Annotated in this window: 49 protein-coding genes and 3 pseudogenes (2 of these 52 running past the window's edge); 24 read left to right on the plus strand and 28 right to left on the minus strand. The window is 41.1% G+C overall.

What is annotated here, in order from left to right; all coding sequences use genetic code 11:
• Nucleotides 1-16, minus strand: the 5' end (the start) of a protein-coding gene (locus N8A86_RS09710; RefSeq protein ID WP_273568886.1) for a BrxA/BrxB family bacilliredoxin. 395 nt of this gene lie to the left of the window's left edge; 16 of the gene's 411 nt are visible here — the first part of the coding sequence; the start codon lies at nucleotides 14-16; its stop codon lies beyond the left edge, outside the window.
• A gap of 142 nt (nucleotides 17-158) precedes the next feature.
• Between N8A86_RS09710 and N8A86_RS09715 the strand changes: the two genes are divergently transcribed.
• The 4 genes from N8A86_RS09715 to N8A86_RS09730 all read left to right on the plus strand — a co-directional run bounded on the left by N8A86_RS09715 (nucleotide 159) and on the right by N8A86_RS09730 (nucleotide 3,847).
• Nucleotides 159-896 carry a TerB family tellurite resistance protein gene (locus N8A86_RS09715; protein ID WP_273568887.1) on the plus strand — a complete coding sequence of 246 codons (738 nt, stop codon included), beginning with the start codon at nucleotides 159-161 and terminating at the stop codon, nucleotides 894-896.
• A 171-nt stretch (nucleotides 897-1,067) separates the two neighbouring features.
• Nucleotides 1,068-1,652, plus strand: coding sequence for a HupE/UreJ family protein (locus N8A86_RS09720; RefSeq protein WP_273568888.1), 585 nt, complete (start codon nucleotides 1,068-1,070; stop codon nucleotides 1,650-1,652).
• Between the two features lie 115 nt (nucleotides 1,653-1,767).
• Entirely contained in the window at nucleotides 1,768-2,205 is a 438-nt protein-coding gene (locus tag N8A86_RS09725; RefSeq protein ID WP_273568889.1) for a deoxycytidylate deaminase, read from the plus strand.
• Between the two features lie 16 nt (nucleotides 2,206-2,221).
• A complete protein-coding gene (locus N8A86_RS09730) occupies nucleotides 2,222-3,847 on the plus strand; it encodes a S41 family peptidase (RefSeq protein WP_273568890.1) in 1,626 nt (541 codons plus the stop codon).
• A 12-nt stretch (nucleotides 3,848-3,859) separates the two neighbouring features.
• Here the strand turns inward: N8A86_RS09730 and N8A86_RS09735 are convergent, their stop codons facing one another.
• Entirely contained in the window at nucleotides 3,860-4,063 is a 204-nt protein-coding gene (locus N8A86_RS09735) for a hypothetical protein (RefSeq protein WP_273568891.1), read from the minus strand.
• A 15-nt stretch (nucleotides 4,064-4,078) separates the two neighbouring features.
• Entirely contained in the window at nucleotides 4,079-4,660 is a 582-nt protein-coding gene (locus N8A86_RS09740) for a MarC family protein (protein WP_273568892.1), read from the minus strand.
• Between the two features lie 114 nt (nucleotides 4,661-4,774).
• On the opposite strand from N8A86_RS09740, the gene N8A86_RS09745 reads away from it, so the two are divergent.
• Nucleotides 4,775-5,347, plus strand: coding sequence for a DUF3109 family protein (locus N8A86_RS09745; RefSeq protein WP_273568893.1), 573 nt, complete (start codon nucleotides 4,775-4,777; stop codon nucleotides 5,345-5,347).
• On the opposite strand, the gene N8A86_RS09750 is transcribed toward N8A86_RS09745, so the two are convergent.
• From N8A86_RS09750 to N8A86_RS09760, 3 genes are read right to left on the minus strand one after another with little or no spacing between them, the layout of a single operon-like run.
• Nucleotides 5,337-6,977 carry a tetratricopeptide repeat-containing sensor histidine kinase gene (locus N8A86_RS09750; protein WP_273568894.1) on the minus strand — a complete coding sequence of 547 codons (1,641 nt, stop codon included), beginning with the start codon at nucleotides 6,975-6,977 and terminating at the stop codon, nucleotides 5,337-5,339. The two genes, N8A86_RS09745 and N8A86_RS09750, sit on opposite strands and share 11 nt — an antisense overlap.
• Complete coding sequence (locus N8A86_RS09755; protein ID WP_273568895.1) at nucleotides 6,947-7,309, minus strand: hypothetical protein; 363 nt, start codon at nucleotides 7,307-7,309, stop codon at nucleotides 6,947-6,949. The genes N8A86_RS09750 and N8A86_RS09755 overlap by 31 nt, the downstream gene beginning before the upstream one ends.
• 7 nt (nucleotides 7,310-7,316) lie before the next feature.
• Entirely contained in the window at nucleotides 7,317-8,051 is a 735-nt protein-coding gene (locus N8A86_RS09760; RefSeq protein ID WP_273569049.1) for a LytR/AlgR family response regulator transcription factor, read from the minus strand.
• A 348-nt stretch (nucleotides 8,052-8,399) separates the two neighbouring features.
• Here N8A86_RS09760 and N8A86_RS09765 point away from each other — a divergent pair, with 348 nt between their 5' ends.
• A complete protein-coding gene (locus tag N8A86_RS09765; RefSeq protein ID WP_273568896.1) occupies nucleotides 8,400-8,552 on the plus strand; it encodes a hypothetical protein in 153 nt (50 codons plus the stop codon).
• A gap of 412 nt (nucleotides 8,553-8,964) precedes the next feature.
• Here the strand turns inward: N8A86_RS09765 and N8A86_RS09770 are convergent, their stop codons facing one another.
• Nucleotides 8,965-9,093 (minus strand): hypothetical protein, encoded by a 129-nt coding sequence (locus N8A86_RS09770; RefSeq protein ID WP_273568897.1) that lies wholly within the window; start codon nucleotides 9,091-9,093, stop codon nucleotides 8,965-8,967.
• 319 nt (nucleotides 9,094-9,412) lie between these two features.
• On the opposite strand from N8A86_RS09770, the gene N8A86_RS09775 reads away from it, so the two are divergent.
• From N8A86_RS09775 to N8A86_RS09790, 4 genes are all read left to right on the plus strand, one after another.
• Nucleotides 9,413-9,664 (plus strand): hypothetical protein, encoded by a 252-nt coding sequence (locus N8A86_RS09775; RefSeq protein WP_273568898.1) that lies wholly within the window; start codon nucleotides 9,413-9,415, stop codon nucleotides 9,662-9,664.
• Nucleotides 9,665-9,729: 65 nt separating this feature from the next.
• A complete protein-coding gene (locus tag N8A86_RS09780) occupies nucleotides 9,730-10,656 on the plus strand; it encodes a class I SAM-dependent methyltransferase (RefSeq protein ID WP_273568899.1) in 927 nt (308 codons plus the stop codon).
• Between the two features lie 408 nt (nucleotides 10,657-11,064).
• The gene (locus N8A86_RS09785; RefSeq protein ID WP_273568900.1) at nucleotides 11,065-12,051 is read left to right on the plus strand and encodes a ribonucleotide-diphosphate reductase subunit beta; all 987 of its coding nucleotides are present in this window, start codon (nucleotides 11,065-11,067) and stop codon (nucleotides 12,049-12,051) included.
• Nucleotides 12,052-12,171: 120 nt separating this feature from the next.
• A complete protein-coding gene (locus N8A86_RS09790) occupies nucleotides 12,172-14,658 on the plus strand; it encodes a ribonucleoside-diphosphate reductase subunit alpha (protein WP_273568901.1) in 2,487 nt (828 codons plus the stop codon).
• Nucleotides 14,659-15,760: 1,102 nt separating this feature from the next.
• Here N8A86_RS09790 and N8A86_RS09795 read toward each other — a convergent pair.
• The 3 genes and pseudogenes from N8A86_RS09795 to N8A86_RS09805 all read right to left on the minus strand — a co-directional run bounded on the left by N8A86_RS09795 (nucleotide 15,761) and on the right by N8A86_RS09805 (nucleotide 19,194).
• Nucleotides 15,761-16,678, minus strand: a complete 918-nt coding sequence (locus N8A86_RS09795) for a hydroxypyruvate isomerase family protein (RefSeq protein WP_273568902.1) — start codon at nucleotides 16,676-16,678, stop codon at nucleotides 15,761-15,763.
• 157 nt (nucleotides 16,679-16,835) lie between these two features.
• Nucleotides 16,836-17,483, minus strand: coding sequence for a gluconate 2-dehydrogenase subunit 3 family protein (locus N8A86_RS09800; protein ID WP_273568903.1), 648 nt, complete (start codon nucleotides 17,481-17,483; stop codon nucleotides 16,836-16,838).
• Nucleotides 17,483-19,194 (minus strand): annotated as a pseudogene (locus tag N8A86_RS09805) (GMC oxidoreductase). The gene N8A86_RS09800 and the pseudogene N8A86_RS09805 overlap by 1 nt, the downstream one beginning before the upstream one ends.
• 137 nt (nucleotides 19,195-19,331) lie before the next feature.
• On the opposite strand from N8A86_RS09805, the gene N8A86_RS09810 reads away from it, so the two are divergent.
• From N8A86_RS09810 to N8A86_RS09825, 4 genes are all read left to right on the plus strand, one after another.
• Entirely contained in the window at nucleotides 19,332-20,324 is a 993-nt protein-coding gene (locus N8A86_RS09810; protein WP_273568904.1) for a sugar phosphate isomerase/epimerase family protein, read from the plus strand.
• Between the two features lie 80 nt (nucleotides 20,325-20,404).
• Nucleotides 20,405-20,794, plus strand: a complete 390-nt coding sequence (locus N8A86_RS09815) for a DinB family protein (RefSeq protein ID WP_273568905.1) — start codon at nucleotides 20,405-20,407, stop codon at nucleotides 20,792-20,794.
• A gap of 12 nt (nucleotides 20,795-20,806) precedes the next feature.
• On the plus strand, nucleotides 20,807-22,036 hold the full coding sequence (locus tag N8A86_RS09820; RefSeq protein ID WP_273568906.1) for a nucleoside permease: 1,230 nt from the start codon (nucleotides 20,807-20,809) through the stop codon (nucleotides 22,034-22,036).
• A 54-nt stretch (nucleotides 22,037-22,090) separates the two neighbouring features.
• Nucleotides 22,091-23,230 carry a Gfo/Idh/MocA family protein gene (locus tag N8A86_RS09825; RefSeq protein ID WP_273568907.1) on the plus strand — a complete coding sequence of 380 codons (1,140 nt, stop codon included), beginning with the start codon at nucleotides 22,091-22,093 and terminating at the stop codon, nucleotides 23,228-23,230.
• A 64-nt stretch (nucleotides 23,231-23,294) separates the two neighbouring features.
• Here N8A86_RS09825 and lacZ read toward each other — a convergent pair whose 3' ends face one another.
• From lacZ to N8A86_RS09850, 5 genes are read right to left on the minus strand one after another with little or no spacing between them, the layout of a single operon-like run.
• A complete protein-coding gene (lacZ, locus tag N8A86_RS09830; RefSeq protein WP_273568908.1) occupies nucleotides 23,295-26,300 on the minus strand; it encodes a beta-galactosidase, LacZ type in 3,006 nt (1,001 codons plus the stop codon).
• Nucleotides 26,270-26,536, minus strand: coding sequence for a hypothetical protein (locus N8A86_RS09835; RefSeq protein ID WP_273568909.1), 267 nt, complete (start codon nucleotides 26,534-26,536; stop codon nucleotides 26,270-26,272). Before N8A86_RS09835 ends, lacZ begins: the two co-directional genes overlap by 31 nt.
• Nucleotides 26,537-26,571: 35 nt before the next feature.
• Complete coding sequence (locus tag N8A86_RS09840) at nucleotides 26,572-27,036, minus strand: ASCH domain-containing protein (protein WP_273568910.1); 465 nt, start codon at nucleotides 27,034-27,036, stop codon at nucleotides 26,572-26,574.
• A 47-nt stretch (nucleotides 27,037-27,083) separates the two neighbouring features.
• Complete coding sequence (locus N8A86_RS09845) at nucleotides 27,084-28,790, minus strand: GMC oxidoreductase (protein WP_273568911.1); 1,707 nt, start codon at nucleotides 28,788-28,790, stop codon at nucleotides 27,084-27,086.
• A 12-nt stretch (nucleotides 28,791-28,802) separates the two neighbouring features.
• The gene (locus tag N8A86_RS09850; RefSeq protein ID WP_273568912.1) at nucleotides 28,803-30,506 is read right to left on the minus strand and encodes a GMC oxidoreductase; all 1,704 of its coding nucleotides are present in this window, start codon (nucleotides 30,504-30,506) and stop codon (nucleotides 28,803-28,805) included.
• A gap of 151 nt (nucleotides 30,507-30,657) precedes the next feature.
• Here N8A86_RS09850 and N8A86_RS09855 point away from each other — a divergent pair, with 151 nt between their 5' ends.
• The 7 genes and pseudogenes from N8A86_RS09855 (at nucleotide 30,658) to nadD (ending at nucleotide 35,621) form a co-directional block, all read left to right on the plus strand.
• Entirely contained in the window at nucleotides 30,658-31,710 is a 1,053-nt protein-coding gene (locus tag N8A86_RS09855; protein ID WP_273568913.1) for a sugar phosphate isomerase/epimerase family protein, read from the plus strand.
• Between the two features lie 17 nt (nucleotides 31,711-31,727).
• Nucleotides 31,728-32,492 (plus strand): 3-keto-disaccharide hydrolase, encoded by a 765-nt coding sequence (locus tag N8A86_RS09860; RefSeq protein WP_273568914.1) that lies wholly within the window; start codon nucleotides 31,728-31,730, stop codon nucleotides 32,490-32,492.
• Nucleotides 32,493-32,539: 47 nt separating this feature from the next.
• Entirely contained in the window at nucleotides 32,540-33,367 is an 828-nt protein-coding gene (locus N8A86_RS09865; protein ID WP_273568915.1) for a 3-keto-disaccharide hydrolase, read from the plus strand.
• A gap of 67 nt (nucleotides 33,368-33,434) precedes the next feature.
• Nucleotides 33,435-33,566: a hypothetical protein gene (locus N8A86_RS09870; RefSeq protein ID WP_273568916.1), complete on the plus strand. Its 132-nt coding sequence runs from the start codon at nucleotides 33,435-33,437 to the stop codon at nucleotides 33,564-33,566.
• A gap of 10 nt (nucleotides 33,567-33,576) precedes the next feature.
• Entirely contained in the window at nucleotides 33,577-34,434 is an 858-nt protein-coding gene (locus N8A86_RS09875) for a YicC/YloC family endoribonuclease (RefSeq protein WP_273568917.1), read from the plus strand.
• Nucleotides 34,434-35,134 (plus strand): annotated as a pseudogene (gene gmk, locus N8A86_RS09880) (guanylate kinase). The gene N8A86_RS09875 and the pseudogene gmk overlap by 1 nt, the downstream one beginning before the upstream one ends.
• Entirely contained in the window at nucleotides 35,037-35,621 is a 585-nt protein-coding gene (gene nadD, locus N8A86_RS09885) for a nicotinate (nicotinamide) nucleotide adenylyltransferase (protein WP_273568918.1), read from the plus strand. Before gmk ends, nadD begins: the two are co-directional and overlap by 98 nt.
• 146 nt (nucleotides 35,622-35,767) lie before the next feature.
• Here the strand turns inward: nadD and N8A86_RS09890 are convergent, their stop codons facing one another.
• The 6 genes from N8A86_RS09890 to N8A86_RS09915 all read right to left on the minus strand — a co-directional run bounded on the left by N8A86_RS09890 (nucleotide 35,768) and on the right by N8A86_RS09915 (nucleotide 42,947).
• Complete coding sequence (locus N8A86_RS09890; protein ID WP_273568919.1) at nucleotides 35,768-36,904, minus strand: sialidase family protein; 1,137 nt, start codon at nucleotides 36,902-36,904, stop codon at nucleotides 35,768-35,770.
• Between the two features lie 21 nt (nucleotides 36,905-36,925).
• On the minus strand, nucleotides 36,926-38,005 hold the full coding sequence (locus N8A86_RS09895; protein WP_273568920.1) for an amidohydrolase family protein: 1,080 nt from the start codon (nucleotides 38,003-38,005) through the stop codon (nucleotides 36,926-36,928).
• A 261-nt stretch (nucleotides 38,006-38,266) separates the two neighbouring features.
• The gene (locus N8A86_RS09900; RefSeq protein WP_273568921.1) at nucleotides 38,267-38,671 is read right to left on the minus strand and encodes a hypothetical protein; all 405 of its coding nucleotides are present in this window, start codon (nucleotides 38,669-38,671) and stop codon (nucleotides 38,267-38,269) included.
• 130 nt (nucleotides 38,672-38,801) lie between these two features.
• A complete protein-coding gene (locus tag N8A86_RS09905; RefSeq protein ID WP_273568922.1) occupies nucleotides 38,802-39,761 on the minus strand; it encodes a CAP domain-containing protein in 960 nt (319 codons plus the stop codon).
• 108 nt (nucleotides 39,762-39,869) lie between these two features.
• The gene (locus N8A86_RS09910) at nucleotides 39,870-40,589 is read right to left on the minus strand and encodes a DUF6503 family protein (RefSeq protein WP_273568923.1); all 720 of its coding nucleotides are present in this window, start codon (nucleotides 40,587-40,589) and stop codon (nucleotides 39,870-39,872) included.
• Between the two features lie 57 nt (nucleotides 40,590-40,646).
• Nucleotides 40,647-42,947, minus strand: coding sequence for an inorganic phosphate transporter (locus tag N8A86_RS09915; protein WP_273568924.1), 2,301 nt, complete (start codon nucleotides 42,945-42,947; stop codon nucleotides 40,647-40,649).
• Between the two features lie 351 nt (nucleotides 42,948-43,298).
• Here N8A86_RS09915 and N8A86_RS09920 point away from each other — a divergent pair.
• Nucleotides 43,299-44,997: pseudogene (locus N8A86_RS09920) on the plus strand (Na/Pi cotransporter family protein).
• An 18-nt stretch (nucleotides 44,998-45,015) separates the two neighbouring features.
• Here N8A86_RS09920 and N8A86_RS09925 read toward each other — a convergent pair.
• Nucleotides 45,016-47,283: an inorganic phosphate transporter gene (locus tag N8A86_RS09925; RefSeq protein WP_273568925.1), complete on the minus strand. Its 2,268-nt coding sequence runs from the start codon at nucleotides 47,281-47,283 to the stop codon at nucleotides 45,016-45,018.
• Nucleotides 47,284-47,353: 70 nt separating this feature from the next.
• Entirely contained in the window at nucleotides 47,354-48,556 is a 1,203-nt protein-coding gene (locus N8A86_RS09930; protein ID WP_273568926.1) for a porin, read from the minus strand.
• 378 nt (nucleotides 48,557-48,934) lie between these two features.
• On the opposite strand from N8A86_RS09930, the gene N8A86_RS09935 reads away from it, so the two are divergent.
• Nucleotides 48,935-49,291, plus strand: a complete 357-nt coding sequence (locus tag N8A86_RS09935) for a toxin-antitoxin system YwqK family antitoxin (RefSeq protein WP_273568927.1) — start codon at nucleotides 48,935-48,937, stop codon at nucleotides 49,289-49,291.
• Between the two features lie 96 nt (nucleotides 49,292-49,387).
• On the opposite strand, the gene N8A86_RS09940 is transcribed toward N8A86_RS09935, so the two are convergent.
• The 3 genes from N8A86_RS09940 to N8A86_RS09950 all read right to left on the minus strand — a co-directional run bounded on the left by N8A86_RS09940 (nucleotide 49,388) and on the right by N8A86_RS09950 (nucleotide 54,859).
• A complete protein-coding gene (locus tag N8A86_RS09940) occupies nucleotides 49,388-49,774 on the minus strand; it encodes a carboxypeptidase-like regulatory domain-containing protein (RefSeq protein ID WP_273568928.1) in 387 nt (128 codons plus the stop codon).
• 189 nt (nucleotides 49,775-49,963) lie between these two features.
• A complete protein-coding gene (locus N8A86_RS09945) occupies nucleotides 49,964-52,012 on the minus strand; it encodes a beta strand repeat-containing protein (protein ID WP_273568929.1) in 2,049 nt (682 codons plus the stop codon).
• 42 nt (nucleotides 52,013-52,054) lie between these two features.
• Nucleotides 52,055-54,859: a TonB-dependent receptor gene (locus N8A86_RS09950; protein ID WP_273568930.1), complete on the minus strand. Its 2,805-nt coding sequence runs from the start codon at nucleotides 54,857-54,859 to the stop codon at nucleotides 52,055-52,057.
• 190 nt (nucleotides 54,860-55,049) lie between these two features.
• Between N8A86_RS09950 and dgt the strand changes: the two genes are divergently transcribed.
• Nucleotides 55,050-56,393 (plus strand): dGTP triphosphohydrolase, encoded by a 1,344-nt coding sequence (dgt, locus tag N8A86_RS09955; protein WP_273568931.1) that lies wholly within the window; start codon nucleotides 55,050-55,052, stop codon nucleotides 56,391-56,393.
• 12 nt (nucleotides 56,394-56,405) lie between these two features.
• On the opposite strand, the gene N8A86_RS09960 is transcribed toward dgt, so the two are convergent.
• Both N8A86_RS09960 and N8A86_RS09965 read right to left on the minus strand, forming a co-directional pair.
• Nucleotides 56,406-57,548 (minus strand): DUF3078 domain-containing protein, encoded by a 1,143-nt coding sequence (locus tag N8A86_RS09960; RefSeq protein WP_273568932.1) that lies wholly within the window; start codon nucleotides 57,546-57,548, stop codon nucleotides 56,406-56,408.
• Nucleotide 57,549: 1 nt separating this feature from the next.
• Nucleotides 57,550-57,671, minus strand: partial view of a 1-deoxy-D-xylulose-5-phosphate synthase gene (locus tag N8A86_RS09965; RefSeq protein WP_430682188.1) — the final stretch only. Its footprint extends 1,657 nt past the window's final position; the window shows 122 of its 1,779 coding nt (coding positions 1,658-1,779); its start codon lies beyond the right edge, outside the window; the stop codon is at nucleotides 57,550-57,552.

Below are 57,671 nucleotides of genomic sequence, written 5' to 3' on the forward strand. Positions count from 1 at the left end.
ATTCTGCGGGATACATAATTTTTTAAATTTTAAATGGATTACAAAGATAGGAGTTTTGTCGTATTTTAATCTTGAACTTGACGTTTTGTTGGGCTTATAAATCCCATCCCTTGTGAGGGAGACAGAGGGAGCTTATCTTTGAAAAAATTTATATTCAAATGATTAAATGGCTCGCTGCCATATTAGGTTACTCGTTTTTTCGGTTTCCCGGGGCGATATTAGGGTTTTTGGTCGGCAGCTTCATCGATAACCTGACAGGCAGTGGCGGAAGGGCAAAGACTATTTTGGGCGACCTCACGCGACAGAATGTGAGTCCGGCCGATTTTGAGCTGAACCTGCTCTCCCTTTGCTCTATTGTTATTAAGGCCGATGGTACCGTTAGTAAGCGCGAAATGGATTACGTGCAACAATATTTTGTCAGTACTTACGGAAAGGAAAAGGCCAATGCTATTTTTAGAACCTTTAACGATATCAATAAAAAACATGAGATTTCGGCCCGGCGCATCTGTGCGTATTTGAACCAACGTACCAGATATGAAGTTCGCCTTCAATTATTACATTTTCTTTTTGGTATTGCACAGGCCGATGGGAGTGTGAGCAACCCCGAAATCAACAAAATTCGTGAAATTGCAGGATATCTTCGAGTGGCTCTTCGCGACTTTGAGAGTATTATGGCCATGTTCGTACAGTCGGCCGACAATGCTTACAAGATTTTGGAGATTGAAAAAACGGCAACCGACGAAGAAATAAAAAAGGCATATCGCACCATGGCCAAAAAGTACCATCCCGATCGGGTAAATACCGAGGATGAAGCCATCAAGAAGGGAGCCGAGGAAAAGTTCAAGGAGGTACAAAAGGCCTACGAACAAATACAAAAGGAAAGAGGATTAAATTAAAGTGAATAGTATGCGGTTGCGGTCGGCAGTGTTGTTTTTCAATAGAACTCCTGCAAATTTTCTCAAAGTCGAAAATTGAAGGTTCTTATCTTTGGGCCTTAAACGTTGCTTGGGGCTCGCGAAGATAGCTTTGAACTGCTTACTGCAACTGCCAACTGAAGACTTATAAATATGCAGGATTTCTGGTTTTATATCAAACTTGGTCTCGAACATGTTTTGGATCTGGGGGCCTACGACCATATTCTTTTTTTAGCGGCGTTAGCTGTTCCTTTTACATTTAAAAATTGGAAAAAAGTACTGTTGCTTGCGACCGTTTTTACGATAACACATTGTCTTTCTTTGGGTCTTTCAGCTTATGGTGTTTTGATTATGGATGTAGGTTTGATAGAATTCCTTATTCCACTGACCATTTTATTGACAGCGGTCTTTAACATCATTTACGCCAAAAGTGATACCGAACATAAAACGATTTTACTGCATGTTATTGCTACCGCTTTTTTTGGAGTGATTCATGGTTTTGGCTTTAGCAATTACTTCAATATGCTCATGGCGGGTGAAGAGGAAAAATTAGGTCCGCTTTTAGGCTTTGCAACGGGGATCGAACTTTCACAACTTACGGTAGTTTTGGCCGTTTTGAGTGTGACGTATCTCTTTCAATCGGTTTTAAGGGTCAAGAAAACGATTTTTATTGTTTCAGTCTCTATTTTAATCCTACTTGTAACAATACCGATGTTGATAGCGACGTTTCCTGTGTAAGGTCACGATTGACTTACCAAGGGACATTCTAGGGGAGGTGTGTTAAATTTAACCTTATAATCGTGTTCGGGTTTCTTAAAACAGGTAAATTCGTATTCGAAGATTATTGGATTGAATGAAACCCGCTAAACAGGAAAAATACGATAAAGCCTATTTAAGAATGGCCCAAGAATGGGGCAAACTGTCGTACTGCGAACGCAAGCAGGTAGGTGCGATAATTGTTAGGGACCGTATGATTATTTCCGATGGCTATAATGGAACGCCTACAGGCTTCGAAAATATTTGCGAAGACGAAGAAGGATATACCAAATGGTATGTTTTACACGCTGAGGCCAATGCGATTTCGAAGGTGGCCTCTTCCACACAATCTTGTGAAGGTGCAACGTTGTACATTACATTGTCACCCTGTAGAGAATGTAGCAAGCTGATTCATCAGTCTGGCATAAAACGTGTAGTCTATCAAATTGCCTATAAAGATGATTCTGGATTAGAATTTTTGAGCAGAGCGGGAGTCGAGCTGGTGCATATGCCAATCATTGAAACGACCGTATAAATTTTCCAAAGAAGCAATGAAAAAGAAATACCGTTACTTAGGACCCTTTATTCTTGCAGCCGTACTTGCGGCGGGTATTTTCGTTGGTGGCAAGTTACATTTCAACGATACGCCTGAAAGACTTTTTACGACCAACTCAAAAAAAGATAAGCTCAATCGGCTGATCGACTACATCGACTACGAATACGTTGACGAAATCGATACCGACAGCATTGTTGACGTTACGGTAAATAATATTTTGGAAAAGCTGGATCCCCATTCTGTCTATATTCCCAAACAGGAAATGGATAAGGTTTCCGAAAATATGAAAGGTGATTTCGTAGGGATCGGTATTAATTTTTATCCTTATAAAGATACCATTGCGGTAATCCGCACTATCGAGAACGGCCCAAGTTTCCTAAAGGGTATAAAGCCGGGAGACCGTATATTGATGGCCGATAATGATACCATTTACGGCAAGGATCTGGCCAGTGATTCCGTGGTAGAAAAGTTGAAGGGAAAAAAGGGATCTACAGTGAAATTAACCGTATACCGTAAAAGCGAAGACCGCATATTTACAGTGAATGTAAAACGTGATGTGGTCCCAATTAAAAGTGTGACGGCCTATTACATGTTGACGAGCGATATGGGCTATATCAAGGTTAATCGCTTCGCCGAATCGACATTTAAGGAATTCAAGTCCGCCCTACGGGAGTTACGAAAACAAGGTGCCACAAAATTGACCCTCGATCTTCGCGATAATCCCGGAGGATATCTGGGTATTGCCGAACAAATGGCCGATGAGTTTTTGCAAGATGGGAAACTGATTCTCTTTACCAAGAACAAAAAGGGAAAAGTTGACAAAATATATGCTACCGATGAAGGAAGTTTTGAAGATAAGCCGGTCTATGTGCTTATCAATGAACGATCCGCTTCGGCCAGTGAGATCATTGCCGGGGCACTTCAAGATAATGATATAGGTACTATTGTAGGCCGTCGTTCATTTGGTAAAGGTCTCGTGCAGCGCGAAATGGAACTCGGCGACGGTTCGGCCGTTCGTTTGACCGTATCACGATATTATACACCCACGGGCCGCTCCATTCAAAAATCATATGATAAGGGACATAAAGACTACTATAAAAAGTTTACCGACCGTTACCATAATGGAGAAATGGTCTCCGTGGATAGCATCAAGGTGGCAGACTCGCTTAAATTTACCACTCCAAGAGGTAAGGTGGTCTATGGCGGTGGCGGCATTATTCCCGATATATTCGTTCCAATAGGCACCAATGAAGAAGAGGCCGTGGAAAGCATGGACAGTTATGGTTTTATATCCTTTTTTATTTTTGAACACTTAGAAGAAGATAGAAAACGGTATACCGACTATTCAAAAGAAGAATTCATAGCCGACTTTAAGGTCGATGATATTCTATTCGAACGATTTGTCGACTATTGCATTGGCAGAAAATTGAACATGGGGTTTTATGATTATGAAGAACCCATAAAGCTCTACTTGAAAGCGGCAATAGCAGATCAACTATTCGGACCAAATGTACATGCCTTGATCAAAAGCTCGGCCGATACAATGCTGAAACAGGTTTTGGAACTTGACAACCCTGTAGTGAAACAAGGAGAGGCGGAGGAAATTGAGTCAAAGAATTAACCTTGACCTACCCTATTCTTCGTTCAGCTTGTTTTGAATTTTCTTCGAAGTAATATAAATAAGCAAAAGTACAATGGCACAAAGCGATGCAATAATGCCTATGATCGCAATGATGCTATTGCCTTCCAACGGATTTTCAAAATTCACCAAAGTGACATTGTAAGCAATCAAGGCGATGCCCAGAACAATTAATATTATGGAAAGGGTTTTGTTCATCTAGTCGTATCTTGTTCATGACAAAAGCTGATTGATATTGGTTGTGAACAGCTTTACTGCAATGGCCATCAAAATTACACCAAAAACTTTTCGTATCACGTTCAGGCCACCCTTGCCCAATACTTTCTCTATTTTTTTGGATGATTTCAATACAAGATATACAAAAATCGTGTTGGCCACAATGGCGACGATAATATTTTCCACATGGTATTCCGCTCTGAGGGATAGCAGTGAGGTAAGCGTTCCGGCACCGGCGATCAAAGGGAAGGCGATAGGAACAACTGAAGCACTTTCGGGTTCATCATCGCGATATAACGAGATACCCAAGATCATTTCTATGGCAAGAAAGAAGATAATCAGGGCGCCCGCTACCGCAAAGGAATTCACATCGATTCCGATAAGGTTTAAGATTTCTTCCCCGACAAAAAGGAAGGCCACCATAATACAGGCGGCCACTATGGAAGCTTTCCCTGATTGAATGTGTCCAACTTTTTTTCGTAGCGTAATAATGATAGGAACGCTTCCTAAAATATCTATGACCGCGAACAAGACCATAGTGGCCGTCGCGATTTGTCTAATGTCAAAGTTTAAATCCATGGACACAACTGAAAATTTCGGCAAATTTACGTTTAAAAGAAGTATTGAATAGTTTTTGAAAGGAAATATATTATCCTACTTAAAAACTATCTTTGCAAGCCTTAAATAAGTCAAATGTTCCAAATTGGAAAAACCATTATTTCAGAAGAGATATTAGAAAATGATTTTGTCTGTAACCTTACGGCCTGTAAAGGCGCATGTTGTATCGATGGTAATGCCGGTGCACCGCTCGAAGATAAGGAAACTGAAATTCTTGTTGACATCTATTCGGATGTCAAGGCCTTTTTACGTCCGGAAGGAATCGCAGCAATCGAAGAACAAGGTGCGTTCGTGAAAGGTGACGATGGCGAATGGGAAACCCCATTGGTTAACAATAGTGAATGTGCCTATATGATTTTTTCTGAAAACGAAACCGCGAAATGCGGTTTGGAAGAGGCTTATAACCAAGGGGCCTCGAAGTGGAAAAAACCAGTTTCATGCCATCTTTATCCAATAAGGGTTCGTGAATATACCGAGCTCACGGCCGTGAATTATCATAAATGGGAAATCTGTGATCCCGCTTGCACATTGGGTGCAGAATTAAAAGTACCGATCTATAAATTCGTAAAAGAGGCCTTGATAAGAAAGTTCGGTGTGAAGTGGTATTCAGAATTGGAACAGGTTGCCGAAGAACACATTAGACGGTAGGTATATGCACTACCACCTTTGTGCCCGTAGGATTGTTGTTCTGGTCAAAAAGATCCAAAATTTCAACATTAAAATAGTTCTGATAATCTCGTGAAAAATTCGCGAGCCGTTCTTTGGTGATATCGATACCGACAGATTTTCTCTTGAGAACTTTGCTTTCCTTGATTTTTTCTGCAGCCTGACGACCGACCCCGTTATCAGTAATGGTGATATTTATGAATCCGTTTTTTCCACGACTCACTTGTAGATCAATTTTCTTTTTCCCCTCTTTTGAGGATAACCCATGCCAAAGTGCGTTTTCTAAAAAAGGCTGTAAAATCAGGGAAGGGATTCTCACCAACTGTGGATCGATGTCATCTTCAATGGTAATCTTAAAGTCGATTTCATTTGAAAACCGTATGTTCTCTATGTTCATATAAAGTTCAACGGTTTCGAGTTCTTCCGCAAGCGGAATTTCTTTTAAAGAAGATGCCTCGAGAATTTTGCGCACCAATTTTGAAAATTTGTTGAGGTAGTGCACAGCGTTCTTCTTTTCATTGTTGATGATATAAAGTTTAATGGAATTTAGCGAATTGAAAAGAAAATGCGGATTCATCTGACTACGCAACATCGACTGTTCCAGGGTCAACATTTTTTTATCACTTTTGAGCTGGTACTGTCGATAGAGAATATAAAAAAGACCTGCCAAAAAGACCAACACAATACCGCTGATCAAAAAAGTCGTCTTACTTTTCTGCAAACGTTGTTTTACCGCTTCATTGTCCTTTGCCAAGGCCTCTATCTGGGTGCTTTTCTTTTCAGCTTCGTAGCGAAGAATCATGTCATTCACATAACGCAGATTGCGATCGTTCGATATTTCGTCATCATAATGTTCGGCCACTTTATAATATTCCATGGCTTTTTTATAATCACCACGTTTCCATGACAGATCTGACAAGTACGTATTGGCCTGAGCTATTTCCCCCGGAAGGTTATATTCTTGAGCAAGTTCCAAGCCTTGTTGTAAATGACCCTTTGCAGCCTTGTATTTCTTGAGGCTTATTAGGGTCCATCCTAAGGTAATATGCACCAAGGCGATGATTTCTTGATCACCCAATTCGACTGCCTGTGGTAGAATTTCTTCCAAAATAAGTTGGGCTTCTTCGGTTTTATCTTGGTGAACATAGACATGGGCGATTCCGTTTTTACATATAATACGGCCTTTGTCGGAATCGATTTCTTCATTATAGGATAATGAAATGGTATAGCTTTGGAGCGCTTCTTCAAGTCTTCCGAGGGCTTCATAGCACTCCCCAATATTTTGATAATTTATGGCTAGGCCCAGTTTGTTGCCCAGTTCTTCTTCGAGTTTCATCGATTTTTGAAACTGTTCAATGGCAAGGTCGTATTGCTCTAAGGTTTGGTAGATGTTTCCTATTCCGTTCAAAGACACATTGATGCTCCGTTTCAGTCCCTTTGAGGGGTTCTCGACCGTCTCTGCTAATTCTAGGGCTTTCTGACTATAATCCAGGGCAGATTTTATAGCGTCGGTCTTCCGAAAAACGACACTGATCATATTCAAGCTATAGACCTCGAATTCGAGGTTTTCACCAGTCTGCGCTATTTCAAAAGCTCTTTGATGTAAAGCCAAACTTTTTGAGAATTGCGAAATATCACGGTATTTTCTGCCCAAATGATTGAGTGCGTAGGCCTGCCCGGCATGATAGTTTTTTTTTGCCGCTTCTGCCGAAAAAACCGCATGGCCACGGTATCTTTCCTAATAGGTCGTAATACGGCATCGATTTCACTATAGGTCTTCGGAGCTGTTTTGATGAGGCTATCGACGGAATTTTTGAGGGACTCCGTTACATCTTGCGCATTGGTATACGATAATGCAAACAGTATAAAAAAAGCACAAATGTATTTGGGCAATGTACTTTGCAAATGGTGTTTCTGCTTTATATGGAGTGTGGAGAACTTCATATGGTAATTAAAGCATATCTAAAAAATCGGATTTTTTTTGTCTCGAGACCGGAATTTTGTGATTTGATTTTAGAACAACATAGCCATCGGTCTTGAGAAACTCTTTGATTTTGTTCAGATTGATGATATATGAGTTATGGATTCGAAAAAAAGATTCTTGCGGAAGCATATCGTTCACTTCCTTCAATTTTTTGGTCAAAACGATTTTCTGTCCATCGGCAAGAAAGATAGTGCTGTAATTGCCATCAGATTCGGCATATAGAATTTCATCGCTTTCTAAAAAGAGAAGTTTTCCATCGGTACTGAACATTATCTTTTTGTCCAACGAGTTGGAATTGAAGTTCAAAAGAATTTTCTCCAATCGTTCCGAGGTAAAATTTTTGGCATTATACTTTTTTATTTTGCCAATGGTCTCTTTGAGATCATCTGTGTCGATCGGTTTTAACAGATAGTCAATAGCCTCGTTCTTCAAGGCCTTTATGGCATATTGGTTATATGCCGTAGTAATAACAACGGGAAAATCTTTGTTCTTGAGTTTTTGAATGAACTGAAATCCGTCCATGGTAGGCATCTCAATATCTAAAAAGAGGCAATCCGGGGTGTTTTTTTCCAAATAGTCCAAGGCCTCAAAAGGATTGGTAAAGGATGCTACGACCTTTATTTCATCACTAAAATTGGTGAGTTCCCAAGTTAGGCTTTGCAATGCTTTTGTTTCGTCATCGACTATTACCGCTTCTATCATCATCTGTTATTTGTACTTAGTCAAGTTAATCAAAAATAGCAGTATTGTCTTGGTTCCTTTAAGAATATGTATCGTTTGAAGTGATTTAAGTACGGTTGGTAGAAAAATAGTGAAATATGGTTCTGTCTTTATATACCGAAAATTGGCCATAAAATGAGTAAAACGGATCAGAATCGATAAATGACCTGAACAGATGCCATTTATACAGAATTCGGCACCATTTATACATAATGCCGTTTGAGGATAAGGGGCTTGAGCTAGATTTGGTCTTAATAATTTATGTTGTGTTTCCTTGTTTGTCAAGGTATAGTATAGTTTGCCCTTAGTCTACAGTTAAAGTACAACACCATGAAAAAGTGTGCGATTATGTTCGCTCTTCTAGTTTTGACGCTCTTGGTAGCAGCTTTGAAGAGTGACCAAAATGAAATGATACCGGAGGACGCTTATGCACTGGAAGAAAGCGATTTGGAGCAATCGGTCTTAGGAAGTAAAAAACCTTGAAAGACTTCCGTTCATAAATTGAAAGTCACAGATTTAATGAAGCCGTAGCCTGTTAAAAGGTTATTATGGGTTTGTCATTGAAAAACAGAGCCTTACGGCACGACAGCATAAGGTCTTTATCTATGAAAAAAAGTGTTTTTCATCGGAAATTGCTTATTTTTACTGCAACTCCCCCGATTATACATAGAATACTTTTGGTTTGGAAAAAAGAATAGGCAGTCGATGTCTTATTCAAATGTAATAAAGTATTGAGATTATAATAATTTTATGAAACTGCCATACCAAAAGGTACGGTCCGAAGGAAATACGTTATATAAAAGAGCGTGTTACTGTTTTTAAAACAGGTCCGTCTGGTGAAGTTCTGAAATTTGGCACCTGACCAACTTGTTGGTTATGGTGATTTGCTCGATAATTAGGTTTCGGGGGAACTACCTAAATCAGCTCCAAACGAAGAGTCCATCACTCGTGATGCATCGGAAGGGCCGTACGGTTTGGCGGTATCATACAAAAGTAGTCTTGAAGGCCATGAATCTAGATTCATGGCTTTTTTTTGTAATAGCGCCACGACTACCTCTAGGTCCGTATTAACATTTCTTCCTCTACATAGTATGTGGCTATTTTAAAATTGGGGTTGTTTGCCCCTATGTTATTTGGGCCGAACACCTCTAGTGTCACTGAAAGTCTACAATTATCTTTGGAGTATTAAGATTTGGCTTCAGAAGTTAGGATGATTTCCGCAATGTGATCGAAGTCGAATATTGTAAAATCACTTCCCCCCGTTAACCTTTTCTCAATCTATACATAAAGAATAAATAAGAAATCAAAATGGGAGTGCCCCAATCAAATAAAATCGACATCGTATGAAAACGTCTATTATTCTTATCGCAGCACTTATTCTGAACACCACGTTGCTGTTGGCAGAACCAGTTTCTGATTTGTTAAAAAGTATTAGTGTTTGGCCATTTGTAATATTGGAGATACTTCTTTTTGTCGGATACTACCTTAATTTAACCTTGAGGGACTTTAGAAAGGTCACAAAACCGGACTTCACCAATCTAAAAATATTCGTTGTCAAAGGAAGTAAAGAAATAAAAACGGATACCCGGTCTTAGGTTCATGTGTCTGCGGATAAAAAAAAACAGGAATAGAAACAAGCCCCAAAATAAAAACCAGAAAGATGATTACGACTACAGCACTTCAAAAACCTTCCAAAGTCGATTTGGTGATCTATGACCTAAAGCAGTTTATTCGTGAAGAACGATTGAACAAAGACAATTTTTGGCAGTTGGATAGTATGTTGTTCGTAATTAATTCTGAACTAAAAAAAGGAACGTTGACCAATGATGGTATTTCTCGAATACGTTCTTGGTTCGATTCTGAATTTTTAAGAGAAACTATCCATGGGTTGGGCTTTATGAAGCCTAATGGTTACCCTGGAGACTATCTTTTTTTAGACAGAATCTATACCCGGCATATAAGCAAAAATCCTAAATATGGAATATGGGATGAATATGTACAACAGCATGCCGCTCCGAATGCCGTTCGTAACCGTAAGGCGTATTTGAAGAAATTGGTTCTCGAAAAAGCGGCGGACAATTCACGGTTGAATCTTCTTAACGTGGTAAGCGGTTCAGGAAGGGAACTTTTTGAACTATATGGTCAATTTCAAGTCAAAAATGTAAATACTACCTGTGTAGAAATAGATCAAGGGGCAATTAATTTCTCCAAGAGGCTGAACAACGAATACCTTGAAAATATAAACTATGTCCATTCCAATGTTTTCAAATTTAGAAATAACAAAACCTACGATATGATATGGTCCGCCGGGCTTTTCGACTACCTGAACGACAAGGCGTTCGTATTCGTTCTGAAAAAGTTCAAAGATTGGCTGTCGCCCAGAGGGGAAATCATTATTGGAAATTATAATGAGGAATATAACCCCAGCCGCGATTACCTTGAAATTCTAGGCGATTGGCATTTGATCCATAGAACGGAAGCCCAACTTATATCCCTTGCCAATGAGGCGGGACTGGATAATTGTATCGTCAAGGTAAACCGCTTAGAGGATAATGTTATACTCTATTTAAGCCTTAAAATGAAGTGATGCCTACTATGGCCATTAAGAATGCCCCTTTTTAAACCAAGAAGTATATTAAAACCATACTTTTTGGTTTATTTTTTGTGCTTTATTTTTCTACGAAAAAATTGAAATTCCTTGAGATTTTACAAAGGTCAATGAACATCACGAGTGAGCCTACATTTCAACAGAGCGTGTTAAAAACTTTGTGATTGTTTTGATGCATCGCCCTTTTTTGAACGCTTACATTTTTCCATCTTTGTTCATCCCGACAGTAAGGTAATTTTCATCCTGCTTATCTAAGTTAATTCGAGTTGCATCATTCAAAGGTCTTTTCTCCCGGTGAGAAGATTGGATCCGAGCAACCGACCAAATGAATGTGCGCTTGAATATTGTCCGAAATCGAAATACGAATTAAAAAAACTAAACAACATTATGTCAACAGCGTTAGAGCCGATTCTAGAAGAAAATGAAGACCGTTTTGTAATTTTTCCTATTAAACATCACGATTTATGGGAATGGTATAAAAAATGTGAGGCCTGTTTTTGGACCGCCGAGGAAATTGACCTTCATGAAGACCTGAACGACTGGAACAATAAATTGAGCGACGATGAGCGCTATTTCATCAAGCATATCTTGGCCTTCTTTGCCGCCTCGGATGGTATCGTGAACGAAAATCTGGCCGAAAACTTTGTAAGTGAGGTGCAATATGCCGAGGCGAAATTCTTTTATGGTTTTCAGATTATGATGGAGAACATCCACTCTGAAACCTATTCTCTTTTGATCGATACCTATGTCAAGGACGAAAAGGAAAAAAATATTCTTTTTAAAGCGATCGAGAATTTTCCCGCAATCAAAAAGAAGGCCGATTGGGCACTGAACTGGATCGACTCCCCAAGCTTTGCGGAGCGTTTGATTGCTTTTGCTGCTGTTGAGGGTATTTTCTTTTCAGGTGCGTTCTGCTCTATATTTTGGTTAAAGAAAAGAGGTTTGATGCCGGGGCTTACGTTCTCGAACGAATTGATTTCAAGGGATGAAGGTATGCACTGCGATTATGCCGTACACCTGCACAATAAGCATCTGATCAACAAGGTGCCTAAAGAACGTATCACTGAAATCTTGACAAATGCCTTGGATATAGAACGTGAGTTTATCACTGAATCGCTTCCAGCGAGTTTGATAGGAATGAACTCAAAGTTGATGACACAATATCTTGAATTTGTTACCGATAGATTGCTGGTTGAATTGGAATGTGATAGAGTTTACAATTCCACGAATCCTTTTGATTTTATGGATATGATTTCACTTCAAGGAAAAACAAATTTCTTCGAGAAAAGAGTTTCTGAATATCAGAAAGCAGGCGTGCTGAACAAAGAAAAGGATGAGGATGCACAGAAAATCAGTTTCGACGCAGACTTTTAAATAGATTTCATAAAACCTCTTGAAATACAGAGGTTTTTTGTGCGCTAAAAATAGAATGTAAAGTAATTGTTAAAGCCAGGCTCCTATAAATAAAGTTTCATTAAAAATAATTGTAGCAAAATGTATGTAATCAAAAGAGACGGAAGAAAAGAGGTAGTGATGTTCGACAAGATCACGGCCCGTGTTCGAAAACTGTGTTATGGGCTCAATGGGTTGGTAGACCCTTTGAAAGTGGCTATGCGCGTTATCGAGGGGCTATATGATGGCGTGACGACATCAGAACTTGATAATTTGGCGGCCGAGATTGCCGCGACCATGACGACGACTCATCCTGATTACGCAAAACTGGCAGCTCGTATTTCGGTATCGAACCTCCATAAAAACACGAAGAAATCTTTCTCAGAAACGATGAAAGATCTTTATGAATATGTAAATCCTAGAACCAACAAGAAGGCTCCATTGTTGTCCGATGAGGTTCACAAGGTCATTTCGGAAAATGCCGAAAAGTTGGATTCGACGATTATTTATAACCGAGATTTTGGCTACGATTATTTCGGTTTTAAAACGTTGGAGCGTTCCTATCTTTTGAAATTGAACGGAAAAATTGCGGAGCGACCACAACATATGTTGATGCGTGTCGCCGTGGGAATCCATTTGAACGATCTAGATTCTGCCATCGAGACGTACGAATTGATGTCAAAGAAATATTTTACCCATGCTACTCCGACCTTGTTCAATTCGGGCACGCCGAAACCGCAAATGTCCTCTTGTTTTCTTTTGGCAATGAAAGATGATAGTATCGATGGCATTTATGATACATTGAAACAGACGGCCAAAATTTCCCAATCAGCGGGGGGTATCGGCTTATCTATCCATAACATCAGGGCAACAGGCTCTTATATCGCGGGAACCAACGGTACCTCAAACGGTATAGTGCCTATGTTACAGGTGTTCAACGACACAGCTCGCTACGTAGATCAAGGCGGCGGCAAGCGAAAAGGAAGTTTCGCCATTTATGTTGAACCATGGCATGCCGATGTGTATGAGTTTTTGGACTTGAAAAAGAACCATGGAAAAGAAGAGATGCGAGCTCGTGATCTTTTTTATGCCATGTGGATTCCGGATTTGTTCATGAAAAGAGTGGAGGCCAATGAGGAATGGACCTTAATGTGCCCTAACGAATGCCCGGGATTATTTACGAACCATAGTGAGGAGTTCGAAAAATTATATATGGGGTATGAAGAACAAGGAAAAGGAAGAAAAACAGTAAGGGCCCGTGAACTCTGGGAGAAGATATTGGAATCACAGATAGAAACCGGTACGCCTTATATGCTCTACAAAGATGCGGCCAATCGCAAGAGCAATCAGAAAAATTTGGGCACTATTCGGTCTTCGAACCTTTGTACCGAAATTATGGAATATACCTCACCAGATGAGGTCGCGGTATGCAATTTGGCTTCTATCGCCTTGCCCATGTTCATAAAAAATGGAGAATTCGACCATAAAGAATTGTTCAGGGTCACCAAACGTGTGACCAAGAACTTGAATCGGGTCATTGATAGAAACTACTATCCGGTCAAAGAGGCCGAGAATTCGAATATGCGCCACAGACCCATCGGTCTTGGGGTACAGGGATTAGCGGATGCCTTTATCATGTTACGCTTACCCTTTACAAGCGACGAAGCTAAAAAGCTGAACCAAGAAATTTTCGAAACACTTTACTTTGCCGCGGTTACCGCCTCTATGGAAGCAGCTAAGGAAGAAGGGTCGTACTCGTCGTATGAAGGTTCACCTATTTCCCAAGGAGATTTTCAGCATAACCTTTGGGGCATAAAGGATGAGGAACTTTCCGGAAGATGGGATTGGGCGAAATTGAGAAAAAGCGTTAAGAAAAACGGAGTGCGAAACTCCCTTTTGGTAGCACCGATGCCAACCGCTTCTACATCACAAATTTTAGGAAACAACGAGTGTTTTGAACCATATACCTCCAATATATACACCCGTAGGGTTTTGAGCGGCGAATTTATTGTGGTGAACAAACACCTTTTGGAAGATCTTGTAGAACTCGGACTTTGGAACGAGAACATGAAGCAAGAATTAATGCGCGCCAATGGGTCAATTCAGCATATCGAGACGATACCGCAAGATATTCGAGAGCTCTACAAAACCGTATGGGAGCTCAGTATGAAAGATATCATCGATATGTCAAGGCACCGAGGATACTTTATCGATCAGAGTCAGTCATTGAACCTTTTCATGGAAAATGCCAACTATTCGAAATTGACTTCTATGCATTTTTACGCTTGGAAAAGCGGGCTTAAAACTGGCATGTACTACTTGCGCACTAAGGCAGCGGTCGACGCTATCAAGTTTACGTTAGATAATACCAAGAAAAAAGAAATGCCAATAAGTGTAGCGGCAGAAGCGGAGGTAGCAGCGGCAACATTACCAAACCCAGAAGCAGCTACCGCAATGGAAGTAAAAGCCACCTCGGTCGCACAGCAAGAATTGGACATACAGCCTATGACAGCGGCAGAAATGAAGGAAATGATAGCAAGGGCGAAAGAGGGACAGGCCGATGATGATTGTTTAATGTGCGGATCTTAAAACGTTGCCATTCCCGCGCTTGTGCTGAATTCATTTCAGTGAAGGAGGCAATCTGTTTAATCAATAGCATAACCTTTTACAAATCAACCTCGGTCAAAAGCCGAGGTTTTATCTTTGGCACACTACTTCGAGCAAGCCCAAGACGCATTGTCAAAAACTTTAAATTTAGTGTTCAGGGCAAGCGTCGAATCATTTTAATCTCGATTATCGAGTAAATTTTCAGGTTGAGGTAGCGATATAGAATTCTTGACCATAAGCCAAATAAAATTGCTAAGGCTAAGTGAAAATCTAAAAATAGAAATGATATAAATTATAATGTTAAAGCAATTTGGAAAACGAATTGCTCTAACCTCTAAAGAAGTGAAAAGGTCTTATTTTTCAAAATAAGGTCGCAAGGCACTTGAGAAAACCAATGCCATTGCGTAAATAATAAGAATAATGATATACTTGTCCATGCCCCAATAAATAACTGTATAATAATATACGGTTAAAGAACGCAAAAAGACTATTTAAATTTTAAAATATGGCAAAAAAATAACGGAATAACCAAATTTTTCGTAATGACCTACAAAAAATAAGGCATTTATAGACGACCGGAAAGGAAAATGACACATATACGTCTTTATGATCAAGATGTATATGTGTCATGTTGCATTGGTAACAATCGGTCACTTTTCATTTTGAAAAGCACGATTGCACTTTAGTCCTCTAAGCTCAACTCACGTTCCCTTTTAAAAAAGCGTTTGTACGAAACCTTAGAAATCAACAATAATGCAATGTAACTGATAAGTAGGTATAAATACGGGGTCATATAACAAGAACGGAGGTTGTCCGTGATATCTTACTATTGTATTGTGCTATACATCGAAAAGCAATCAAATTTTCGATGAAAGGCAAAATTTTGATTTTTATGATCGATGAATAACAAAATCATCGATGACTGACCCGAATAAACTTTCGAAATCTTTTACTTTAATTGTGGGCGTTATAGTAAACTAGTCGTTAAAGGTTAAATTTAACCTAGAATAGTCATGCTGAATAATCCTTGTAGTAAAATAAAAAGACGCCTAAAAGGCGTCTTTTTATTTTCAAATACGGGTTCTTACATAAAAGCATCCACCTCTTTATAAGCATCAATAACAGTCTGTTCACCTTCTTTACCTTCCTTCGAATTACCATGCTCCATCCCCAGCACCCCATCGAAACCTTTTTCATGGATCCATTTGAAGACATTTTTGTAATTGATTTCGCCCGTAGTCGGTTCTTTTCGCCCCGGGTTATCGCCGATTTGAATGTAGGCGATTTCATCCCAGGTGAGCCCCATGTTATGAATGAGATGGCCTTCGGTTTTCTGTAAATGATAGATATCGTACAATATTTTACATGAGGGACTGTCCACCCCCTTACAGATCATATAGGTCTGGTCGGAATTCTGTAGATACAGGTCTGGCGAATCGGATAACGGTTCAAGCACCATAACCAAGCCGTGGGGTTCGAAAATTTCGGCACCTCTCTTCAGAGCTTCTATAACATGACCATCTTGTACGCCTATGGGCAAGTTTCTTTCAAATCCGCCGGGGACTACGGTCATCCATTTTGCATTGACGCGTTTGGCTACTTCGACGGCCCTTTTGCATCCATCCAAAAATATATCGATATATTCTTGTTTTCCGGCTGCTAAAGTATTGGCCATATTCCCTCCTTTATCGACCACAAAAACACCCATGGTCATACCACGTTTAGCAAGCGTTTCGCCCATATTGGTCTGTAACGATACATCACGTTTCATCATGCCGTTGTCCTCAAAGGCCGTAAACCCCTGATCGGCCATAAAGTTGATCTGGTCAATCGGATCTTCACCTGCATGAGCTTTGAACATGCCCAAATGAGGAGCGTACTTTAAATTAAAAGTATGTGCGTCAACATTTTTTTTGGCCTCGTTTGCATGTGCCAAAATACCTCCCATGGAAAGTACTCCGGTTGTAAGTGCTGTCTTTTGAATAAAATTTCTTCTTTTCATTTTCTTATCGGTATGGTTGAACATTTAGGTTTCTATAAACTTAGATAAAATGCTGTATCTAGCAGCCCCAATTGAGGAAAAGAGTAAAACAGAAAAAGAGTTAAAGGTTACTATTTGCTGCCCATAACTCTTTCTTCCTTGACTCTTTAACGTTAAGTTATAAAGACCAAGTTTTGCCCTCAGTAAGCTCTTGAAGATCCCCACAAGCGATGTATTCCCCAGGAACCGGCAGGTAGGCCAAAACCTCTTCGCCTACATATTCCGAGGATTTGTATCCCCAAATGGTCATGCCCCTTAGATTATTGGCAAAGGCGAATCTCGAAATCGCATCGTCCAATTCTGCCTGCTCACCTTTCGCAATGGACTCGGTATATGAATTGATGGCTTCAAAATTCTTGACTTCGTCTTCTTTGGTCACTTTTAAGGCAGCCGCCAAAACAGGTTCAAGATCTTCAGCAGAAAGGTCTTCGATTTTTTCTTTTCCAGCATCTTTCAAGGCTTTATCCAAAAACTTCCCCATTGACATTTTTACAAAATCTTGCTGCTCTTTTTCCATGACCTGATTAGCGAACCGATCAATGAAAATATCGACCTGCACCTCAGATGCCGATGGCGTATCGGTCTTTGGCAGGATAATATCTACCAATTTGGTCAACACGGCACCTTGTTCCTTCGTGAAAAATTCAGGGGTCCATGTCAAGACTTTTTCTTGTTTACAACTTTGTACGATACCGAGCAACGTTGGGGTGGCCACCACGTAACCGAGCGACAGCCCCATATTTTTGAGTGCTTTTCTTCTATCCATTATATATTTCCTTTTTTAAGTTCTTTGACTGCATGATCTGCAGCTCTGGCCGTAAAGGCCATATAGGTTAATGAGGGGTTAACACAAGCGGCGGAGGTCATAAATGCCCCGTCCGTTACGTAAACATTGGGTACATCATGTAATTGATTGTTACCGTTGAGTACCGATGTTTTTCTATCCCTTCCCATGCGCGCGGTTCCCATTTCGTGAATTCCCAGACCAAGGCCAGTAGGTCCGTCATGCCCTTTTACATCACGGAATCCTGCTTTTTCCAACATTTCTACTGCAGATTCCTGCATATCTTTTCTCATGGCAAACTCGTTCTCTTGTAGATCGGCATCAAAAGTGACTGTAGGTAGTCCCCATCCATCCAGTTTGTCGTAATCCAAGGTCATACGGTTATCTTCATAAGGGAGTACTTCGCCAAAACCGCCGATACCCATCGTCCATCCACCTGGTTTAAGTATGGTATCTTTGAGGTCTTTTCCATACGAGAGTTCTGCGACCGTATCTTCCCAATCGCCCCTGCTTGCACCTCCTGATAGCCGAAACCACGTTTGTAGTCTTTTCTATCGGAAGCACCGCCCAGGTTCCTAAATCTTGGAATATAAACTCCGTTAGGTCTTCTTCCTTTATAATATTTATCATCGAAACCATCGAATTTACCGGAAGCACCAACACCCAAATGATGATCCATAATATTTCTTCCCAACTGATCGGAATCGTTGCCCATTCCGTTCGGGAATCGATCCGATTTGGACTGCATTAAAATAGCGGTCGACGCAATCGCCGAAGCACAAAGAAAGATTACTTTGGCCTTGAATTCATGGGTCTCTTTGGTAACACGATCGATTACCTTGACACCTGTGGCTTTTTTCGTATCTGCATCGTAAATGACTTCATGAACTATGGAGTCCGGTCTAAGCGTCATGTTTCCCGTTGCCTCTGCGGCAGGTAATGTAGATGATAGACTGCTGAAATATCCTCCAAACGGGCAACCGCGAATACATCTATTTCTGTATTGACATTTGGTACGTCCGTCAAAGTTTTTTGTTCCTGTAATGTGAGCAACGCGACCGATCGTTACCGCACGGCCATCAAAACCTTCCATCACTTTTTCTTTGAACTGCTCTTCAACGCAGTTCAGTTCCATGGCGGGCAAAAAATTACTGTCGGGTAGTTGAGGTAGATTAAGAGCCTCGCCGCTCACACCGATATAGTCCTCAACCTTGGCATACCATGGTGCAATATCTTTATAGCGTACCGGCCAATCGACGGCAATACCATCTTTTTTATTCGCTCCGAAATCAATATCGCTCCAACGATAGCTTTGGCGGCCCCATTGTAACGAGCGTCCTCCAACGTGGTAGCCGCGCATCCAGTCGAAACGTCTGATTTCATTATAGGGATGAACAAGATCGTTTACGAACCACATGCTACTTGCGGCATTGGTCGTGTAGCCAGTCCTACTTTGTTTGGGTTGCTTTTCTAGGTCTTCTTTGGTGGGTTGTCCGGCATTGGGAAAATCCCATGGATCCTTGTTGGCAGTCTCATAGTCCTCGATATGTTTTACCATTCGGCCTCTTTCAAGAACGAGGGTCTTTAATCCTTTTTCACACAACTCCTTTGCGGCCCAGCCTCCACTGATTCCTGTACCTACAACAATCGCATCGTACGACTCTTGCTCTTCATTGTAATAGAATTTACCCATGTAGCAATTTGTTTAGTCTCTAAATTTATTAAATATAAAATTAATTTTCTACTTTTAAACACTATACTTCAGAACGGCATTGGACTAAAACGATATCGTTAGACAAAATAATCAAACGGCAACCAACGAATTTCAAAATGAAAAGATTCAAGACACTTACTAGACTTTCTTTTTTAGGAGGTCTTATTCTTATGATGGTATTTTCATCATGCAAGGAAAACAAAAAGACCGATACCGAGACAACGACCGAAGAGCCGGTCGTAGAAGTAAAAGAGCCATTCTTCAAACTTTCATTGGCGCAGTGGTCTATTAATAAAATGATAAGGAATGACAGCGTGGACCCTTACACCTTTGCCGAAAAGGCCAAGAACTGGGGTTTTTCAGGTTTGGAATATGTAAGTCAACTCTATCCTGCCGATTTGAAGGACAACGAATATTCACCCGAAGCTATGGAGGCTTTCGTAGAAAAATCAAACGCCGAGGCCAAAAAGCATGGATTAGAAAATGTTTTGATCATGATCGATGGTCAAGGTGAACTGGCAACACCCGATGCTGCCGTGAGAAAAAAGGCCGTGGAAAATCACTTCAAATGGGTCGATGCCGCCTCAGCTATGGGTTGTCATGGAATTCGAGTTAATCTTGCCGGAAGCGACGAACCCGAAGAATGGATGGCAAGTTCAGTCGATGGCCTTACCCAACTGGCCACTTACGCAAAGTCCAAAAACATCAATGTAATGGTCGAGAACCATGGCGGACTGTCATCGAACGGCGCTATGCTGGCCGAAGTAATGACGAAGGTAAACATGGAAAACTGTGGTACCTTACCCGACTTTGGAAATTTCTGCATCACTAGAAAAAAAGATAGCAGGGATTGTGAAGAGATGTACGATATCTATAAAGGGGTAACCGAATTGATGCCCTATGCCAAAGCTGTCAGTGCCAAATCGAACGAATTCGACGAAAATGGCAACGAGGTCAATATCGACTATCCTAAAATGTTACAGATCGTAAAAAATGCGGGTTATGCAGGGTATATCGGAGTTGAGTATGAGGGCAGTGAACTCGGCGAGGAAGAAGGTATCATTGCGACGAGGGACCTTTTATTAAAGGCAGCCAAAGAAGTCGAATAAGTTTAAACCAGTTCACTAACTACGTTTCATGAAGGTTTTTTTAATCAGTTATTTGATTACAACTTTTTTTGCAATAAAAGGTGATCGAACAATGCAGTACTATCGATTCGGTGCCGGCCAAAAGCTTAGAACTTTTTAGCCATGTTCTTAACGCCCATCATATCTGGAATGCCAGAATTTTAGGGAAACCTGCTGAATATGAGGTTTGGCAGTTACACGATCCTAAAGACTGGGGGGACATACATTACGAGAACCAGCGCAGTTCGTTCGAGATCGTGACCGATGCCGATGATTTTGAAAAGCGGATCGATTACGAGAATTCCGAGGGGCGTTTGTTTACCAATACTTTGCAGGATATACTCTTTCATATACTAAATCACTCCACCCATCACCGAGGTCAAATGGCAATGGATTTCAGGGCCAATGATATCGAACCCCTAAAGTTGGATTATGTATTTTACAAACGTTAAATAGTCAAAACTATGAAAAATGGGGTACGTGTTCAGCTCTCGCTGATGATGTTTTTGGAGTTCTTTATTTGGGGCGGCTGGTTTGTAACCTTAGGTTCTTTTTTAGGAAACAACCTCAATGCCACGGGTGCAGAAACAGGTATGGCTTTTTCAACCCAGTCATGGGGGGCTATTATCGCACCTTTTATCGTGGGTTTGATTGCAGATAGATATTTTAACGCAGAACGCATACTAGGAGTACTTCATATTATAGGGGCGATTTTAATGTATCAAATGTCGCTTGCCACAGAGTTTAGTGTTTTTTATCCATACGTTTTAGGATATATGATCGTCTATATGCCAACATTGGCCTTGGTTAATTCTATTTCCTTTAGGCAATTGAAAGATCCGGCCAAGGAATTTCCTTTTGTCCGTGTTTTTGGGACATTGGGGTGGATTATAGCTGGATGGGTCATTAGTTTTGGTTTCAAATGGGATTCCATCGAAAATATAGGTCAAGGAGCGCTCTACAATACATTCTTAATGGTGGCAATAGCTTCAGGTGTACTCGGTATATTCAGCTTTACTTTACCCAAGACACCGCCAACGATTAAAAAGGGCGAAAAGGTCAGTCTTTCTGATATTTTAGGATTGGATGCCTTGAAATTGTTGAAAGACAAAAACTTCCTGATTTTCTTCGTTTCTTCGGTCTTGATTTGTATACCACTTGCATTTTATTATCAGAATATAAGTCTTTTCCTCACAGAATATAAAGTTGAAAATTCAACCACTTGGGCGACGTTAGGTCAAATATCAGAGGTGATGTTCATGTTGTTGTTGCCTTTTTTCTTTAAAAAATATGGGTTCAAAAAAACCATACTCTTTGGAATGTTAGCGTGGGTCTTACGGTATCTTCTCTTCGCTTTTGGTGATGCGGGAGACCTGTTCTTTATGATAGTGATGGGTATCATACTACACGGTATTTGTTACGATTTCTTTTTTGTTTCAGGTCAGATATATACCGATTCGAAAGCGGGGGATAAAATTAAAAGTGCGGCCCAAGGTCTTATTACATTGGCTACTTATGGTATTGGTATGCTTATCGGTTACTGGGTCGCGGGCCAGATTTCCGATAAGTACCTAATTGCGGACAATACGCATAGTTGGCAAGAAATCTGGATTTTCCCTGCAGTTTTTGCAGCCATTGTTTTTATATTGTTCATGTTTTTCTTTAAAAATGAAGAAATTGAATACGAATCTTAACGGATGCGCAGAAACGATAGGGAGAATTTCAAACAAATAAAATAGTAAAGTATTATGCCAAAAAAGATCAGATTAGGAATTTTAGGAGGAGGGGGCGATTCCCTCATAGGGGTATTGCACAGGGTGGCGGCCCATATCAACGATAATTATCAGATTACCGGGGCGGTCTTCAATCCTGATTTTAAAGCGAATAAAGCGTTCGCCAGGGAAATCGATGTCCCTCTTAATCGAATTTATGAAGATTTCGATATCATGATCGAGGAAGAAATGAAGCTTCCGGAAGATGAACGTATTCAAGTCTGTTCGGTATTGACCCCGAACTTTTTACATTTTCCGATGGCCAAAAAGTTGTTGGACAATGGTTTTCATGTCATCTGCGAAAAACCGATGACCACCACCTATGAAGAGGCCAAAATATTACAGAAAGCACATAAAAAGGCAGGAACCGTTTTTGCCCTGACCCATACCTACACGGGTTATCCCATGGTACGCCAAATGCGAGAGATGATAAAATCGGGTGCTTTAGGAAAAATACATAAGGTAGATGCACGATATTACCAAGGATGGATCAATACGATAATCCACGATAAGAAAAAGCGCTCTTCTGTTTGGCGTTTAGATCCCAAAAAAGCTGGAATCAGTTCTTGTATGGGCGATATCGGGGTACATGCATTCAATATGATAGAATACACAACAGGATTAAAAGTGCAATCCCTATTGTGTGATTTCAATTATCTGTACAAGGATAACAAAATGGATGTCGATGGCACCGTACTCATTCGAATGGGTGACCATATCAAAGGTGTCATCCGGGGAAGCCAAGTCGCTACAGGCGAAGAAAACGGATTGGCCATTGCCATTTATGGAGAAAAAGGAGCTTTCCGATGGGAGCAGGAACGGCCTAACTTCTTATATAAATTGAGCGATACCGAACCTACCCAAGTTTATAAACCAGGGCATGCCTACAATTCAAAACTCTCTTTGGATGGTACAAAAATGCCGGCCGGTCACCCGGAAGGGATTTTCGATTCAATGGCAAATATCTATCTGGGTGCCGCCAAGGCTATTCGAGGAAGAAAATATAACGATGGAGAGTTTCCGACTATGGAAGATGGCGTTCGCGGAATGGACTTCATTGAAGCTACCGTTGCTTCCCATAAAAAGGGGAATATCTGGGTAAAAATGAAGAAATAGATATTGCTCATAAATCAAAAAAGCCGCATAAGCGGCTTTTTGATTTAATAAAAGGTATTAGTCTCTAGTTCACTGGCTTAATCATATAACTGAATGAATAATTCCCTGCTTTTATTTGGTACTCTTCATGCGGCATCAGTCCCCAACTATTATCGCCTCCAACACCCATTTGGCTATGGTCAATATTGATATTGATCAAGTCACGTTTGATAATATCGTAGGTGTGGCGTTGCTGTTTTTTATCACCTTCGTCAAAATCGGAATTATACTGATGATGCGCACTGAAGCCGAATAGTTTTGGAGCGCTGATTTCGATGCCTTTGCCAACTGAATTTGTAAAAGACAAAGTTCTAATGTCGGTTCGATTACCATTTTCTTGCGGACGGATATATTCGAAATATAGCTCTTCTACCTTTGCATCATGTTTGCCGACAAGTGCGGAAGTTTTACGATCTTGATAATTTTCATGCTTTCCTCTTCCGTACCAGTTCACATTATCATAGGTCGTATCGATAATAAAATTATTTCCAAAACGCGGGAGTATGGGAAGACTTTCTTTAATGTTCATCAATTTGGTATCGACCAATAGTTCCCCTTTGTTATTGATGGAATAGGTAATCACGACTTCTCCCCCCACTGAAGGCAATTTGTATTTCGCCGTCAAACGTAAATCGTTTTTGACCTTGAAATTATTTTTGGGGAGCGTTATCGCATCGACTACTTTTTTTCCTTCATTGGACTTCAATTCTAAGGCGACAAGATTTTGTGTTGCGGTAGCTTCTTTCCATTTTTTCAATTTTATTGGCATGTTATAGCCATAATCGTTATCGATAGGTGCCCGCCAGAAATTGACACTTGGGCCTTTTTTGATTATGTTGCCATTACCGTAATCTAGGGCTGTGAGTGTGCCATCGACACTATTGAATCCGATTTCGAAGCCATTTCCCGCAACTTTTATGATATCGTCTTCTTTGGTCACGGAGATTCCATCGGTATCCATTTCAAAAATGGATGGGGTATAATCGGTCAATTGAAATTGCTCATACGCCAATAGAAAATGTTCGGGTATTAATGCGGTTTCAGTCCTATTGGTCATAAAAATATTCAAGAAATACTCGGCTTCCGGGTTTGAGAATTTCGGAAGTTCAATTTGTATTTCTTTAGATTCGTAAGGCTTCAAATCGACTTTTTCAATTCTTCCATTTGCGACTTGATTTCCGTTTTCCATCAACCGCCAAGAAAAGTCATATTCCGAAAGGTTTGTGAAATCATACATATTGGTCAAAGTTATTTTTCCCGATTTCGGATTTTCCGATTTGAACTTTACGTATTGATAGACCTTCTTTACTTCATATAAAGATGGATGCGCCGAACGATCGGGGTTGACCAATCCGTTCAAGCAAAAATTGTTGTCGTTTTGAAGATGCCCTGCTCCAAAATCCCCTCCAAAGGCATAAAAATCCACTCCATCTTCGTTTTTGGTTTTGAGGCCTTGATCGACCCAATCCCAAATAAAACCACCCTGAAGTACATCGTACTTCTCGATGACATCCCAATAGTCTTGAAGATTACCGACACTATTACCCATAGCATGGGCATACTCACATTGAATGTAAGGTCGCTTAGGATTATTAGTAGCGTAGGCTTCCATGGATTCGATGAGGTCGTACATTGGTGCTTGAATATCGGTGTTTTCATACATCGTAGCACCTTCATATTGAACGGGTCTAGTTGAGTCTTGTGATTTCAACCACTCGAAGGTGGCAACAAAATTCTCTCCATTTCCTGCTTCATTTCCCAAAGACCAAGTCACGATAGAAGTGAAATTCTTGTCGCGTTCAAACATTCGAATGGTACGATCCAAATGCATTGCTTTCCATTCTGGGCGATATGCCGGGTGTATTTTTATTGCTTCGACATCATTGTCAAGTCCTTGGTTGGTTGCCCCCATTCCATGAATTTCGATATTGGCCTCGTCGACCACATAGAATCCATATTTGTCGGCCATTCTATAAAAGAAAGGGTTTTTAGGATAGTGACTGCAGCGAATCGCGTTGAGGTTACTTCGTTTCATAACTTCCATGTCCTTTAAAGTAATCTCCTCACTGATCACATGGCCGGTGGTTTCATCGTGATCATGAAGGTTTGCCCCTTTAATGAGCACAGGTTGCCCATTCACCAAAAATTGGCTGTTCTTGATTTCGATTTTCCGGAAACCGATTTTAGAACTTACCGCTTCCATGACCTCTCCTTTTTTGTTTTTAAGGGAAAATAGCAGGGTGTACAGATTCGGCTTTTCGGCATTCCATGTTTTCACCTTCGGAATTTGCTTTTGGAATTCGACCTTGGTTTTGCCTTGTGCAAAATCAACTTTTTTACTTTCAGAATAAATCTCTGAATCTCCGTCGAGCAACTTTATTTCTACCTGATAACCCCTGGCTTTTTTGCCGTCATTGGCTATTTCTAAATTGAGGTCAAACTTACCGTCAACATAACTATTTTCTAAATCAGCAATGGCTCGATAATCTTTGATTGTTAATTTGTTGGTTGCATATACATAAACATCCCGCTCTATTCCGCTCAAACGCCAAAAATCTTGATCTTCCAAATAACTGGCATCCGACCAGCGAAGAACTTGAACCGCTAACGAATTTTTGCCTTCCTGTAAATATTGAGAAATCTTGAATTCAGCAGGAGTTTTGCTTCCCTCATTGTATCCGACCATCTTTCCATTAATCCAAACGTATGTCGCTCCGCTAACTCCACCAAAATGTAAATAGATGTCTTTGTCGTCCCAGTTTGCCGGAATTTCAAAATCACGCTTATAACTTCCTACAGGATTTTCTTCATGAGGAATAAAAGGTGGGTTCTTCGGAAAAGGATAAACGACGTTGGTATAAATAGGAGTTCCGTAGCCTAATACTTCCCAATTTGAAGGCACGGGAATTTTATCCCATCCGGAAGTATCATAGTCCGAATAGAAAAAGTCGACCGGGCGGGCCATTACATTTTCTGCATAATTAAAACTCCATTCCCCATTTAGCGATTGGTAAATAGGGAATTTTCCCAACTGTCATTTTCAAGGGCGGTTTTTTCATCAGCATAGCGATAAAAAGAGGCTGTGGGTTCTTCGCGATCGATTTCGAATATTTCGGGATTCTCCCATTCAGGGTTTTCCCATTTCGGAGCTTGGGCGTACGCTTGAGCTAAAAAACCGAAAAGAAAAAGTAGTGTTGAAAAACGAAAGATTAGCTTGTTGAACAAAGAGGTATTCATAGTGTACTTGCTTAAATTGGTGCTGTCCAAGATAAACAAACTTTTGGTAAGGAGAAGGCGGTGTTCTAGCGTTCAAAAACTTTTTCGAACTCTTGGCAGACAATGATCATACTCTCTCTTGGTACGCGACCAAAAGCTTCAAGTTCTCGGGTGTAGTAGTCCCAATGAACTTCTTTCCAATATTTCAATGACTTATCGCCTTCGCCCTCAAGTTTGGCATATTCGTCATCGATACTGAAAAATGGTTTAAGGATAACCTTCTTGGTTTCGATAATACATTGTGCTTTGCCCTCCCAGTCCGTAACAACGGTATAATCTCCTATTTTGGGCAATCTTTCCTTGCGATATTGCAGCCCTAACAAGGAGTCTGAAGTTGCTTTTTTGATTCCTTTTTTAACCAAATTGACACATGTATCGGCATCAGCCTGGTTATCACCAAAATGATAGACTTTCGGCGGTTCGTGAAAGGCATCTTCGAGGTGATTCTTTAGATAATCTCCCCACATGTTATTGGCTGAAGTATTGTCCATATTTCCTTAAACGTTTTTGGCTCAGTTTATATTGTTGTTCGATCTTGCTAAGAAAACTTGCCGGCTTTAAATTCTTTCGCTGCATGATTGGCCGCCCTGGCCGTAAATGCCATATAGGTCAACGACGGGTTCACACAACTCGAAGAGGTCATAAAAGCACCATCGGTCACATAGACATTAGATACCAAATGAACTTGATTGTTTTTGTTCACGATGGAGTTTTTTGAACTATGCCCCATGCGAGCACCTCCCATTTCATGTATGGCGCTTCCGGGCTTTGAATGGTTATCATATCCGTTCACGTCATCGAAACTGGCACGTTGCAACATTTCTTTTGCCTGCGCCATCATATCTTCACGCATCTTTAGTTCGTTATCTCTATACTCGACATTGAAATTCAATAAGGGCAGCCCCCATTTATCTTTTTTGTCGGTACTTAAGGTTACCTTATTGTCGTCGTGGGGCAAAACTTCTCCAAAAGCATTCATACCTATTTGCCAGTTACCGGGTTTCAAGATGGCCTCTTTCAAATCTTTGCCATAATTGGCCTCTGCAATGGCCAATGACCAATTGTGCCGACCGGCCCCGCCTTGATATCCAAACCCACGCACATGATTTTTGTTTTTGGTCTTTTGATCGAGGTTTACGAATCTGGGAATATAGAATCCGTTTGGCCTTCTTCCTTTGTAATACTTATCGAGATATCCTTTTACAGAAGCACTTGCCCCGACTTGAAAATGATGATCCATAATCCCACGACCGAGGGCATCTGAATCATTGCCGAGTCCATTCGGGAAACGTTCCGATTTGGACTGTATCAAAATACCGACGGACGCCATGGCAGAAGCACATAGAAAAATGACCTTGGCCTTAAATTCGAGTTTTTCTTGAGTTTCTGCATCTATGACCCGTACTCCTGTGGCTTTTTTGGTAACAGCGTCATAGATTACCTCATGAACAATAGAATTGGGCCGAAGGGTCATATTGCCAGTACGTTCGGCAGCAGGCAGTGTGGATGAGTTGCTACTAAAATATCCACCGAAAGGGCAACCTCGACTGCATCGATTTCGATATTGACAAAGTGACCGACCTTCTTGGCCTTCGACCACACCGGTCAGATTCGCGCTGCGGCCGATTGTCAACAGGCGTCCATCCTCGAATTTTTCGGAAAGGGATTTTTGTAACACCTTTTCGACGCAGTTCAATTCCATAGGAGGTAAAAAATGCCCGTCGGGCAATTGTTTCAAGCCTAATTTTTCACCATTGACCCCAATATATTTCTCCACCTTATCATACCAAGGTGCGATATCTTCATAGCGTACCGGCCAGTCGATACCATGCCCATCTTTTTTATTGGCCTCGAAATCGATGTCACTCCATCGATACGATTGCCTGCCCCAAGTGATCGAACGACCGCCGACATGATACCCTCTCAACCAATCAAAACGTTTGGTTTCTTGATAAGGATGGTCGATACCGTTGACAAAAAAGTGTGCACTGTCCTCGCCTGGCGCCCATTTTCTGTTTTCCGTATGATACTTCTCTTTTTCCTTGAGCGGCAATTGCCCTCTTAAGGGAAAATCCCAATCGTCTTTGTTCATGGTCGGGTAGTCTTTGATATGCTCGACCATACGCCCCCTTTCCAAGACCAAGGTTTTCAGTCCGTTTTCGCAGAGTTCTTTGGCGGCCCATCCGCCGCTGATTCCTGTGCCGACTACGATGGCATCGTAAATTGTTTCCTGTGGGTTTGGCATGCGCTGGTTATCTTACGAAAATTTTCCTGCTTTGAATTGGTCGGCAGCATGGTTCGCCGCCCGTGCGGTAAATGCCATATAGGTCAACGACGGATTCACACAACTTGATGATGTCATAAAAGCACCATCGGTAACGTATACATTGGGTACACTATGTACTTGGTTGTTTCTGTTCAAAATCGAGGTCTTCGGACTATGCCCCATTCTCGCGCCACCCATTTCGTGAATGCCCAATCCCGGGCCGGAAGATTCTTCATATGGCTCGACATCTTTAAAGCCCGAGGCTTTGAACATGGCGACGATTTCCTTTTTGATATCCTCGCGCATGCGATATTCATTTTCTTTGAATTCTACATCGAAATCGAGTTGGGGCAATCCCCATTTGTCTTTTTCGGTGGCACTTAGTGTCACTCTATTGTCATCATAGGGTAAAAATTCACCAAAACCAGTAACCCCGATTTCCCAGTGGCCCGGTTTGAGGATTTGCTCTTTAAGATTTTTTCCATAGCTCATTTCGGCCACGGCTTCGGACCAATCTCCTCGACTGGCAGTACCTTGGTAGCCGAAACCTCGAAGATATCCTTCCCGTTTTGTCTTCTCATCGAGATTGACAAATCTTGGAATGTAAAATCCGTTGGCCCTTCTTCCTTTATAATATTTATCGAGGTGCCCATCAACTTTGGCTCTGGCCCCCAATTTGTAATGGTGGTCCATAATGCCTCTTCCCAAGGCATCGGAATCATTTCCAAGTCCGTTTGGAAAACGTTCCGATTTCGATTGTAATAAGATTCCGACCGAAGCCATCGCCGAAGCACAAAGGAAAATTACTTTTGCGCCGAATTCCAATTTCTCGTTGGTTTCTGAATCGATTACCCTGACACCCGTAGCCTTTTTTGTTGCGTCATCGTATATAACTTCATGCACTATTGAATTTGGTCGCAATGTCATGTTGCCCGTTCTTTCGGCAGCGGGCAATGTTGATGAGTTACTGCTAAAATAGCCTCCGAAAGGGCATCCTCTCCAACATCGGTTACGGTTCTGGCACACGCCTCGGCCTTCAAAGGTTGCCTCAGGGTCGGTAATATGGGCGGTACGACCAATCGTAATCAATCGTCCATCATCAAACTTTTCTTCCACTGCTTTTTGAAACTGTGCCTCAACACAATTCAACTTCATCGGAGGCTGAAATTTACCATCTGGTAGTTGTGTAAGTCCCAAGGTCTGACCACTGACACCGATGTATTCTTCGACTTTATCGTACCAAGGTGAAATATCGGTATAACGAACGGGCCAATCGATTCCGACCCCCTCTTTTTTATTCGCTTCAAAATCAATATCGCTCCAACGATAGCTCTGTCTTCCCCAAGTAAGGGATCGCCCGCCGACCTGATATCCACGGATCCAATCGAATCGTTTTGTTTCGACATAAGGATGCTCAAGGTCGTTGACAAAGAAGTGTTTTACGTCTTCCTTGGGCGCCCAGCCCACACGATTTTGTATATGGTAATTCTTTTTGTCTTCCGTAGAAAGCTCGCCTTTTAGTGGATAATCCCAAGGGTCGTCGTTCATGGTAGGATAGTCTTGCACATGTTTTACCATAGGGCCTCGATCAAGCACCAAGGTTTTTAATCCGTTCTCACACAACTCTTTTGCCGCCCAACCGCCACTGATTCCCGTTCCTACCACAATGGCATCATATTGCTCTTCTTGATTCATTCCTTATTTTTTGTTTTAATTCTGATCCTTTTGCTATATTTATGACTTGACTTTTAAACAAAGGTAATCCCATATTAACCGATTAAATATAGGATATAATTCTTAAAACTGATTATATCCCCCAATTTCAATAACTCGATAAACTATTTTGATGAAAACAATAAAAGGACCCGCCGTATTTTTAGCACAATTCGTTGATAACAAAGCACCTTTCAATACGTTGGACGGGATGTGTAAATGGGCCTCCGATTTAGGATATAAGGGAATTCAGATTCCCACTTGGGAAAGTTTCTTAATTGATTTGGACAAGGCGGCCGAAAGTCAAACCTATTGCGATGAGCTCAAAGGGAAGGTAAATTCATATGGTTTGGAGATTACTGAACTTTCAACGCATTTACAAGGGCAATTGGTCGCGGTTCACCCCGCCTACGATTTGATGTTCGATGGGTTTGCACCCGATAGCGTAAAAGGAAACCCGAAAGCGAGAACGGAATGGGCGGTAGATGTCGTGAAAAAAGCGGCGACCGCGAGTCGAAGATTGGGCATAACCGCCCATGCGACTTTTTCGGGTGCGTTGCTTTGGCATACTTGGCATCCATGGCCGCAACGGCCTGCCGGGCTGGTAGAAATGGGTTTTGAGGAATTGGCCAAACGTTGGATGCCCATTTTGAACCATTTCGATGAAGAAGGTGTAGATGTCTGTTATGAGATCCACCCTGGGGAAGACCTTCACGATGGCGATACCTTCGAACGTTTTTTAGAGGCTACCGGAAATCATAAAAGAGTGAACATTCTTTACGATCCAAGTCATTTTGTATTGCAACAGTTGGATTATATCGAATACATAGACCACTATCACGAATTCATAAAATCGTTCCATGTGAAGGATTCAGAATTCAATCCGACAGGCAAAAAGGGTGCTTTTGGTGGCTATAACGATTGGGGAAATCGCGCCGGTAGATATCGTTCGTTGGGCGATGGGCAAATCGATTTCAAGACGATTTTCTCAAAACTGACCCAGTATGGCTGTGATGTTTGGGCCGTAATGGAATGGGAATGCTGTATTAAAAGCCCTGAACAAGGCGCTCGCGAAGGAGCAATTTTTATTCAAGACCATATCATTGAGGCCACTGAAAAAACATTCGATGATTTTGCGGGTTCTGCAGTAGATAAAGAAATGTTGAAAAAGATATTAGGAACATAAACCACAAATAATAACGAATGAAAAAATTACTTTTCACAATTGTTTTGGCAGTGGCATTTTTGGGCTGTAAGGAAAAAACAAAGGAAGCTCCGATGGAGGAAGATGCTGCGATGACCGAAGCAAATACCGAGGTAATGAACACCGATGATGAATGGACAGCGCTTTCGTTAGATCATTGGGAAGCCTTTCGAGGAGGGGAAGTTCCAAAATATTGGCAAGAAGAAGATGGGGCCATTGTATTTCATCCGCCGACTGCGGAGGAACGAAAGGGCGAAGATGGGAAGAACAAATCCTTTAATCTAGTCACAAAGGATGACTATTCAAGTTTCGTACTTTCTTTGGAATGGAAAATCACCGAGGCAGGAAACAGTGGCATTCTTTGGGGCGTTAGCGAAGATGAAAAATTTAAGGAGCCCTATCATACCGGTCTGGAAATACAGGTCTTGGACAATGAAAAACATCCCGATGCCAAAAATGGCACAACGCATCAAGCAGGAGCATTGTATGATTTGGTGGAACCGTCGGAAGATGTCACCAAACCTATCGGGGAGTGGAACACCGCCATCATCACCGTTGATCATACTACAAACAGCGGTAGTTCCGTTTTGAACGGGGTAGAAGTTGCCACTTTTCCCGTTGGCGGAGATGAACTTGCTGCCAGGTTAAAAGGTTCAAAATTCGAAAATTGGGAAGGCTTTGGAACATTCAAGTCAGGAAAAATCGCGCTTCAAGACCATGGCGATGTGGTAACCTTTCGAAATATCAAGATCAAGAAACTTTAATAGAGGAATGTTATTTGACATACCGTTCAACCACTAAAAACTATATAATGAAAAAACTATATTTTCTGGCAATCGCATTAGTTGCCTTTTCATGTAAAGAAGCACCCAAACAAGATGCTTCCGAAGTAGCGCAAGAAGCTGAGGCCCCGAAAGACAACGTAATCACGTACGAGGAATATTCACAGCCGGAACCCACCGAGCCAGAGGCGACCGAATATTACGAACCAAAGGTACCAGAAGTGAAACCAGGCAAGAATGGAGCTCCCCCAAGTGATGCCATCGTACTTTTCGATGGAAGTGACCTAGATGCCTGGGTAAGCTCGAAAGACAGTGTTTCCTTGGCACCATGGCATTTGAACAAAAACGGAAGCATGACCGTTGCCGACAAGACCGGAAACATTCAGACCAAACAGGAATTTGGAGACATGCAATTGCATATCGAGTGGAAGTCGCCCGCGGAAGTTAGAAGGGAAGGTCAAAACCGTGGAAACAGTGGTGTGTTTATAAGCGGGATCTATGAAATACAGGTTTTGGACAATAACGATAACCCAACATACGTAAATGGACAGGTAGGCTCGATTTATAAACAAGGTCCGCCTTTGGCCATGGCCTCGGTGCCTTCTGGAGAATGGAATACGTACGATATCATTTATCATATGCCCGAATTTAATGCTCAGGGTGGAAAAATAAAATCTGCAACGGTAACCGTGCTTCATAACGGTGTTTTGATTCAAGACCATACCGAGATAAAGGGTACAACGCCATATATCGGCTGGCCGAAGAATCCCGCACATGGCAAAGGGCCCATTATGTTGCAGGATCATGGTGACGACAGCCGTGTGAGTTACCGTAATATTTGGGTCAGGGAACTGTAAGGCCTGAGCTAGAAATCATTATTGGTTTTTTGGTTTCAAAAAACAAAGAATATCATTGATTGTTGAAATGGCTAACAAGAAAAAAAGTTACTGGATTATACTGCTCATCATAATTTTAGCATTGGTCGCCTATATGGGTTACCTCGATGGTCATGAGGATGTAAATGAAGGAGAAATACCTAAAACCGCAATCGAATAAATAAGATTTTATGATCCAATCCATGACCGGATTCGGGAAGCATGTTGTTCAGCTTCCGACTAAAAAGATTACCGTTGAACTGAAATCATTGAACAGCAAAAGCTTGGATCTCAATGCTCGAATGCCCTCGGCCTATCGCGAAAAAGAACTTGAACTTCGAAAAGAGATCGCCAGTTCTTTGGTCAGGGGAAAAATCGATTTTGGTCTCTACGTTGAATTGACGGGAGATGAAACCTCTGCACAGGTTAACGAAGGTGTTGTTCGGCAATACATGAAGCAACTCAGGTCGATTGCCGATGGCGATGATATTCGATTGTTGGATATGGCCTTGCGTCTTCCCGATTCCTTGAAGACCGAACGTGAAGATCTGGACGAAGAGGAGTATAGAACCATACAAACGGTCTTGAAGGAAGCATTGCGCGAAATCAATATATTTCGTTCTGAGGAGGGAATTGTTCTTGAAAATGATTTTTTGGAAAGGATTAACAATTTAGAAGATTTACTAGCCAAGGTACTCGAAATGGATCCCGATAGAACCTCTACAATTCGAGAACGTCTCGAAAAGGCCGTGAACGATATCAAGGCGGAAGTCGATGCAAATCGGTTTGAACAAGAATTGATCTATTATTTGGAAAAATATGATATTACCGAAGAAAAAGTGCGATTGGCCAATCACCTTGATTACTTTGCAAAGACCTTGAAATCAGACGATTCCAATGGTAAAAAGCTAGGTTTTATAACACAGGAAATAGGTCGTGAAATCAATACTATTGGCTCAAAAGCGAACTATGCGCCTATGCAACAAATCGTTGTTCAAATGAAGGATGAGCTCGAAAAAATTAAGGAACAGATGCTGAACGTGTTATAATGAAAGGTGGTAAATTAATAATTTTTTCGGCACCTTCCGGAAGTGGTAAAACGACCATAGTGAGGCATTTGTTGGAGCAACCAGATTTGAATCTAGCATTTTCGGTATCGGCAACATCAAGACCGAGGCGCGGAAAAGAAAAAAACGGAGAACATTATTATTTTATGACCGTAAGCGAGTTCAAAAAACACATCAAGAACGATGATTTTTTGGAATGGGAAGAGGTATACCGCGATAATTTCTACGGAACGCTAAAGAACGAGGTAGAAAGACTTTGGGCCGAGGGCAAAAATGTCATCTTTGATATCGATGTTGCAGGAGGGCTTCGGATAAAGAAAAAATTTCCCAAGGAAACACTGGCTGTTTTTGTAAAACCGCCGAGTGTAGACGAACTGAAAATACGTCTGAAAAAAGAAGTACCGAAAGTGATGACAAAATCAATATGCGTATTGCGAAGGCTTCCATAGAATTGGCGACAGCGCCCCAGTTCGATACAATTATCAAAAACTATGATCTCGACATCGCGTTAAAGGAAGCCCATCAATTGGTAAAGGATTTTATAAGTGACAAGCCTATCAACAAGAGCCAAAAAAAGAGTGAGCGTGAAAAAGATAGGGCTTTACTTTGGTACATTCAACCCTATTCACGTAGGTCATATGGTATTGGCGAACTACATGGTAGAGTTCTCGGGTTTGGATGAAGTTTGGTTCATGGTAACACCTCAAAGTCCCTTCAAAGTAAAAAAAACACTTTTGGATGACCACCACCGCTATCAGATGGTGTACGAGGCCACAAAGGAGTATCCCAAGTTAAAACCAAGCAAGATTGAATTCGATTTGCCACAACCGAACTATACCGTAAATACATTAGCGCATTTAATGGAAAGCCACGATTCGGGATATGCATTTTCTCTCATCATGGGAGAAGACAACTTAAAGGGATTTCATAAATGGAAGAACTATGAGGTTATTTTAGAACATCACGATATCTATGTATATCCAAGGATATCGAATGGGAAAATCGAGCATCGATTCAAGGATCATCCAAAAATCAAGATGATAGAAGCGCCCATCATGGAACTATCTTCCACTTTTATCAGAAAACAACATAAGGCGGGTAAAAATATACGGCCCATGCTGCCCGATGCCGTTTGGAAGTATATGGACGAGATGAACTTTTATAGGTAGCAAACTTTTTTTAGTCTTTAATCTCCGTATGCTTGCGTCGTACTTTACATTTTTGGTTCCGAGAATCCGGAAGGAATTTATTTTATAGGTTCCGTCCTGAATTTTCGGAATCGGGATGATACCTCAAATATTTGCCTTGAAGTAGTTCATTCCAAAACGATACTCCTAAACCTTATTTTTTTATACTCGTCGGTCTCGTAGATGACACCGAGTGTGTTTTCATCCAACTGCACCATGTCAGAATAAGCTGAAAATCCATTATGCACTTTGTAAAAGGGCAGCCATGTTTCGGTATGGTCGTGACTGACCATGATAATTAAGTTCTCACGTTTGTCATAGGACGAGGGTGTGGAGAAAAACACACGGTCATTGTAACTTAAAAGTGCCGATTGAACGATGGGACTTGGAAATTTGTCAGACTCTACGATGGGCTTTTCAAAAGTTAGTCCGCCATCAATGCTTAAGGTTTCCCCGCGATTTTTTTCGGCGGAACCGCCCTTATGATCCCTGGTATTGACATAGATTCTACCGTCATTTAATTCGGAGATAGTCGTCTCATTTGCCCTAACGGCATCGGAGATATTTTCATCAACGGCACCTATTTTCCAATTAGTTCCTTGGTCATCTGAGTAGACCAGGGCCATGCAATAGGCGGTATTTCCTTTTTCGATGCTTATGGCAACTGGGGCGACCAGTCTTCCGGCAAACCGTCCATATTGTAACTGAATACCATGTACCGGGCCCAACGCATGCCATCGCCAGGTCTTTCTTTTCACCTGACGTGTAATATCCTTGGGAATATCCCAGGTCTTTCCATCATCCGAAGAACTTGTTAAAAAAGCCTTACGTTCATTTTTGAGACCGTACTCTTTGTTCAAGATATCGTGTTCACTTAGGGAAGTGGTATTGAAAAGCAGTACGATTTTATTTTCCTTTGCCACGTAGATTGGAACCGGATTTTGAACCGCCAACGTATCAAGGTCATGGAGCACCTGAAGTGGTTCCCAGGTTCTTCCTTTGTCAAGCGACCGTCTATACACCAAATCGATGTCTCCAAAATCACTGGTCGAATTCTTTCTGCCTTCGGCAAAGACCACCAATGTTGTTTTTGTTTTTATGATGGTAGGAATTCTATACGCGTAATACCCATTGAGTCCGCCGTAAAAGGGAATTGAAACTGACGACGAATCATTTGACAGATCTATAAACTTTTGGTCGGTAATGGTTTGACATAGACCATTTGCTGTCAAGAGCACAAATAAAATAGACAATAGTGAACGCATAAGGTGCTTTCGGTTCATTCTTTATTTCAGTATACGCTCGGCATTTTCATGATACAATTTTCGAAGTATATCGGCGCTTAAATCAAAACCGTTCAGGGGCCAATGGTATGAAAATCTGTCGTTATCATAAAAATGTTCATCGGCAGTTTCAAGAATTCGAAAGGTCGTTCGGTACATATCGGCGGAATTGCCCATATCAGTGCCGTAAAGCAAACGATCTTGATATTTTTCAAAAAATGCTTTTGCCCTTCTTGGTATTGGCGCCAATTCCGCGTAGCGCGCACCAATCTCTGCGTATAAATTGGGGTAGGCGTCCAGAAGTCCGCCAATAATATCAAGGTCATGACTGCAATTTGCCAAATGACAAGCGATGAACGTTGTACCTGGATTTTCCCTGACCGCATTCTCCAAGGTTTTAACCAATTCGTTATGCAGTAGCAAGTCTTTTTTAGTGGTATCTATTTTCCATTGGTAAGCGTTCATGAGCCCGTCATTGTGTTTGTCCATGGGCAAATACATCCAATATGGATCGGCCACGTGAACGGTTACAGGCATGCCGAGTTCTCCGCATCGTTTTAACAAGGGTTGCATGCGTTCATCATCGATATGCATTCCCTTGGCTGGCGGTGAAGGTTTTGAATAAAAAAGGCCTTCCCCTTTATCGCCCAATTCACCGACCCCTTTGGCACCGGCTTCAAAACACCGTTCCAGTTCCTTGACCGCTTTTTTACTCCAGCCAGGTTCGTTATATCCGGTATAATCGAAACCGCACCACACCTCGAAACGGTCACCATAGTTTGAATATAGATTGTAAATACTGTCAAATCGCTTTCCCGTGGAATAGGTCAGCACCAGTGATTTTTTGATCCCCATTCGGTCCATGGTGCGTACCCACTCCTCGATTTCTTCCTTTGATTTCGGGTCAGGATGCGTGTGTACATCAATAACAGGAAATTTTGCTTTGTCTACAGTTGTCTTAGTAATATTATAGATGGAGACAGGGTCGAAATCTTTTAATAGTAGACTGTCCTGCGCAATAACTGATATACCCGAAATGGCAAGTAAAAGGAATGCAAAAAGAAATTTTCTTGTAATGTTCATAGTGTTCAATTATTTAGTTGGGTATATCGCTTCCAAAAAAATGATTTGTTTCGCCCAAGTTATGGCCTCGCCAAAATCGAGAGACCAACCTACTTGATTTCGGCGATTGTAAATTGTTCATCGAAAAAGTAAGACCCAAGCCTTGATTGTATGGTTTCACAGACTGTCTTTTGAGTATTGGTCACATCTTGAAATATATATATATCAAGATACGATATACGTTGCTGAAAATCAAAATCCGAGAAATTCAAAATAAACTGATTACTTTTCAAGAAGATCTTGGGACCAATTGAAGGCGGATTCCATGTCATGAAAAACACCAATTGGCTTTTTAATGAAAAGTTTTTCAATGGAAGCGAGCATTCTTCGATATCGGTTCTGGGAAACAATGGCAAAACCTATAAAATTGGGAAACATTTTTACCACTTCCCCATATCCTACTGGATCCATTGAGTATGAATTTAGGCGGTGTGAAACATAAACAATCGGCTCGGTAGTACCATAAATCTGTTGCGCCAGTTGAATGGGTTCGATGGCATTTTCTTTGGTCACATGAACGCCTTCGTAAAACTCACCAACGACTATGTTGGTATAAAACAAGAACCTGCCGATGTCAAGTTCATGTTCGATAATTAATTTTTGCTTAATTCCGGGGGAGGTTTCCATATATTAAATGCCCTAACAATATATAATTTTTAGGGGAGTAAAATCGGAGCAAAGTAAAAAATCTTTTAAAAACTTATAAAAGCATACCGGGTTGTTGGAGTATCAAGCTTGTAGAATACCAAAAAGTCCATTAATCGTTGATATCGAAGAGAATGGTGTGGTATTCAAAATCTCTAAGGTCATCACCCATTTTTACATTTTTTATGGTGACGATATAAGGAATGTCCTCTAGATTGTTGGATTCTATCCCTTCGGGAACCCATACTATAGTACTATCGCCATAAGCATCATCTAATTCTTCTACGCTCAAAGAAATGGAGTTTCCATCCGCATCTTTCATGCTTATTTGAGTAGCTGTAAAATCGGCATCCTTGATCGAGAACGACCACCTGGGATAAACAACTCGGTTCGGCACATAACCTTCGGGGGGCCATGCAATAAAATCAGGTGCGTCGGTAGGTGGGTTGCCTGCATTGCCCAATACCCAAATCGCGTTCGAAACATTGGTATTGCCAATTCCGATTTCTTGTAGCCGTGGCCATAAAAGCCATCTTCTGTGGCCTACCGGACCATTATTTGCACCGTAATCCCGAACGTACGAATCGATGGCCTCGGCATTCTTCGACATGGTCAATAATGAACTTCCGGCACCGTCTTTGCCTTCAGTTGAATAGCATTTCCAGCTTTCAGGTGGAAAGTGATCTAAGGTATTATTGGCATGCATCATAAGCGCGGCCCGCTGGGCTTTATCGCTCTTGGTAAGATTTTCGGTAATTTCGTTGTGAAGTCCCGCAGCTTTTCTAAAATAAGCCAAACGGGTGAATATCTTTTCTTTGGTAGACTGCGGCACGGAACCTGGGTCACAGGCCGCTTCGCTACCGGTCCAGGCATTATCCTCTGTAGCACTCTTCGAGGCTACATAGTAATCATTATATAATTTTTGCGCAATTTCTTTGGCGGAAAGATCTACTGGAATTTCTTCGGGACCGATAGTATCGACATCCCCGTCTTTTGAACATGAGATGATAAAAAATAATATTGCTGTGAGTGAAAATAAAGACTTTTGTGATTGAAGACGAAGCGTAGGCATAGATAGATGCGGTTTGGGTTATCTATCTTCTAACGTATTTTTTTCGCTACTCGGTATGTTTCCTCGACCAACGGCATACCCGTTCATCGAAAAACAAAAAAATCATCTTTACAATGATGAAGTTTTGGTCAATACATCGGTGCCCAGATAGTTTTCATCCTTATTATAATACCAAGCTCTTGTTTTGGGCATCTTTATTCCTGATACGGTCTCCTCACCGCTCAAAAGAATATATTCGCCGTCGTTCTTTGCTTCGTCATGGAAAAATTGATAGACTTCCATAGCATAGGTTTTCGGGTCGAAATAGAAATACCAGACGTCTTTACCTACGGCTTCCTCGTAACTTGTTTTCAAAACCAAATACTCTTTTCCCTTAAACTTTTTGCTTTCAACTTTTGATGAAATAACCGTACCTGGATTTTTCAATTTCATAGGAAGTCCATAGAGATAGGTGTAGTAATCTTTCATAAGTTTGGCTCGATCACAGGTTAATCTATATTCTTCTTTAGCTTCATTTGAAATGGAGTTGCTTCCATTTAAAGAGAGTGTACAATCATTTTTATGAATCCTTTGGAGGATATCATTTCCGTCTTGCGAATACGATAGCTCGAAGAAGCGTTGAGGAAAATCGATTTTGATGGTACTGATTCGCCGTTTCTCATCGGGTGTGGTCATGGTAACTTCTAGGATACCCTTGAACGATTGCCAATTTCCATCGGGGTCATGATATTGAATGGCGTTTTCCAAAAGTTGTTCTCCGGTAATTTGTTGTGCAATACCTTTGGTGAAGGTCAATAGTAAATAAGAAAAAAGAATGTACCTAGTCATAACATTGATTTTGCCAAGGAACAAGGTACTTAATATTATTGAATTTCGTAATTGACTTTACTCTTTGGGGCCTTCAATTTTTATCGGTAATATCGAACTGTCATGCGCATTATAATATTGTTCCAGTAAATTGATTGTGGTTGTAATGAGGTCTTTGGTTTCCAGTAAAAGTGAGAAATAAAGTGTTGTATTTTTAGGACTTGATTCTTCAGTTCTGGTTCGGGCAACTTGTTTTTCGATTTTTTGCGAAACCATGTCGAACAATTCTTGCTTTCGGCCAATAATCGAACCGACCTGCTCAAATGAACGTTCGTCAAACGCTTTTTTAGTCTGATTGAAGATTTCTTCCAGAGTATTGTCGATTTCCTGGAGTTCTTTTATTTGATTGTATTTCAGCTTTTTATGATTGTTGTTAATGTGTTTGTGACTTACTTTGCCAATATATTCCAATGACTGTGTAATATCCGTCAAATAGCCTAGTACGGTAATATAAAAATTACTGGCCCCTACACTGGTTTCATCAAGGTTCTTAATAAAGTAAAATATATGATCACGTAACTCGTCGATTTCAGCTGCAAGTTTTGACCCCTGCTTTTTATTCTTTTTCAACAAGTCCAAATCTTGTTTGGCCAGACCGTTAATAGAGTTAGAGTAAATTTTATTGCTTCTTTTGAGAACGTTGGCAATGTTGTTCGCACTTTCTTCAATAACTCCTTGAATAGAACAACTCTCGGCCTTGTTGAGCGAGTCTTCGGCCCTGATTTCCTTGGACTTCTTGTTATAGGAAATATAGTTTCTTACTAATAAAAGGATTGCAAAAAATAACAACATGGCAATAGCTACACCTTTGCCAAAACTGATCAGTGCAAGAATGGTTCCTGCGGCGATAAAAGCTATTATTGCCGTTCCGAACCATCCACCGATTACATTCAGTACGCCTGCAACCCTATAAACAGCACTTTCGGCCCCCCACGCCCTATCGGCCAAAGAGGTTCCCATGGCTACCATAAACGTTACATAGGTGGTGGATAAGGGAAGTTTGTACGACGTAGCAATCGAAATTAAAATACCGGCCACCATAAGGTTTACCGCGGCACGTACCATATCAAATGCGGGCACTTCGTACTTTTTGTCCCTTGCCAGGGATATGACAGGTTTTTTAAACTGGGCATCGATTTTTTCTTGTGTGGATTTCGGAAGAAGTGATGAGCTCACCTGTGAAATGCTTGTCGCGAAACGTACAATACCCCTAGAAAGAAAATTAGGTTGAAACCGCTCCTTAGCTTCCCCCTCACGGGCCAGGTTGATTTCGGTATCGGCAACATATCGCGCTTTTTTGGATAACCACAACGTAGCTACCATGACCATTCCCGAGAAAAAAAGTAATAGGGTCGGGGTCGGTACTTTAGAAGACAATACGTTCATGCTGAATTCTGTGGCAGCTACACCGGAAGCCTCCCAAGCTTCGTACGATTGCCAAGCCGCAATGGGTACCCCGATAAAGTTGACGAGGTCGTTTCCTGCGAATGCGAGCGCAAGTGCAAACGTACCTACACCGATAATAAACTTGTAAATATTGGTCTTTACAAAATTTATTAAGAGATAGGAAAGTATCGACCATAGTATGAAATTGGCGGTAATAAGTATTGCCCATTTGGCTTCCAGGTAATCCTTTATCGTCATATCCCCAATAAAATCAAGACTTTCTTCGGCGAATGCGGTACCTTTAATTCCCTTCATTAAAATAAAATAGGTAATTGCCGAAAGTGCCGCACCACCGAATATCGCACCTACCCAATTCGCTTTCTTTTCGAAATTATAGGATAGTAGCAACCTAGATATCCATTGCACAAACGCCCCGACCGAAAAGGCGACTACCACCGATAATAGTATCCCGAAAATGATCTCTGTCGCTTTTGATGTATTGATATAATTTACCACATCGTCAAAGCTACCGCCATCGGCGCCGATCTTTATCAAGGCCATTGCTACTGATGCACCGAGAAGCTCAAAAACGATTGAAACCGTTGTTGAGGTCGGCATACCTAAGGTATTGAAGAAATCGAGTAAAAGGATGTCGGTAATCATCACCGCCATGAAGATGAACATAATCTCGTCGAACATGAACTCGCCCGGGTTAAAAATGCCCTTTCTGGCCACCTCCATCATACCGCTTGAAAAAATCGCGCCGAGGGCTATTCCTAAACTTGCAACGATCATAATAGTCTTGAAAGAAATTGCCTTTGATCCGATGGCTGAATTCAAAAAGTTCACGGCATCGTTGCTAACTCCAACAACTAAATCCGCAACAGCTAAAAAGGCTAGTGCGATAATCATTAAAAAGTAGATATTGTCCATATTATTCAGTTCAAATAAACATGCAAACGTACTGTAAATCTTACCAATGAATGTAAATAAAACGTTATGAATTGGGGGGTTAAGACCCTGTTTTCGGATAAAAATCGGGTTAGGTGATAAATTCTGAATTGCTCACATTAATAAGCCATCAAATTACTTTGGTTGGGCGTCGCAATTCTTTTGGAGAGGAATGAGCACCAAGACCATTGATTACAATTAATTTACATTATATTTATGTTAAATTAACATGAAGCAAAAATCAATTTGAACTACGGTTTTTACGATATTTTACAACTTTTTGGATCATTAGGTCTATTTCTTTTCGGAATGAAGGTCATGAGTGACGCGCTTATGGCTTTGGCGGGGAATAAAATGCGAAAGATCCTTGCGACGATGACTTCCAACAAGTTCTTGGGCATTCTCACAGGGTTTTTTATTACTTCCATTATTCAATCCTCATCTGCCACAACACTTATGGTGGTTAGTTTCGCAAATGCCTCATTGCTGACATTAGTCGAATCGATCAGTGTAATTATGGGAGCAAATATCGGCACTACGATTACGGCATGGTTAATTACCTTATTGGGGTTTAAGGTTAGTATGAGTTCGATTGCGCTTCCCTTGGTCGGACTAGGTTTTGCATTCACTTTTGCTAAGAAAGAACATCTGAAAAATGGGGGGGTTTATTATTGGCTTTGCCGTTTTGTTCATTGGGCTACAGTTTCTAAAGGATGCGGTACCGGATATTAAACAAAACCCTGAAATTCTTGAGTTCTTGACACGATATACCGATTTGGGCTTTTGGTCGATACTGTTGTTCTTGGCCATAGGAACGCTCTTGACAATTATTATTCAATCTTCCAGTGCTACGATGGCCTTGACATTAATAATGACCGCTCAAGGATGGATTCCCTTTCCGTTGGCCGCCGCCATGGTTTTAGGGGAAAATATCGGCACAACGATTACGGCGAATTTAGCGGCAATTGTCGCGAATTATCATGCAAAAAGGACTGCTAGGGCGCATTTGATTTTTAATATCATCGGTGTAATTTGGGTATTGGTATTGTTCTATCCGTTTTTAAGATTTGTTGAATGGCTTGTAGGACTGACAGGTTCGGAATCACCTTATGTGAGTGCGGCCGCGATTCCAGTTGCGTTATCTTTATTCCATACGGCTTTCAACATAACCAATACCTTCGCACTCGTATGGTTCATCAATCCTATTGCGAAGATTGTCGAACGAATCGTGCCGGCTAAAATTGAACCTGAAAAAGAAATCGATGAGCCGAAATATTTAACCAAAGAGGTTTTGAAATATCCTGAAACCGTAATAGTATCATTGGTAAATGAGTCGAAATACCTTTATGAAAATGCCATTTTTGAAATCGTGGCCCATGCCTTGAATATACATAGGGATGACATCAAGTCAGATTTGAAACCAAAAAAAATCATCAAGCAATCCAAGGAAAATCTCAAGACAAATATTCGTGATCTATACTATAGAAAGGTAAAGACCATATACGGGGAAATTATACGCTATGCGACCACAGCCCAAAGTACATTAAAACTTTCCAAGATTCAGAATAGGCGTATAGCCCAAATTAAGATTGCGAATCGCTTAATGGTTGAGATTATCCGTGATACAAGGGAATTAAGTAGAAACGTAGAGCAATACCTGCCTTCAGAAAACCAATATATTGCTAAAGAGTATGATAAGTTCCGAAAGAAAATAGTAAAGGTATTGCGAATTATATACCTGTTCAGAACGAAAGGAGAAAATAAAAAAGATCAATATTTTTCCAAACTTCTTAAGCTAAAGGAGCAGGCAAAGGCAGGAATACACCAAAGTAGTAAATCGATTGATAAGCTTATTCGGGATGATTTGATATCCGTAGATATGGCTTCCTCTCTCGTAAACGATAATGACAACGTCAACGATATTGTGAAACACTTAATAGAAGTAGCAGAACTTCTATACATAGAAAAAGACCCTTTATTGGAAAATGGGAACGTACATACGGAACCTGATATGGCTACTGCTGAAATTTAATTCTGCGATTGAGGTAGGTCACTCTTCTTTTTCAAGAAGTTCTTTTGAGCGATTGTGCTCTTCATAATATAAGTTTAGAATATTCATATTGGCCTTGATAAGGTCTTTGGTTTCCAATAGAATGCTAAAGTAAAGGGTAGTATTTTTAGGGCTCGATTCTTCGGTTCGCGTACGTTCGACCTGTCTTTGAATGGAATCTTGAACACGATCTAATAGCGTTTGTTTTTCTTCAATAATGCCGGGCACTATTCTATCAAATGTGCGTGAATCGAATACAGCCCTGATTTCCTCGAAAAGATGAACCAATCTTTCGTTGATATCAAGAAGTTCTTCCGCCTGTTTCTTCTTCAAGTCCTTATGATTGTTATTGACATGCTTATGGCTCACTTTGGCAATCAAACTCGATGACTGGGCCACATCTTGTATGCTGCCAATTACGTCGATATAGAATTTACTGGCGCCCAAATAAGAATCGTCCAAGTCTTTTATAAAGTAGAAGATGTCATTTTGCAATTCTTCTATCTCGTTTTCTAATTTAACCACCATGGCCTTAGCCTTTTTCAGTGCATCAAGATCTTGTTCGATCAATCCGTTTATGGTGTTGTTATTGATTTTACTTACTCTCTTTAAGGCTTTGGAGATGTTGTCGGCACTTTCTTCTATTACACCTTGTATAGAATTACTTTCAGACTTGTTAAGACTATCTTCAGCTTTGACCGCCTTCGATTTTTTGTTATGATTAATATAGTTTCTGGCCAATAGTAGAATTGCAAGAAGTAATAGTACTGCAATCATAGTACCACCTCCTAAATGAATCAGATAAGCTACGGTGCCCGCAGCAATAAAAGCGCTGAACGCGGTAAAGAACCAGCCGCCGATTACGTTGAGCACACCTGCCACGCGATAGACGGCACTTTCACTTCCCCAAGCCCTATCAGCTAGAGAAGTACCCATGGCCACCATAAAGGTAACGTACGTAGTAGACAAGGGCAATTTCATTGAAGTTGCGATGGAGATCAATACACTGGCCACCATCAAATTGACCGCTGCACGTACCATGTCAAATGCCGGTAATTCATGTGTTTTCCCCTTGGGAAGTTCAATAACCGGTTTTTCGAACTGCTTTTCGATTTTTTCTTGGATGGACGTCGGTATGACCGTTGCCGTATATTTAGAAATCAGAATTGAAAAGCGTACTAAATTACGTGACAAGAAATTGGGCTCAAAACGTTCTTGGGTTTCCCCTTGGCTAGATAGGTCTATGGAGGTCTTCACTACTCTTCTTGCCTTACTTGAGAACCAGAGTGTCAATACCATAACCAAGCCTGCGAATAATAGAAACAAAGTCGGTGTAGGTACTTTACTTCCCAAAACATCCATGGCAAATTCGTTTGCAGGAATACCAGAGGCCAACCAAGCCTCATACGATTGCCAAGCGGCAATGGGCACCCCGATAAAATTGACGAGATCGTTGCCTGCAAAAGCCAAGGCCAATGCAAATGTACCTACCGCAATAATAAGCTTGTATATGTTCTTTTTGAGGAATTTGATTACTACATAGGACAATAATGTCCATAGGATAAAGCTGATTACAACGATTAGCAGTGTCTTGCCCTCGATCAAAGGTTTAATTTCGCCATAATAATCTGTTCCTTTTAGGCCTTTGATAAAAATAAAATAGGTAATGGCCGCTAAAGCAACACCACCGAAAACTGCCCCCACCCATTTTGATTTTCTCTCGAAATTAAAGGAAAGTAAGGCACGTGAAACGTATTGTACTAGGGCCCCCACCGAAAACGCAACCACAACCGATAATAGAATTCCTAGAATGATTTCAGTGGCCTTAGCAGTATTTATATAATTGTAAAGTTCTGATACGGAACCATTGTCGGCACCGATCTTGATCAACGCCATGGCCACGGCCGCGCCTAACAATTCAAAAACGATGGATACCGTTGTCGATGTGGGCATGCCCAGTGTATTGAAGAAATCCAACAATAAAATGTCAGTAATCATGACGGCCATAAAGATGATCATGATTTCACTGAACATAAACTCACCTGGCACAAAAATGCCCTTTCGGGCCACTTCCATTAAGCCACTTGAAAATACGGCACCGATAAAAATTCCAAGGCTCGCTACAATCATCATTGACCGAAAGGAAATGGCCTTTGAACCTATCGCAGAATTCAAAAAATTAACAGCATCGTTACTGACACCGACGACAAGATCAGCTACGGCCAAAATCGCCAGAGCAACGATCATCAAAAAATAAATATTATCCATAATTCAAGTTGGTTGGTACAAGGTATAAATATGAAAAAATCAATTTACAACATATATGACCGATGTCATGTTAAAAGTGCACATCCAATTGTAATCGATACATAAGTCCGTCTGAACCATTATCTACCGAGAGATAACTTAAATCGGTCTGCACTTTCAATTTGTGTCCGACGATATATTTTGAAAGGCCCAAAGTATACTGTGTTTCTGGGTTTCTTCCCGTAACATCGTCTAGATTTATCGTCGTATATCTTCCGGAAACTTCTACGTTGTTCCTGAACAAATAACCAGTTTGTAGATTTAGTCCGTCACCGATCCAGACCACGTCACCGGTTTCCGTACCGTCTGAATTTTTGGCCATAGGATCATCGGCAGTTCGATCGGCGTATTCCCACATGAACGAAAAGCCATCGTATTTGAACATGCCATCAAAGAAAAAGGTATTGATATCAGTTTCATAAAAGCCAATATCGTTTGTCATATATGAACCCAGATTGCTTCTTGTCTTTACCGCGTTCTGGTTCGTATCATAATTCAATGCGAACATTAGTTTGGGCTTTTCCTCTCGCTTGAGGTCACTACCGCTATAATCGCCCTTACTTTCAAATTTTCCAAAGGGTAAAAATTCTAGTCGAGCGGTATATTGATGTCCGCCTAAATTTCCTTCGGTGACATTTCTTCCCTCACCTTGTGAAAATGCAATTTTTTCGCGTATTAAAAAGTTTTTTCCAAGTGTGAAGTGATGCCTTAGCTGAAAACCTACATCACGGTCAATATTAAATCTGCTATTGACCAAAGATCGGTCAACTTGTTGCAAGTTGCCTGAGGAAATGACACGTTCTATGTTGCCTGGAAGTTTAGTCTGACCGAACCACAATTCAAAATTCTCATAGAAATTCCACATGACCACGGCATCCAAGATGTAACGAGGGGTATTTCTTGTAAATTCAGATCCGCCCGAAATATCGCGATTCGAGAGACCCAGCTCAATTTTATACTTTAATTTGGGGGAATAGGCAAAACCATCGAATTTTAGCCGAGCCCTACGGATTAAGAAGTTTTGTTCTGGATCGACAAGACCACCATCCGGACCTTCTGACCAATCGGCAATGGTCAAGATTTGCATTCTTGTACCTATCTTCATAGTCCATGTACTATCCTTGCCAACGAGATTGAAAAGACCTTTTCCGAAGGCTGGTGCGTCGGTCACTTGGGCAAATGAAAAAGTTGCAATGAGAAAAAGGGCCAAAAAGGCATGGAAGGAACATTTCATCAAGGTACCAGTTTTTGTCGCTGCAAAGAACTTACCTCAATGTTAAGTTAATGTTTCCTTAATGTTATATCTTGTCTTGGTGAAAACGAAAGAAGCTACCTTGAAAAAGGTAGCTTCAGGATTCCCTGAGAATAGTCGACAAAAACCAATACCCAAAAAAGAAATCCATTTTTGTTGTCACCTGACAAAAATCGACCTTCAACATAATGTTATGGTAATTATAACATTAAGGAATTATTAAGTTTAAAAAGGAAAAAATTTACACATTGATTGTCAGTGGGTTGCAATTTCAATGTAAATTTAACGTTATGTAAACGTTGATATAATGTAAGTTTTCGTATCTTTACCATCAATTGCGAATGTAAAAGCCCGTTTATCATGAAAAAAACTGTTCTATTTCTAGCTGTTCTATTGGTAACATCTGCTTCTATTGCCCAAACAGAGCCAGAATTAAAATTGAACAAAGAAACGAATCTGATTGAGGCGACTTATTTTCATGACAATGGGGAAATAAGCCAAAAAGGAACTTTCAATATGCAAAAAAAGCTTCATGGCAAATGGATAAGCTATAACGAAGAAGGAGAAAAAATCTCCATAGGAAATTATACGAACGGACTCAAAACCGGAAAATGGGTCTTCATGTCAGGCGATGACAAGAAAGAAGTTGAGTATAGCAACAATGCTATCGCAAGTGTAGATGGAATTAAGAAGAAAGCCCCAGTGGTGAAAAATTAGAAAATATCTTTATTTACTTATAATCGAAACATCCCTCTAAAAGCGGGATGTTTTATTTTTTATCATTATTTTTTAAATATTTTTGAATCGGAAAAGTTAATCCAATCCTGGCGCGGTGGTCAATTTATCTTTTGAGGAGACGGCAATTCCTGAAACATCACCTAAATCAAAAGTTTTTGCTACTAATCCAAGCTGCACTTGGGTGGTCTTACCTTCTTCCACTAAAATCGGCATTTCAATACTTTCGTAACCGACATAAGTCACTAGTAATGTATGCTTACCTGCTTCTAAATCATTGAACTCAAAGTTGCCGTGAAAATTGGTTTCCGTTTTCTTGTCGGAACCCTTTAGTTGCACATTGGCGAACAATAGCGGCTCATTGTGCATTTCTTTGTCAAGAATGTTGCCTTTAATCGAACCTTGATTCTGAGAGAAACCTAAGGCTGTAACTAAAAATGTACCAATAAGAAAAAACTTCTTCATACTTCTATCTATACTATGATGCAAAGTACGCCTGTGTATGTAAAATTAAAGTTACGGCTAGATTAAAAGTGAGTAAGATCAAGGTTAAGAAATCTGTTATGGAATAATGATAGGGCATTCAGGTCCTAATTACTTTAAGAAAGAAAACCCCACTTTACAGCAGGGTTTTCAGTGGTATTTAATTAAGCTCTAGTTTCCTGTGGCCCAATCAAACATAGTAATATCTACAACGGTTCCGGTGAAGACATCATCATCAACGGTGGTCAATGCCGTACCATCAACTGTAATATTGCCTACAGGACCGCCATCTTTCATATCGACATTGGTCAAGTATCCTGAAAGCGATACGTTGGTCATAGTTGCGCCTGTTGTTTTCTTGAACTGGAGTGCTGTACCGTCGGCTGTGGAAACTGCCGTAAAATTGACAATCGTAGGCACGCCTATTGCGGCATCAACACCATCGGCCTCAATAGCAGTAGAGAAACCGGCATTCTCGTGCAAGACGTAGGTGTTGGTCAAAGTACCTGTCCAACCTTCCGTCCAGTCGACCGCATCGTCCTCGTTATCTTCCAAGTAGAAATTCGATGCGCTTACCGTACCTCCAAAAAACTCGACACCATCATCGGTACCGTTCAAAATGGCTACGTTTTCAATTGTGGTTCCTGACCCAACGGCATACAAAGTAAGACCGTTGTACTGTGATTCGGAGTTTATTTGAGCCCCGGCATAGTTGATGATTAAGTAGTTGATGCTACCTGAGTTGTCATCGTCAGTGGTTCCGCCATAGGTAAAGCCACCTACTTCTGCAATGGCGTCTACACCTTCAGTGGTGGTTGCATCCCCTAAGATTACAAGTCCGCCCCAATCACCAGGACTTTGATTTGTGGAGGTCATAACTACCGGATCAGAAGCTGTACCCTGTATATCGATTTGAGCCCCTTTCTTGATTACAATATAGGTGTCGGTTTCAGTACCGCTATCGGCATCGGCGATAATGACAGTACCAGCAGGAATGGTCAACTTGGCGCCGCTTTCGACACTAAGGCTTCCATTTAAGTTGTAAATGGTGTTTGCATCCAGCGTCAGGTCTTCAGTCAGAGTACCTTCCAAAGCCATAATGGTTACTTCATTTTCAGTATCGACCCATGCAAAATCCGAGGCATTAACAGAGGCATCGGCAAGATAGGTCAAACCGGGGTTTGCATCTGCACCATCAATTTGAATATTGGCCAGTGGCCCGTTGTCCTTCATATCCACAGAAATTTCATATCCTGTCAATGAAAGGCCTGTAATGGTCGCCCCTGACTCTTTTTTGAATTGAAGGGCCGTACCACCTTGTGTGGAAACAGCCGTGAAGTTCACCAAGGTTGGATTGTTGTTTGCCCCATCGGCTTCAACCGCCGTTGAGAATCCGGGGTTGGTATGCAATATATAGGTATTGGTCAAGGTCCCGTTCCAGCCTTCTGTCCAATCAACCGCATCATCCTCGTTGTTCTCTAAATAGAAATTACTGGCGCTTACCGTTCCTCCAAAGAATTCGACACCATCATCGGTTCCATTTAAAATGGCGACATTGTCAATGGTAGTCCCAGAACCAACCGCATATAGGGTAAGTCCATTGTACTGTGATTCTGAATTGATCTGTGCGCCTGCATAGTTTATGACCAAATAGCTGATAGAACCGGAATCATCGGCGTCGTCGCTTCCTCCGTAAACGATTCCGCCTACTTCGGCAATAGCATCAACACCTTCGGTTGTAGTCGCGTTACCAGCGATGACCAGTCCGCCCCAGTCACCTGGAGTTTCGTTCACTGAAGTCATTACGACAGGAGCAGCAGCGGTACCCTGAATATCGATTTTCCCTCCCTTTTGGACCACAATATAATTATCGGTTCCTGATTCGGAGATAATCGTAGTACCTGCGGGTATTGTCAAAGTGGTACCGGATTCGATACTAAAAGTGCCGGTCAAGGTATAGGTCTGGGTGGGATCCAAAGTCAAATCTTCAGTTTGGCTACCGCTCAATTCTGTACCTTCGGTTACTACTTCACATGCATCATTACAGCTTCCGCCGCAATCAACACCAGTCTCACCCCCGTTTTGAACACCATCGTCACAAGTGGCAACCGGTAGAACTGGACCTGGGTCTGGAGAGTTGTCATCACCACTACAACCTACAAGCGTAAATGCAAGTACTGCAGCGAACATTGAAAAAAATCTAATTGTTTTCAGTTTCATAATTTTCTGTTTTTAAATGTTAAATTAATAGTTGTGGGTTCGCTAAAATGTATAATTGAGTCCTAGGCTGAGCTGGGATCCAGCCGTGTAGGAACGTACGATTTCGTCGGTTTCGATATTTGTGGTACTCGGTTTTACCAATTGCGTTCTTTTGATTTCAGGATTAAGTAGGTTTCTACCGATCAAACGAACTCTCCAATGTTCTCCAAATTCTTTGCTTATCACCGCATCGAGGACAACAAATCCTTTCTCTACGATAGCGTCATTATAGAAGGTCTCACTCTGACTTTGTATTTCCGGTGCGCCGAGGGCAAAAATCTTATCGGAAGCATAGTTTGCGGTCAATGATGCGTCGAAAGAATTTTCACCAGCAGTGTTGAAGTTCAGACTTGTGTTGACGATCCAATCGGAGGCTCCTTGAAGGCCTGTTTCCGTAAGCCCTTTATATCTAAAAGTTCTTACAAAATTGCCATCCTCGTCGCGTACTTCTTTCAAGTCTTGCGAGTGCCACATTCTCGTAGCGTTGAAGACAAGATTGAGGCCATAACCAGACATGCTTCCATCCTCGTCATTGGTAATTGGGGAAACAAGGTCTATTTTCGTTTCTGCCTCGAAACCGTAGATTTCCGCTTTTTCACCTGAGTTGAAAAAAGAAAATACGCCTGCAGAGCCTCGGTCCTGAACTTTGTTGATAGGATCGGAAATATCCTTATAAAAGGCAGCTAAGGAAATCAATTGTCCATTGGATGGAAAATACTCCCATTTCAGGTCATAATTTAAGTCTCGGGAAGCTTCTAGGTCCGGATTACCTCTTGTGACCTGCCCTGTTTGTGACACATATTCAAAAGGAGATATTTCCTTGAATTCAGGCAATGTAATCGTACGGCTTAAGGCAAGTCGGAGTCCACTTTTCTCGTTAATGTCATATTTCACATTAAGACTAGGATAAAGATTGTTGTATTCTTTGACCGATTCGCCGATCCTGCCCGGAAAATTGCCCACGTCGAAGCCGACATTGATATCGTCTTTTTGGTAACGCAATCCGGCATTGAAGTTCCATTTGCCCAATCCTACGTTGAAATCAGCAAAGGCAGCCTGAGAAATCAATTTTCCATTGTACAGGTCGGGCTGTAAAATATTGAATTCCAAAAGGCCGTTTTCAAAATTTCCACGTTGAAAAATGCTTCCTAAATCATCTATGGATGGCGGATTGACCACATCGGTCGCGCGTTCTTCCACACCTATGAATTGTGAGAAAAAATCTCGTTCCTTGTTGCGGTAGTTGATTCCGACCTCTACTTTAAACGACTTTTCTTCTTCATCGATTATTTGTAATACATCCTTTAAATAACCACTAAATTCCGCATCCGATATCTCTTGTTTTGATTTACGTTGTTGAAAGCCACCGGTTCTTCCCAATTGTATACGACCATCATTGTTCATGATATTGACTTCGTTCCTTATGCGGTTGGGCTCATCGGCATCCACTAGGTTATAACCACCCGCCCATTCCAAGGTGTTTTTTTCACCAAGCTTGTGTGTGCCCAGAAGTTGGGTCACCAATAAACGCGTTTGCTTTGTGTTTTGATCACGAATGAATTGGAATGCTTCGTTTACGTCGGTTTCTTCAAAAATTGTTCCTTCGCCATTACGGCCTCCCTCGTAGACCTCCTCGTTTGTAGTATTGATAAAAAAGGTGGTAGACTTCAATTTATTCTTATCATTGGCAAAAAAGGTGAGATCGAGCAAGGCTGAGGTAACTGCCCTTCTGTTGAAATTGGTTGCATCGGTAATGGTGTCATCGATGAAGTTGGAACGGAATTGCCGAAAAAGTCCCTGACCATAGGTGTGGGATGTATTGTGCGATGCCGTCAAAAGAGCCGCGAAACGTTCCTTGATTTGTTTTCCAGCCACAAAATTGAAGCGGTAATCGATCGGATTTTCCCTTTGAATGGTGTTCCAACCCTGTTGGGTAATCAACTCTTGTGTAGACCGGTCTTGGGCATAAAAACCGAAATCGGTGTTACGGGAATTTGGCGAAACCTTGAAATCATCGTAGACACCACTTTGCGCAACATTGGTATTAATACCAGATTGGACGCCCAGACTTAGTTCGCCCGAACCAGCTAGTTCCCGTGAACTTATATTAATATTGCCCGACGACTGGTCCGCTGACGTTTGAACAGAATAGGTCTTGCTCACACTGACATTCTGAATAACCCTAGTGGGGAAAAGCCCCAAATCAATATTCTTCTTTTCAACATCGTCAGAAGGAACTGGCAGACCGTTGAGTGTTGTGGCAAGATATCTATCACCCAATCCACGAACAAAAACATCACCTGAGGCCTCGCTACTTGAAACTCCTGAAATCTTTGTCGTAGCTGTAGCCACGTCAGAGACTCCTATTTTACCCAATTGTTGGGCCCCGATACTTTCCTTGATCTCTACAGCTTTTTTCTGGTCCAAGAGCAATGCGACTTCAGAATCTTTTCTGGCGACAGTCACAACTACGACCTCATCAAGTGAGACCCCTTCGTTGGCGGCCATGCCCAAATCAATGGTTGTTACTTTTCCGGCTTCGACTAAGATATTTGGCAATTCGACCGTTTCATAACCCACAAAACTATACACCACGGTGTACGTACCGGGTTCTAAATCCGCTATTTCATACAATCCGTCAAAATCGGAGGTGGTACCCTTTGTAGTTCCCTTGATCAGAATATTGGCGAATGGCAATGGTTCGTTATTTACTTCCTTATCGGTAATCGTTCCGGCAATACTGCCCAGTTCTTGTGCGTTAAGCTGCACGGCCGCTAGTAATAGCAGGCTTAAAAAAAGTTTCTTCATTATATTGTTTTACTATGTTTTTAAATACCGCTGCAAAGAAACTTAGGTAATGTAAAGGTGGTGTTAGGTGTTCATTAAATCGATATTGTGATATTGTTATCTAAATGTTACGGATCTAAGTCAATGTTGGCGAATTAATTTTGTGAAACTTCACCCACAAAAACTTTATCTTGCGATGCAAATGATTTGTATGGAATGGGAAAGACTACTTTCACTGAAAAGACAGGGCGATACTCATAAAAGACTACGAAAAGAACAAGATGAGACCCGGTTAGGGTTTGAAGTTGATTATGACCGAATCATATTTTCCTCTGCTTTTCGGAGTTTGCAAGATAAGACCCAAGTCATTCCACTTTCAAAGACCGATTTTGTACATACCCGATTGACCCATAGTTTAGAAGTATCGGTCGTCGGGCGAAGTCTAGGTCGCATTGCGGGAAAACGGATATTAGAAAAACACCCACATTTGGGGGAGGTACATGGGTATCGTTTTAATGATTTCGGAGCTATTGTGGCAGCGGCAGCCTTGTCACATGATATTGGAAATCCTCCCTTCGGACATAGCGGTGAAAAGGCCATCGGAGAGTATTTCAAAACAGGAGAAGGAAAGAACTATCAAAAATCGCTGTCCGAGAAAGAATATCAAGATATCATCGATTTTGAAGGAAACGCCAACGGATTCAAACTATTGGCTGCTTCGAAAGAAGGGGTAGAAGGAGGCTTGCGTCTTAGTTACGCCACATTGGGAGCCTTCATGAAGTATCCAAAAGAATCGTTGCCCAAAAAACCCAGCGCCCATATTTCAGAAAAGAAATTCGGATTTTTTCAAGCAGAAAAACTTGTTTTTCAAGAAGTTGCCCAAGAATTAGGTTTGTTGAGAACACGTGAGGGGAATGATATTTCGTTCTCTAGACACCCGCTTACATACTTGGTAGAAGCGGCCGATGATATTTGTTACACCATTATCGATTTTGAGGATGGCATCAATCTCGGCCTGATTTCGGAAGATTATGCTTTAGAGTATCTCATCAAATTGGTTAAGGACAGTATCAATACCAAAAAATACAATGCGCTGGTTTACACTGAAGATCGTCTGAGTTACTTGCGAGCCCTTGCCATCAATACACTTATCAAAGATGCCATAGAGGTTTTCATCGCGAACGAATATAAAATACTGAACGGTACATTTGATGTCTCCCTGTTGGATAAAAGTGCATATCGAGCACAAATCGACGATATCATCACCATCAGTATTGAAAGGATCTACAACTCAAAAGAGGTAGTCGATAAGGAAATTGCCGGGTACAAGATCATTTCCGATATTTTGGATGTGTATTCTTCGGCCTTGGTGCGCAAAATGGACAATAGAGCCTCTAATTACGATAGTCTGGTTTTGAGAACGCTACCTGAATATTACCGAAATACAGATGTGTCGCTATATGAGATGCTACTGAATACCTGTTGTTATGTGGCAAGTCTTTCAGATGGTGCCGCAATCTTGCTCCATAAAAAGATTATGGGAATGGAAATTTAGTGGAGTTCCCATTTAGAAGTTATATGACACACCAACACCCAACAGTTGTTTGAACTGAATTCTTGGCTCACCTGGATCCGTTACCATTCCTGTATCATCTTTTATTTCCCCGAAAAGAATATTGTCATCATAAATGACTTGGGTACCTATCGATGTAACGATATATTCGTTTACACGAAGGTCCATGTTCAGTTCCCAATCGATATCTATGTTCCCAAAGTCCTGTAGATAATCCGTATATAAGTTTACACGGTGTTTCAGCCCAATATTCTCCGCAATTTGGGTTTCCCAGTGGTTGGTTATCAAGAAACCTAATTCTAAAAAAAGGTTTTTCCCATTTTGTATGACATTGCCATCGGCGTCAAGAATCGCTTTTTTTACCCCGAAAGCTCCCTTATCGGCCAAATCTTGATCAAGAACCAGTGTTGCCTTCTGGGTAAGGGGTGAAATGTAAAGGTTGAATTTTCGTCCTTCCGAAATATATGAGGCTCCTGCCCCCAAGAAGAAATAGCCTGGAGATAGAGGCCCCGAAATCGGGTTTTCCCTATCGGGATATTTGTATCCATCAGAGAATTGGGTATTGAAATTGGCTTTGGCAGAATAGTACCAATTGCTGATCGTGTCACGTCGGTACCCGAAAGTAGAACTTATTCGAATCGCATCGTCGGTCTTGCGCAATTTCTGATTGTCTTGCCAGTTGATACCGTATCGCATTTCCAAATAATTTTCCCATTGAAAGTAACGAAATTTATAATTACGCTCAAAACGGGCGTTTGCCAATGCAGAGATGGAATTATTTCCCCCAGCGTTCCAATTGACAAAGGCGACCTCACTAAGATTAAATCCCAAAAGATTTATTTTTTGCCAGAAAGAGGGTATCTCGAATATTTTTTTCTCCTTGTCCAACGGCTTTGTTTTCTTGAAGGAAATCATAGCGTTCGGAAGGTTGATACCTTCTTTAATATCCTTTATCCGTTTTTGTCGCCTTCTGATGACAATCGTATCGACAAACGTGGTATCGATTGCAATCGAATCAAGGGGCATGGCAATAACGTCAACCGAATCTACTTCACGACCTGAGGGAATGCTATCTTGTGAAAAGACACACTTTAAAGGCCACAACAAAAGAATAAGTACAATTGCTTTTCTAGGCATTTTAGCTTATGTTGATTAAAGAATTCAGGTAATTTTCAATTGATTCATCATCTAAATGGGCAACTTTATGTAGTTCTTCAACACTTCCGTGTTCCAAAAAGGTATCGGCGATTCCGAAAACTT

Source organism: Maribacter halichondriae, assembly GCF_027474825.1.
GTDB lineage: Bacteria > Bacteroidota > Bacteroidia > Flavobacteriales > Flavobacteriaceae > Meishania > Meishania halichondriae.

Excerpts from the sequence above, each read along its gene's own strand:
- N8A86_RS09865 (WP_273568915.1), top strand. The coding sequence starts at position 32,540 with ATGAAAAAACTATATTTTCTGGCAATCGCATTAGTTGCCTTTTCATGT.
- N8A86_RS09870 (WP_273568916.1), top strand. The coding sequence starts at position 33,435 with ATGGCTAACAAGAAAAAAAGTTACTGGATTATACTGCTCATCATAATT.
- N8A86_RS09910 (WP_273568923.1), bottom strand. The coding sequence starts at position 40,589 with ATGACTAGGTACATTCTTTTTTCTTATTTACTATTGACCTTCACCAAA.
- N8A86_RS09720 (WP_273568888.1), top strand. The coding sequence starts at position 1,068 with ATGCAGGATTTCTGGTTTTATATCAAACTTGGTCTCGAACATGTTTTG.
- N8A86_RS09935 (WP_273568927.1), top strand. The coding sequence starts at position 48,935 with ATGAAAAAAACTGTTCTATTTCTAGCTGTTCTATTGGTAACATCTGCT.
- N8A86_RS09800 (WP_273568903.1), bottom strand. The coding sequence starts at position 17,483 with ATGGATAGAAGAAAAGCACTCAAAAATATGGGGCTGTCGCTCGGTTAC.
- N8A86_RS09785 (WP_273568900.1), top strand. The coding sequence starts at position 11,065 with ATGTCAACAGCGTTAGAGCCGATTCTAGAAGAAAATGAAGACCGTTTT.
- N8A86_RS09760 (WP_273569049.1), bottom strand. The coding sequence starts at position 8,051 with ATGATAGAAGCGGTAATAGTCGATGACGAAACAAAAGCATTGCAAAGC.
- N8A86_RS09780 (WP_273568899.1), top strand. The coding sequence starts at position 9,730 with ATGATTACGACTACAGCACTTCAAAAACCTTCCAAAGTCGATTTGGTG.
- N8A86_RS09755 (WP_273568895.1), bottom strand. The coding sequence starts at position 7,309 with ATGAAGTTCTCCACACTCCATATAAAGCAGAAACACCATTTGCAAAGT.
- N8A86_RS09735 (WP_273568891.1), bottom strand. The coding sequence starts at position 4,063 with ATGAACAAAACCCTTTCCATAATATTAATTGTTCTGGGCATCGCCTTG.
- N8A86_RS09845 (WP_273568911.1), bottom strand. The coding sequence starts at position 28,790 with ATGCCAAACCCACAGGAAACAATTTACGATGCCATCGTAGTCGGCACA.
- N8A86_RS09770 (WP_273568897.1), bottom strand. The coding sequence starts at position 9,093 with ATGAATCTAGATTCATGGCCTTCAAGACTACTTTTGTATGATACCGCC.
- N8A86_RS09775 (WP_273568898.1), top strand. The coding sequence starts at position 9,413 with ATGAAAACGTCTATTATTCTTATCGCAGCACTTATTCTGAACACCACG.
- N8A86_RS09875 (WP_273568917.1), top strand. The coding sequence starts at position 33,577 with ATGATCCAATCCATGACCGGATTCGGGAAGCATGTTGTTCAGCTTCCG.
- N8A86_RS09790 (WP_273568901.1), top strand. The coding sequence starts at position 12,172 with ATGTATGTAATCAAAAGAGACGGAAGAAAAGAGGTAGTGATGTTCGAC.
- N8A86_RS09890 (WP_273568919.1), bottom strand. The coding sequence starts at position 36,904 with ATGCGTTCACTATTGTCTATTTTATTTGTGCTCTTGACAGCAAATGGT.
- N8A86_RS09795 (WP_273568902.1), bottom strand. The coding sequence starts at position 16,678 with ATGAAAAGAAGAAATTTTATTCAAAAGACAGCACTTACAACCGGAGTA.
- N8A86_RS09810 (WP_273568904.1), top strand. The coding sequence starts at position 19,332 with ATGAAAAGATTCAAGACACTTACTAGACTTTCTTTTTTAGGAGGTCTT.
- N8A86_RS09915 (WP_273568924.1), bottom strand. The coding sequence starts at position 42,947 with ATGGACAATATCTACTTTTTAATGATTATCGCACTAGCCTTTTTAGCT.
- N8A86_RS09850 (WP_273568912.1), bottom strand. The coding sequence starts at position 30,506 with ATGAATCAAGAAGAGCAATATGATGCCATTGTGGTAGGAACGGGAATC.
- N8A86_RS09825 (WP_273568907.1), top strand. The coding sequence starts at position 22,091 with ATGCCAAAAAAGATCAGATTAGGAATTTTAGGAGGAGGGGGCGATTCC.
- N8A86_RS09940 (WP_273568928.1), bottom strand. The coding sequence starts at position 49,774 with ATGAAGAAGTTTTTTCTTATTGGTACATTTTTAGTTACAGCCTTAGGT.
- N8A86_RS09730 (WP_273568890.1), top strand. The coding sequence starts at position 2,222 with ATGAAAAAGAAATACCGTTACTTAGGACCCTTTATTCTTGCAGCCGTA.
- N8A86_RS09950 (WP_273568930.1), bottom strand. The coding sequence starts at position 54,859 with ATGAAGAAACTTTTTTTAAGCCTGCTATTACTAGCGGCCGTGCAGCTT.
- N8A86_RS09725 (WP_273568889.1), top strand. The coding sequence starts at position 1,768 with ATGAAACCCGCTAAACAGGAAAAATACGATAAAGCCTATTTAAGAATG.
- N8A86_RS09860 (WP_273568914.1), top strand. The coding sequence starts at position 31,728 with ATGAAAAAATTACTTTTCACAATTGTTTTGGCAGTGGCATTTTTGGGC.
- dgt (WP_273568931.1), top strand. The coding sequence starts at position 55,050 with ATGGAATGGGAAAGACTACTTTCACTGAAAAGACAGGGCGATACTCAT.
- N8A86_RS09855 (WP_273568913.1), top strand. The coding sequence starts at position 30,658 with ATGAAAACAATAAAAGGACCCGCCGTATTTTTAGCACAATTCGTTGAT.
- N8A86_RS09895 (WP_273568920.1), bottom strand. The coding sequence starts at position 38,005 with ATGAACATTACAAGAAAATTTCTTTTTGCATTCCTTTTACTTGCCATT.
- N8A86_RS09905 (WP_273568922.1), bottom strand. The coding sequence starts at position 39,761 with ATGCCTACGCTTCGTCTTCAATCACAAAAGTCTTTATTTTCACTCACA.
- N8A86_RS09930 (WP_273568926.1), bottom strand. The coding sequence starts at position 48,556 with ATGAAATGTTCCTTCCATGCCTTTTTGGCCCTTTTTCTCATTGCAACT.
- N8A86_RS09740 (WP_273568892.1), bottom strand. The coding sequence starts at position 4,660 with ATGGATTTAAACTTTGACATTAGACAAATCGCGACGGCCACTATGGTC.
- N8A86_RS09765 (WP_273568896.1), top strand. The coding sequence starts at position 8,400 with ATGAAAAAGTGTGCGATTATGTTCGCTCTTCTAGTTTTGACGCTCTTG.
- N8A86_RS09945 (WP_273568929.1), bottom strand. The coding sequence starts at position 52,012 with ATGAAACTGAAAACAATTAGATTTTTTTCAATGTTCGCTGCAGTACTT.
- N8A86_RS09715 (WP_273568887.1), top strand. The coding sequence starts at position 159 with ATGATTAAATGGCTCGCTGCCATATTAGGTTACTCGTTTTTTCGGTTT.
- N8A86_RS09840 (WP_273568910.1), bottom strand. The coding sequence starts at position 27,036 with ATGGACAATACTTCAGCCAATAACATGTGGGGAGATTATCTAAAGAAT.
- N8A86_RS09820 (WP_273568906.1), top strand. The coding sequence starts at position 20,807 with ATGAAAAATGGGGTACGTGTTCAGCTCTCGCTGATGATGTTTTTGGAG.
- N8A86_RS09745 (WP_273568893.1), top strand. The coding sequence starts at position 4,775 with ATGTTCCAAATTGGAAAAACCATTATTTCAGAAGAGATATTAGAAAAT.
- N8A86_RS09900 (WP_273568921.1), bottom strand. The coding sequence starts at position 38,671 with ATGGAAACCTCCCCCGGAATTAAGCAAAAATTAATTATCGAACATGAA.
- N8A86_RS09960 (WP_273568932.1), bottom strand. The coding sequence starts at position 57,548 with ATGCCTAGAAAAGCAATTGTACTTATTCTTTTGTTGTGGCCTTTAAAG.
- N8A86_RS09925 (WP_273568925.1), bottom strand. The coding sequence starts at position 47,283 with ATGGATAATATTTATTTTTTGATGATCGTTGCTCTGGCGATTTTGGCC.